This is a genomic window from Microbacterium sp. SCN 69-37, from assembly GCF_001724435.1.
GTDB lineage: Bacteria > Actinomycetota > Actinomycetes > Actinomycetales > Microbacteriaceae > Microbacterium > Microbacterium laevaniformans.
The window spans coordinates 56,792-112,840 of sequence record NZ_MEEL01000018.1 but is presented as its reverse complement, the minus strand read 5'-3'; the positions used below and the strand labels follow the sequence as shown (position 1 = coordinate 112,840).

The following is a 56,049-nucleotide window of genomic DNA, read 5'->3' as shown; positions in this document are numbered from 1 at the left end:
CCCGCCATCGCCGAGTCGCTGCGCGCCACTCCCGTGGAGACCGAGCTGCTCTTCACGAGCTACCTCGTCGTCACGGGTCTTGCGATGCTCGTGACGAGCTGGATCTCTTCCCGCATCGGCACGAAGGCGACGCTGCTGATCGGCCTCGGCCTCATCGTCGTGTTCGCCCTGCTGTGCGCCGTGTCGGGAAGCGTCGATGCCGTGATCGGCTTCCGCGCCGGGTGGGGCCTGGGCAACGCCCTGTTCATCTCGACCGCGCTCGCGACGATCGTCGGGGCGGCCTCGGGTGGCAGCGCCGCGGCGATCATCCTGTACGAGGCGGCGCTCGGTCTGGGCATCGCGATCGGTCCGCTCCTCGGCGGCATCCTGGGTGAGATCAGCTGGCGCGGCCCGTTCTTCGGCGTCGTGGCGCTGATGGCGATCGCCTTCGTCGCGGTGCTCGTGCTGCTGCGCGGCGGTGAGGAGAAGCGGACGCCCGTGAGGCTGTCGGCGCCCTTCCAGGCGCTACGCCAGCCGGCCTTGGCGGTGCTCGCGATCGCGGCCCTCTTCTACAACATCGGCTTCTTCGTCCTGCTGGCCTTCTCCCCCTTCCCGCTCGGGTTCGGTGCGATGGGGATCGGTCTGACCTTCTTCGGCTGGGGCGTGGCGCTGGCGATCACGAGCGTGTGGATCGCACCGATCCTGCTGCGTCGACTGTCGCGGAGCGCGGCGATGCTCATCGTGCTGCCGTTGCTGGCGATCGACCTGTTCGTAGCCGCGGTCGTCGTGGCCTCGGCTGCGGGGCTGGTCGTCTGCATCATCGTCGGCGGACTGCTCCTGGGTCTCATGAACACGATCCTCACCGAGTCGGCGATGGAGGCGACCGACCTGCCACGATCGGTGGCCTCGTCGGCGTACTCCGCTGTCCGCTTCCTCGGCGGGGCTGCCGCTCCCCCGATCGCCGCTGCGCTGTGGCACGCGTTCAACGCTTCGGTGCCGTTCGTGTTCGCCGGCATCTCGGTGCTGATCTCGGCGGCGACGATCCTGATCGGCCGTCGGGCGCTCGCGCGCATCGACGCGCACGATGCGGATGCCGCGGAAGAGGCAGCCGCGGTGCTCGTGGGCGACGCGGCATAGGCCGTCCTCGCCGGAGCTTGAGGGCAGTTCGGGAGGAGATTTCACCCCGGGAGGAGCGCAACGGCGCGTTCATCCTCCGGAGGTGATTTCTCCTCCCGTTCTGCGCGCGGGCAGGGGCGTCAGCGACGACGAAGGCCCGGTCCGCGATCACTCGCGGGCCGGGCCTTGCTGTGGTGCACCCCCTGGGACTCGAACCCAGAACCCACTGATTAAGAGTCAGTTGCTCTGCCGATTGAGCTAGAGGTGCGTTCCGTCGGCCGCTGAATCTCTCGAGAAGATCACTGGCGAACCGAGGGACAACGTTACCATCCCGAACGTCACACCGCGAATCGAGACGACGCGCGCCCCTTATCCTTGAGGGTGTGACCTCCCCCGCCACCGCGTCCGCCTGGAGCACGCCCTTCGACGGCGACCTGACCGAGGATCTCCGGCTCGCGTTGCGTCTTGCCGATGCGGCGGATGCCGTGACGATGGCGCGCTTCGATGCCGCCGATCTCGACGTCCAGGTGAAGGCCGACGCCTCCCACGTCACGGAAGCCGATCTCGCCACCGAGCGTGTGCTCCGCGAGCTGCTGTCGACCGAGCGGGCCGGCGACGGCATCCTGGGTGAGGAGTACGGTACCTCGGGCGACGCGGCCCGGCAGTGGATCATCGACCCGATCGACGGCACGGCCAACTACCTCAAGGGCATTCCGATGTGGACGACCCTCATCGCCCTCGCCATCGACGGCGTGCCCCGCGTCGGGGTGGCCAGCCAGCCGGCCCTCGGGCGACGCTGGTGGGCGGCATCCGGCCAGGGCGCCTGGACCAACACTGCCAACGGCGGCACGCGCCGCCTGGGCGTCTCGGGTGTCGACGCCGTCGCCGAAGCGAGCGTGAGCTTCCAGTCCATCGCGCAGTGGGACGAGGTCGGCCGCGCCGACGATCTGCTGCGCCTCAGCCGCGCAGTCTGGCGCGACCGCGGCTATGGCGACACCTGGCCGTACATGCTCCTCGCTGAGGGGCGACTCGAGTTCGTGGCGGAGTTCGGCGTCAAGGAGTACGACATCGCCGCCCTCGTGCCGATCGTCCACGAAGCCGGTGGAAGGTTCACCGACATCGACGGAGCCGACTCGCTGTCGTCGCGCTCGTCGCTCGCGACCAACGGACGTCTTCATCACGACTTCCTCTCCCTCCTCCGCGCTTCGCCCGCCATCTCCTGATCGGACCCCCGCCGATGACACGTGCACGCTTCGCACCCCTCGCGCTGTCCACCGTCGCCCTCGCAACGGCTCTTCTGCTGAGCGGTTGCACGTCAGCCGCGCCCTCGGCCGGCCCGGCCCCCACCGGCAACGCCGTATCACCCACGCCGACCGAGGCGCTGCCCGGACCGACGCCGGACACCTCGCCGACGACGGGCGGCGCCGTGACCTGCGACAGCATGATCGTCTCCGACACCCTCGCCGAGTTCAAGAGCAAGGGATGGACAGCCAAGCAGACGCCCTTCACGTTCGAAACCCAGCCGCCGAGCGCACCGATCGACGGCGGACTGATCTGCACCTGGGCGAATTACTCGGTCGCATCGGGCAACCTCATCGAGTTCGGCTGGGCACCCGTCAGCACCGCCGACGCCGAGACGGTGGCCGCACAGCTCGAGAAGGAGGGCTGGCGCCGTGAGCCGGCCGATTCGGGCTTCTACATCACGCAGGACCCGTCGCGCGTGATCACCGTGGATGACAAGGGATACGGCATGACGTACCAGTTCGGCGACGGCTGGGTCGCTGTATCGGACACGAAGCAGAACTTGCTGCTCATGCCGGTCACCGCCGGCTGACGCGCCGACCGCTCCTCGGGACCACCCTTCTCAGCGCGTCCACAACCGACGCTCACGAGACCCATCAGCCGACGTCAGTCGCGATTCACGCCCCATTTGCCGCGCGCCCCGCGCACGGCCCGCAGTCTGGGTGATCGCCGCCCCTTCCCCCTCCTACCTGATCGGTGCGGGCGAAGGCGGGCGACATCTCCCTCTCGACTGTAAGGAAAATCGTGATCTCGCACCGCACCCGACGCGGATTCATCGACCGACTCGGCGCGACCACCCTCGTCGCCGCCGCCGTCGTCTGCTCCATCGGCTTCGGCGCCACCTGCGCCAGCGCCGCCGACGCCGCCAGTCAGCCCCGCTGACGGCGAAGGACCACGCCATCACCGACGTCCCCGGCCTCGTCAACGGCCGCGAACTCGGATCGTTCACCGGGCTGGGCAGCCAGGTGGTCAACGCGCCGCGCTTACTGCGCTGCTCGTCGGCAGCATCGGCGCGGCACTGGTGCTGGCCGGAGGCATCCTGCTCGCGCGCCGTCGCACGAAGCGCACGGCGGGCTGACACCCGCAGACGACGAAGGCCCCGGCATCCATCGATCGGATGCCGGGGCCTTCGCCGGTGACAGTGGCGTCGTGGAGCTGGGGGGAATCGAACCCCCGTCCAACGCTGGGATACTGCGTCTTCTCCGGGCGCAGTCTGTGAAGACGTTCTGCTCGGCTCCGACCTTTGTCACAGACACCTAAGTCGACGAGCCCAGCCTGGGAAGAGTCCCGCGTGACGTCCAGGCGCCGTCACGCGGCAAGACCCCTAGATGACGCCAGGGTCCGTGGCGGGGTCACACACGGTCTGACGGACTATCGGGCTCGCTTAGGCAGCGAGGGCGAAGTCAGTGCGCTTGGATTCGGCACTTATAGGTTCGCAGAGATCGTTAACGAGATAACCCTGCATCCTCGGCCCGCTTCTCGCAGATTCACAGACGCTGTCGAAACCGATCAGCCCCGTGTGCGTCACGGCGACGTGCCGTGCGGCGAATGAGCCACTGTCACGCTGTGGAGTTGTCTCTCGGTTGCCGTCGGCACCCGAGCGTTACAGTTTACCCCATGAGCGAGGTCACGATCACCGTCCGCGGCGAGAGCCACGCCCGAGTGCTGCCCGAGCGCGCCGTCGCGCACGTGACGGCATCCGCCGACGGACCCGAGCGCGCCGCCGTCGTCTCGCGGGTCGCCGGCCTCTCGGAGCCGGTCCGCACCCACCTCGCCACGCTCGCAACGGCGGGCACGATCGCGGACTGGGCGAGTCAGCGCATGTCGGTCTGGGCCGACCGGCCGTGGAACACCGAGGGCCGCCAGCTCGACCTCGTCCACCACGCGTCGGTGGAGCTGACCGCGACCTTCACCGACACGGTCGCCCTGTCGGACTGGCTCAATGCGATCGCCGGAACCGACGGGCTGCAGGTGGGAGCGGTCGAGTGGCAGCTCACGCCCGAGACGCGCGCGGGTGTCGCGCGCGACGTCGCCACGGACGCCGTCGCCGTCGCGGTCGAGCGGGCCTCCGCCTATGCCGCGGCGATCGGACGGCGAGAGGTCGTCCCGGTCGAGATCGCCGACCTGGGGCTGCTGAGCGCGGCATCCTCCCCCGGTCCCGCGCCGCGGGTGATGGCGAAGGTCGCCGGCATGGCCGAGTTCGATCGGACCGCCGCCGTCGAGTTCCGGCCCGACGAGATCGTCGTGTCGGCGGGAGTCGAGGCCCGCTTCATCGCACGCTAGGTCTCGTCAGTTCGCGCCGCCTGCGGCGCACGGCATCCCTTCGACTCCACAGAACGACACCTCCTCCGCGTCCGGTCACGCTGTCGGCTGCGGGGATCGTGGGCTCTACTCGCCGCGGAGGTTGCGGCTGCGCATCGCCCGCTCGGCCTCGCGCTTGTCTTCGCGCTCGCGGATCGTCTGCCGCTTCTCGTACTCGCGCTTGCCCTTGGCGATCGCGATCTCGACCTTCGCACGCCCGTCGGAGAAGTAGAGCTTCAACGGAACCAACGTGTACCCGCCGGCGCTGACGGCGTGCGACAGCTTGACGATCTCCTCCTTGTGCAGCAGCAGTTTGCGGGTGCGCTTGGAGGCGTGATTGGTCCAGTGCCCCTGCGAGTACTCCGGGATGTGCACGGCATCGAGGTAGGCCTGGCCCCCGTCGATGTAGGCGTATCCGTCCGACAGGTTGGCCCGGCCCTGACGCAGCGACTTCACCTCGGTACCCGTGAGCACGAGGCCCGCTTCGTACGTCTTCTCGATGGTGTAGTCGTGGTGCGCGCGACGGTTGGTCGCGACGACCTTCTCCCCGCGTTCCCTGGGCATGGTTGATCCTCTGTGGTGGATGGCGTTGTTCCGCCGATGGACGACGGGATGCCGCGGACACGGCAGCCCGTCAGTCTATCTCACGCCCGCAGCCACCGGCGGATCGCGAAGCTCGCCGACAGCGCGGCGAGCACCAGGCCGATGACCACGATGACGGGGATGACGATCGCGGCATCCCCCATGTCGATCCAGTCGGTGATGAAGCTCACGCGACCCTTGAGGTACTGGCCGACACCGAAGTGCACGCCCACGACGATCGCGGCGCCCGCCATGAGCGAGCCGATGAACGCGGCGAAAACGCCCTCCAGGATGAACGGCGTCTGGATGAACCGGTTGGAGGCACCGACAAGTCGCATGATGCCGACCTCCCGTCTTCGCGCGTAGGCCGACAGCCGGATGGTGGTCGCGATGAGCAGGACAGCCGCGATGAGCATGAGCACGGCGATGCCCACGGCGATGTACGTCGCTATCGTCAGGGCGGAGAACAGAGGCTCGAGATACTGCAGCTGGTTCTTCACCTCTTCCACCCCGGCCATCCCGTTGAACGCCTCGGTGATGACGTCCGCCTTCTCGGGGTCGATCAGGCCGACGAAGTAGGTGTTGCCCAGCTGCGCAGGGGTCACATAGTCCTTGTACTCGTCGCCGTAGAGCTTCAGCAGGTTCTGGTAGGCCTCGTCGGAGGACTCGAACCGCACGTCGCGCACAACCCCGCTCAGCGCGGAGCTCGACAGTCGTTGCGAGACCTGATCGATCTGCTCCTGCGTCGCGGCGCCGTCGGCACACGTCGTGGCCGTGGAATCCTCGCGGCACATGATCACCGAGACCTGCGCACGCTCGGACCAGTAGTCGCGCATCTTGCCGATCTGCATCTGCATCAGCATCGCGGCACCGACGAACGTCAGCGACACGAACGTCACGAGCACGACGGAGATCACCATCGACGCGTTGCGGCGCAGTCCCGTGAGCGCCTCGCCGAGAATCAGCTGCATCCTCATGAGGTCGGTCCCACTTCGTCGTTCTCGTCGGCTTCGCGGCCGCGGCGGTCGGCGACCCCGAGTTTGCCGAGGTCGATGTCACCCACGCCCAGCTCGCCGAGGTCGACCTCGGGGGCGGCGATGGTGATCGGACGCGTGAGCGGCACCGGCTCCCCGCTCGCCGGAAGAGGCGCGGGACGCTGCATGGCCGGTCGCGGCGACGCGTCCGCCGCCCGGTCGGCAGGCGTCGTGGCTGCAGGCGCGGGAGCGGCCGGGCGTGTGAGGGGCGGGGTCGCCGCGGCATCCGGCGCCGTCGGAGGCGCGGGGACGGGCTCGACGGGAGCTTCCGCGATCTCGCGCTGCAGTTCGAGCACCGCGGTCAGGGCGGCCGTTGCTGCCGCGCCGCGTTCCGTCTGCGGTTGCAGCGAGGGCAGCGATGACGTGTCGCCGTAGCCGCCGTGGCGGTCGTCGCGCACCATCACACCGCCGCGCAGCTCGATGACGCGGCGCTTCATCTGATCGACGAAGCCGGCCTCGTGGGTGGCCATGACCACCGTCGTGCCACCGGCGTTGATGCGGGCGAGCAGCTGCATGATGTCGATGGAGGTCGCCGGGTCGAGGTTTCCGGTGGGCTCGTCGGCGAGCAGGATCTGCGGCCGGTTGACGATCGCCCGCGCGATCGCGACGCGCTGCTGCTCGCCACCCGACAGCTCGTGCGGCAGGCGCTTCTGCTTTCCGTCCAAGCCGACGAGAGCGAGCGCTTCGGGCACGGCCTGCTGGATGAACGCGCGGGATGCGCCGATGACCTGCAGCGTGAAGGCGACGTTCTGGAACACCGTCTTGTTGGGCAGCAGACGGAAGTCCTGGAAGACCGACCCGATGTGCCGACGGAAGTACGGAACCTTGCGTGTCGAGAGGCTCTTGAGGTCGCGACCGAGCACGACGACGCGGCCCTCGCTCGGGCCGTCCTCCCGCAGGATCAGGCGCAGACAGGAGGACTTTCCCGAGCCGGACGCGCCCACGAGGAAGACGAACTCCCCGCGCTGCACCTCGAAGTCGACGTCGCTCAGCGCCGGCTTGCTGGTCCCTCGGTATTTCTTGGTGACGTGCTCGAACCGGATCATGACTCGATGAGCCTACGTCGCCCCCCTGCGGATGCCGGGTGCGACACTCGCCGCGTGTCGACTGCACTCCCGACAGCGTGGCCGGGTGCGCATGCTCGATCGTCGGCATCGGCGAGAGCGCGCACGTCATCGTGCTGCACCCACGCGGCACGAGCCGAACCGGCGGCCTGTCACGCGGATGGTGGACGGATGCCGACGACGTCGTCGCTCCGCTCGACGCGCTTCACGTTCCCTCGGTCTCCGTGCTCGCTCATTCGGCCGGCACGCGGCTCGCGCTGGCGACCGCGACGCGCCACCCGGGCCGCGTCGCGTCCCTGGCGCTGATCACACCGCCGGCGACCTGGCTGTGCGGATCGCCATCCGACGCCGCGGCCATCGGCGCCGCCCGCACCGAGCCCGAGGTGGTTTCCGCGCTCGTCGCGCTGGGCGAGGACACCGCGACCACCGACGCCGACGTCGACGAGCAGTTCCAGCGACAGGCGCCGGCCAACTACGCGAAATGGACGGAGCGTGAGCGCGACCATGCCCGTGTCGGGCGGGTGTCTCTCGCGGCGGCATCCGCGTGGTTCCACGACATTCCGGCCGATGCGGCCGAGCGCATCCGCTCGGCGTCTCTTCCACCCACGACGATCATCGCCGGCGACGCCGACCTGCTCACCGGCGTTCGACCGGTTGCCGACTACGCCGCAGCACTCGGAGCCGACCTCGTCTGGCTCGCCGCCTGCGGGCACTACCCCTGGGTCGAACAGCCCACCGCGTTCCGCGACGCCATCACGACATGGCTGGGCCGCGACTGATCAGTCGTCGTCGTCCTTGCGCTTGCGCCAGCGGATGCCGGCGGCGATGAGGCCGTCGAGGTCGCCATCGAAGACGACGGCGGGGTTGCCGACCTCGTAACCGGTGCGGAGATCCTTGACGAGCTGCTGGCCGTAGAGGAAGTAGGAACGCATCTGGTCGCCCCAGCTGGCCGTGATGGTACCGGCGAGCTCCTTCTTCTTCGCGGCCTCCTCTTCGCGCTTGAGCAGCAGCAGACGCGTCTGGAGCACGCGCATGGCCGCAGCGCGGTTCTGGATCTGGCTCTTCTCGTTCTGCATCGAGACGACGAGGCCTGTCGGCAGGTGGGTGATGCGCACCGCGGAGTCGGTCGTGTTCACCGACTGACCGCCCGGGCCCGACGAGCGGAACACGTCGACGCGGATGTCACTTTCGGGAACCTCGACCTCGACGGCCTCTTCGAGCGCGGGGATGACCTCGACCGCGGCGAACGACGTCTGGCGCTTGTCCGCGCCGCCGAACGGGCTGATGCGCGCCAGTCGGTGCGTGCCGGCCTCGACCGACAGGGTGCCGTACGCGTAGGGGGCGTCGACCTCGAACGTGGCGGACTTGATGCCCGCGCCCTCCGCGTAGGAGGTGTCCATGACCTTCACGGAGTACTTGTGCCGTTCCGCCCAACGCAGGTACATGCGCAGGAGCATCTCGGCGAAGTCGGTGGCGTCGTCGCCGCCCGCGCCGGAACGGATCGTGACGACCGCGGGGCGGTCGTCGTACTCGCCGTCCAGCAGCGTCTGCACCTCGAGCTGGCCGATGACGTCCTGCAGCGCGGCGATCTCGCGGCGCGCCTCGGCCGCGGTGTCTTCGTCGTCCATCTCGTGCGCCAGCTCGACGAGCACATCGAGGTCGTCGAGGCGCTGCTCGACGTCGGTGACGCGCTTGAGGTCGGCCTGACGATGGCTGAGTGCGCTCGTGACCTTCTGCGCCTTCTCGACGTCGTCCCAGAGGTCGGGGGCACCGGCTTCGTCGGACAGGCGCGCGATCTCCGCACGCAGTCCCTCGACGTCGACCACCGCCTGGATGTCGGAGAAGGTGGAACGCAGGGCCTGGATGTCGGCGGAAGGATCGAAATCAAGCATGACACTCCAGACTAACGTGGATCGGGTGAGCTCCCGCATGCCAGATCCCGCGTCCGCGCCCGGCATGGGACCGATGCTCTGGCGTCTTGCGCCCATGATCTATGGTCCGACCGTGCTCTTCGCCCTCGGCGAGGGCGCGGTGGTTCCGCTCCTCCCGGTGATCGCGGCGCAGTTGGGTGCCGACGTTCCGACCGCAGCACTCGTGGCCTCGGCACTCGTCGTCGGACAGCTCTGCGGCAACATCCCGGCGGGCTGGGCCGTGAGCCGCATCGGCGAGCGGATGACGATGATCGTCGGCGGGGTCCTCGCACTCGGCGGCGTCGCCGGGATGCTGTTCGCACCGAGCCTGCCGGTGCTGGCGGCCGCGGTGTTCCTCATCGGATTCTGCGCGGCCGCGTTCGGTCTGGCACGGCACTCGTTCATGACGACGCGGGTGCCGATCGCTTACCGGGCGCGGGCGCTGTCGCTGCTGGGCGGCACGTTCCGCCTCGGCATGTTCGTCGGGCCCTTCCTCGCCGCCGCCCTCATCGCGATCTTCGGCGATGAGAACTCGACGGTCTGGTTCTTCGGCGCGTGCCTGCTCGCCACGATCGCACTGCTCGTGTTCGGCCCCGACCCGGAGGATGCCGTGCCGGTCCCCCGCGTCAGGCGTTCGTCCGGCGACTCGAGGCTCGCCGAAGACACCGGTGAGCCTGTCACCGGGTCGATCCCCGTGCCCGAACGCGTGGGCGTCTTCCGCACGATGTGGCGCTTCCGCGGCGTGCTGTCGCGGTTGGGGCTCGCGGCGGCATCCCTCTCGGCGGTGCGGTCGGCGCGTCAGGTGGTGCTGCCGCTGTGGGGCGTGTCGATCGGGCTCGACGCGCAGACGATCGCGCTCGTCGTCGGCATCTCCGGCGCGATCGACTTCGCCCACTTCTACGCGAGCGGCCAGGTGATGGACCGTTTCGGCCGCCTCTGGGCTGCGCTTCCCGCGATGGTGCTGATGGGGTCGGGTTTCCTCGCGCTCGCGTTCACGCACGACCTGTCGCAGGCGGCGATGTGGTTCGCGCTGTTCGCGGCGGTTCTGGGCGTGGGCAATGGTCTTTCCAGCGGCATCCTGCTCACGCTCGGCGCCGACGTCGCGCCGCAGGACGACCCGGCGGCCTTCCTCGGGTCGTGGCGGACGCTGACGGATGCCGGGGGTGCGATCGCTCCCCTGCTCGTCTCTGCCGTCGCCGCGGTGGTCTCCCTCTCGGTCGCCACCGGCGTCATCGGCGTGATCGGCCTCGCGGGGGCGGCCGGGTTCATCCGCTGGGTGCCGAGGTTCGTGCCGCGCACGCGGTGAGTGCGCGGCGATCACGCCTGCGGCAGGATGACGGGATGAGCCGGTACACCCGCCCGTCGATCGCACCGCAGGTGTTCGTCGACGCCGACGGGCAGGTCATCGATTACGGAAGGTACCACGGGCCGTCAGGGTGCGTCCGCGCGAGCCGGACTGCGCTGGGCTGACGTTCGCGTTCACGGCTTTCCCGGGTCTGCTCCTGCACGCGGGCTTGCGGCATGACTTCCCCTTCCCGCTGTGCGGGTGCGACGCCTGCGACACCTCATGGCAGCCCGAGGCCGACGAGCTCGAGGAGCATGTCTTCGCCGTCGTCAGCGGCACGTACAGCGAGAGCGTCGAGCGGCGCGACGCAGAAGCGGCGGCGTGGTACCAGGTGCGATACCCGACCGGCTCGTCGGGAGGCTTCTCGAACGCGATCCCCGTGCCTGCGGAACGCCGTGCGGCGGCGGAGCCCATTTCGCGGCGGCTGCCGTCCGGGTAGCGGGCATGGCCACGGCGTGCAGGGGCAGAGTAGCTCTCATCGCAACGCGGTACGGCTGGTCGCGGTGGACTCCAGCGGCCAGCCGTCCGGGACGAACAGCGTCAGCACGGGCGGACGCCAGGTCGTCGCGACCGTGACGCGTGCCGAGACGCCATCAGGGGTGGATGCCGCGACGAGCTCGGCCGTCTGAGTGGCCGCGAGCAGTTCCTCGGCCTGATCGTAGACGCCGGCATCCGTCAGCCGTGCAGCCGGACCGGAGGCGTCGACGGTGAGGGTGAAGCCGTCCGCTCCGGCGAGGGCAGCCGCGTCGGCGGCGGCATCCAGGCGCTTCTGCGTGAGGTAGAGACTCGTCGCGTCGACGCACACGAGCACCAGCACGACCGCGATGACGAAGTAACCGAGCGCCAGGATCAGCACGCTGCCGTCTTCATCGTCTCGAAGGCGCGACGCGAGGGCCCTCACGGCTCGACCCAATAGCGGGAGACCTTCTGCACCCCGGTCGCGGTGACCGGCACGCGCGTCGCCTGGTCGAGACCCAGCACCGGCGGGACCAGCGGCAACGGCACCTCTGCCGTCACCGTGACCGAGAGCATCGCGCCGGCCGCGGGGCACGGCCCGGGCGTGGCGCACTGCACCTGAACGTCGAGAGTCGAGCGGTCGATGCCGTATTCGGCGGCGATGGCATCGACGACCCGCTGAGTGCGGGCATCGGCTGTCGCTCGGTCGGATGACGAGGCGATCGTGCGGGCGAGCTGCCGTGCAGCTGTTTCGGCTCCCAGCGCCTGGGATTGGATGCTGCCGAGCGCGACGATGAGGTAGACGAGGGGCACGAGCAGGATGAGCCCGACGGTGACGAACTCCAGGGATGCCGAGCCGCTGTCGTCTCCGAGCGTCGCACCCCGGATCGCTCGCGGTGCGTCAGTCGAAACTCTCACGCGGGGCACGGGCGCTCACCTCCATCCCGGAGGGCACTCCGAGCAGTCCCACCAGTGGGAGCGTCGCCACCACGCGGACCTCCACCTCCGGTCCGCGCGCCGTGTCGGTGTCCGCTGCGCTCACCCGAGCGCCGATGCCGTCACCCACGGCCGTCGCGATCAGCTGTGCAGTGCGGGCGGCGCCGGCTTCGGCATCCGTGTCGGCGAGAGCGCCGAAGTAGGCGCCCTCCACCGCCGCATCGTGGACGACGTTGCGGATGTACACGGCGAGCGCCAGCTGCAGCACGCCGAGGGTCAAGAGAGTGAGAAGCGTTCCGACGAGCACGAACTCGACGGTGCTCGAGCCGCGCTGATCGTGGCGGAGGCTCTCCACGCCGATTCCCGGAGTCAGAGTCCCGAGACGCGGCTCAGCGCCTGCTCGAACAGCGCAGCCAACGCGGGGCCGGCGAGAGTCCAGATCGCGACGACGAGTCCGGCGGTCATCAATGTGACGAGCACCCAGCCCGGAACGTCACCCGTCTCATCGTCGACGAACTCGCGCAGTGCGGATCGGTGTGAACTGTCCATGCGTCGAGTCTGATCGGATGAGATTTCGCACGCGGGAGTTATCCACAGCAGTGGGAACGAGACGCGAGGTATCGCGCTACGCGACGACGACCGGCGCGGCTCAGCCTGTCAGCCGACACCGAGGCGCAGCATGACGATGCCGGGGAAGATCGCGAAGAGAACCGACAGGGGCAGAATCAAGAACACGAGCGGCAGAAGCATCAAGATCTCCTTGCGCCCGGCCAGCTCCAGCAGCCCCCGCTTGGCGTCCTCTCGCGCGTCGACGGCCTGCTCCTGCAGAACATGCGCGAGGGGCGCTCCACGGTCCATCGCCGCCACCAGATGCTCGATTGCTCGCGCGAGTGCCGGCACGTCGAGGTTCTTCGACACCGAGAGCAGCGCATCCGGCAGGCTCGAGCCGGTGCCGCTCGCCAGCACGGCCGCGCGGAGCTCACCGGTCAGAACGCCGGAGCCGACCTCGCCCACGCGACGCAGCGCGTCACGCAAACCTTCCCCGGCAGCCAGGCACAGCGAAAGGAACTCCAGCACGGTCGGAAGCTCCTCCTCGACGCGCGCGATCCGCTGGCGCGCCGCTCTCGTCAGGCGGTAGTCGCAGCCGAGAACTCCGGCCGCGGCGAACAGCGGAGGCAGCACGGCGAGCGTCGGCCCGCCACGCCCGAGAAGGGTCAGTGCGACGACGAGAAGTCCACCCGCTCCGAGCCCACCCACAGCCCATCCGAGCTGCCTGGCACGAAAGGTCACGACATCCTGACGCCACCCCGCCTGACGCAGGCGACGCGCGACACTTCCTCCTCCTCCGAGTGCCACCCAGGAGGAGGCCAGGCGGTCCCGCAGAAGCCGCCACGACGACGTCACCGCCGCGGGCGGGAGCGGAGTGATGCCGAGCGGATCGGCGATGTCGCGCAGATACGGCGCGACACGACGCGAGAGCGAGGGCGCCGCCCACCGCGGGAGTCGTCCGACGACCAACAGCAATCCCGTGCCGAGCGCGACACCGAGGACAACGGCGGATGCAGCGAGGCTCAGAACGCTCATGCGAACCACCGCCGCGGTTCCGGCAAGCGGCCGATGCGAATCGTGAGTCGGTACGCGCCGACTGAGACGACCGCACCGACGAGAATCACCGCGACGCCGGCAGGGCTCGCGTACGCGCTGGCACCCTCGGGGCGAAGTGCCAGCAGGCCGAGAACGATCCACGGCGCCACGACCCCGACGATCGCCGCTCCGCGCACCCAGGACTGTCTCGCCTCGACTTCGGCGCGAAGGGTGGCGTCGGCACGCACGGATGCCGAGAGCGCGCGGAGCACGGCGGTCAGCTCGGTTCCGCCGACCTGCCGCGCCATCCGGAGAGTCTCGATGATGCGGTCGGCCACCGGATCGGCGAGGGCTGCCTTGAGGCGCAGGGCGCTGGAGTCGAAGTGTCCGGACGCCGCCATGTCGAAGTGGAAGCGCTCGAACGCAGCTCGCAGCGGAGGCGGACCACTCGTCGCGAGAGCCGCCACGGCATCCGGAAGCGACACACCCGCACGGGCGGAGGAGATCAAGAGGTCGCACACGTCGGACCACAACGCGCGGCGCGACCTCCGAAGCCGCCGCGCACGCCCGCGGAGCCAGGCGAACGGCGCTGCCGCCCCGGCCAGCGCCGCGACCACCGCCACCGCGCCGAGTCCGGTCACCAGCCAGCTGATGGCGCAGAACAGTGCGCAGAGGACGACGGCGATCAACACCGGACGCATGGTGGAGGCGTGTGCGAAGCCGGCCTCATCGAGCATCCGCGACACACGTCCGTCTCGGCGCGGTGCCTCGCGGCGCTCGTTCGCCGGCCACAGCCAGGGCGACAAGACGAGGAGGATGCCGGCCGCAAGCGCCGCGCCCCAGACGACCGTCATGAGCGGCCCCGTCGGTAGACCACGCGGGTGTCGATGACGCCCTCATGAATGCGTCCGGTCGTCTCGATCACTTCCTCGATGAACCGTTCGCCGCTCGGCCCGCGACGGCAGTGCACGACAAGGTGGACGCCGGTCGCAATTGCAGGCTGGACGAAGGCGGCGTCGATGTTCCGTCCGGCCAGCAACGGCAGAGTGGCGAGCCGCGATAGCGCATCGTCGGCGCTGTTGGCATGGATCGTCGCCGCGCCGGGAACGCCGGTGTGCAGGGCGAGGAGGAGATCGAGCGCCTCCGCGTCACGGACCTCCCCGACGATCAGGCGATCGGGGCGCATGCGCAGCGCCTCCTTCACGAGGCGACGCAGACTGACCGCGCCCGTCCCCTCCAGACTCGGCTGGCGCCCCTGCAGAGCGACGACGTCGGGGGCGGTGACGGCGAGCTCGAAGGTCTCCTCAACCGTGATGATCCTCTGCTCTGGTCGGCAGGCGCCGATGAGGGCCGCCAGCATCGTCGTCTTGCCCGCGTGCGTGGCTCCGGACACCAGGACGTTTCGCCCCTCCACCATGGCGTCGCGCAGCATGTCAGCGACGTGCGCGGGCAGCGATCCTGCGCCGACGAGGTCGTCCAGGCTCCGCCGCGCGGGCAGGAACTTGCGGATGTTGACGGCGAGGTGTGAGCGCGTGATGTCGGGGATGACGACGTGAAGTCGACTTCCGTCCGGAAGAGACGCGTCCACGAACGGTTGGCTGAGATCGACCCGCCGCCCGGTGGCGTGCAGCATCTTCTCGACGAGATCGCGTACCGCTTCATCGCTGATGCTCATCAGAACGCGTTCGCTGCGCCCCGCGCGCGCCGCGAAGACCGCGCCAGGACCATTGATCCAGATCTCCTCGACCTCGGGGTCGTCCAGCAGCGCCTGCAACGGGCCATAGCCCGTCACCCGGGCGAGCACGTCGCGGACAGCGGCGGCCTCGTCGTCGACGAACTCGAGACCCCGAGCGAGGGCGTAGTCGTTGTGACGGCGCACCTCCGACACGGCCACCTGATGGACGCGATCAGGATGCCGGAGCGGGTCGGACTCGTCCTCACGAAGTCGGTCCCGCACCCGTTCGGCGATGGCCTGGACGACGGCCATTGACGCGCGCGCTGACGCGAGCGGCGCGTCAGGCGTGTACGTGGTGGGGCTCACCCCGGCATCCTGGCATCGCGCCTCAGCAGCGGCAGCGATTATCCACAGCCCATCCATCCCATGTGGTCCGACCACTCTTCGTAGACTCACACCGTGCTCACGATTCCCGAGACTCTGCAGGTGCAGGCCGACGCCGCGGTCCACAAGTCCGAGGGAGTGCGCTCCCCCGGCCGCTTCGCCGTCTCCGGCATGCTCGCCGGTGCGTATATCGGCATCGGCGTCGTGCTGATGGTCGCGACCGCCGGGCCGCTCCTGGCCGCCGGAGACGGGCTCGCGAAGCTCGTGTCGGGACTCGTCTTCGGCGTCGCCCTCACGCTCGTCGTCTTCGCCGGCGCCGACCTGCTCACGAGCGCGATGATGATCCTCCCCCAGGGGGCGCTCATGGGCGCGGTGGGCTGGTGGCGTGCGATCGGCACAATGCTCGCGACCTTCGTCGCCAACCTCGTCGGTGCCCTCATCTTCGCCGGGCTGATCGTGGCCTCGGGCGTGCTGCACGCCAACGCTCCCGCCGGCAAGATGCTCGCCGACATGCTCGCCGCCAAGGCGGAAGAAGCACCGCTGCAGCTGTTCGTCCGCGGCATCCTCTGCAACGTCCTCGTGTGCCTCGCGATCTGGATGTGCGCGCGCGTGCGCTCCGACGTGGCCAAGATCCTGCTGATCTTCGCCGCGATCCTCGCCTTCATCAGCTCGGGCTTCGAGCACGTCGTGGCGAACATGACCACCTACGGTATCGGCCTGTTCAGCGGCGACCCCCACTTCACGTGGGGCCTGTTCGCGAACAACATGCTGTGGGTGGGGCTCGGCAACCTCGTCGGCGGCGGCATCGTCGTCGGACTCGGCTACTGGATCGTGGGCGGTCGCCCCCGCGTGGCGGCCCTCACTGCCACCCACGCCCCCGAAACGGCCGACGCCGCCGGATAGACTGACTCCCGCGCGGAAGTGGTGAAATCGGCAGACACGCAGGATTTAGGTTCCTGTGCCTTCGGGCGTGTGGGTTCAAGTCCCACCTTCCGCACAGAAGCATGGACGGAGGGGCGCACCGACGCCCGATCAGAGCGCGGTGTAGCCGTAAAGGTCGCTTTGGCATTCATTGATCCAGATCGGCTCGCCGCCCTCCGGTCGCGGGATCAGAAGCGTCCGCCCATACGACTCGTCCACGACGTGCGCGTCCACTCCCTCCGCGCGCACCCGCGCGGCCAGCTCGTCCACATCACCCTCGTACTCGAACGACACCTGCGCCGCAGGCACATCGCCGTCGTGCACGGCCGCAAGCCCGGCATCCGCCACGAGCTGCACCCACCGGCCGCTGTCGCTGCGCACCTCGGCGCGCAGTCCCAGACGCTCCAGCACGGATGCTGCGGCATCCACATGCGCACTCACCCAGAGGCCGAGCGCGCGCAAGCCCTGCGTTCCGCGCCGCTCCCCCGGGGCGAGCTCGAGCACCACGAGCTCGAGCTCGCCGGCGATCGCGACGCCCGATGCACCGTTGTCCGCGACGAAGCGCCGGGCCGGATCACCGAAGGCGTTGGCCGCGGCATCCAGGTCGTCGGACTCGAAGCCCAACGCGGCGAGGCCGTCCAGCGGGTCACCCGGCTCCACGCGGTGCAGCGCGACGCGCCCGTCTCCCGCCGCGTAGACCGACCAGTCCGCCTCCTCCACGAGAGCGACCAGCCCCAGCGCCGCGAACAGGCGCCGGTATCCGGCAACGTCGGAGGTGTACTGCACGGGACGACTGACGATCATGAGAGATCTCCCTTCTGACGGGTCGAGGATGGAGTGTCGAGAGAGGCCTGCAGCACCCGCTCGACGAAGCTGCTGAGACTCAGCCCTTCATCGATTGCCCGGTGTTTGACCTGCGTGATGAGCGCACGCGGGAGATAGACGTTGAACTGCGCCTTGTCGGCGCGACCGGCGATGGGGTCGAGGGGCATGACAGCATGCTAGCAATCTAGCTGGGACCGCTCAACGATTCGCGCCTGGATTGATCAGCCGATTCACCGCAATCACTCGGGAACCGCCCCGGTAGACTGACCGCGACCGCTCACCTCTCGGAGCGGGCCCCTCCACCGCCGATCTACCGACGGGAACTCTGTGCACGCTCTCGCCCTCATCCCCTGGCTCGATCCTGCGGCCATCATCCAGAACGCGGGCCCGTGGGCCCTGCTGGTGGTCTGCTTCATCGTCTTCGCCGAGACGGGTCTCCTCGTCGGCTTCCTGCTGCCGGGCGACACCCTGCTCGTCATCTCGGGCCTGCTGTCGCACGCCACCGCGACCACGCCGCACGGCATCTTCGGCATCAGCGTGTGGTGGGTGGCATTGCTCATCGGCCTCGCGGCCTTCATCGGCGGTGAGGTCGGGTACTTCATCGGGCACAAGGGCGGACCCGCCGTCTTCGAGCGCAAGGAATCCGGCTTGTTCAGCCGCAAGAACGTGGAGCGCACCAACGCGTTCTTCGAGCGGTACGGCGGCCTGACCGTCATCCTCGCCCGCTTCGTGCCGATCGTCCGCACCTTCGCCCCGGTGGCCGCCGGCGTCGGTCACATGCCGTGGCGCAAGTACTCGCTGTACAACCTGATCGGCGCCATCCTCTGGGGCTTCGGCCTGACGATGTTCGGGTACCTGATCGGCTTCATCCCGCCGGTGGCCACCTTCGTCGAGCACTACATCGACCTGATCCTTCTCGCGGCTGTTGGCGGCACCGCACTGGTGACCGTCTGGCACTACTTCTCCGAGCGCCGCAAGGTGAAGAACGAGCAGCAGTCCGGTACGCCGGCCGAGACGGTCGAGCCCCTCGAAGACGGCACTCCCGCGGCCTGACTCAGGATGCTTTGGTGGCCCTGCCCTTCTTGGGCGGGGCCACCTCGTCGTTGCCGGCACGCGCCGCGCGACTGCGCTCGACGCTGGCCTTCAGCGCCGCCATCAGGTCGATGACCTCACCCCCGGCATCCCTCTCGCCCTTCTCGCCGAAGGTCTCGGACGTGTCGAGGGCATCGCCCTTCTCCAGCTTGGCGTCGATGAGGGTGCGCAGCTCCTGCTGGTACTCGTCGACGAACTGGTCGGGATCGAAGTCGGCCGAGAAGCTCTCCACGAGGGATGCCGACAGCTCCAGTTCCTTGTCGGAGATCTTCACCGGCTCGTCGAGAGCGGCAAAGGTCGCCTCGCGTACTTCGTCGGCCCACAGCAGCGTCTGCAGGACGAGCACATCGCCGCGCACGCGCAGGGCGGCCAGTCTCGTCTTCTGCCGCAGTGAGAAACGCACGACGGCCGTCCGATCGGTGCGTTCCAGGGTCTTGCGCAGCAGCACGTACGCCTTGGGCGACGACGAGTCGGGCTCGAGATAGTACGGCCGGTCGAGCGTCAGCAGATCGATCTGGTCGCTGGGGACGAACTCGACCACCTCGATCTCGCGGCTGCGCTCCGACGGCAGTGCGGCGAGGTCCTCCGCCGTGAGCACCACGGTGCGCTCGCCATCGTCGTATGCCTTGTCGATGTCGGCGTAGGGCACGACCTCGCCGTCGAGCTCGCAGATGCGCTGATACCGGATACGCCCGCCGTCGGCCGCGTGCACCTGGTGCAGCGGCACGTCGTGGTCCTCGATCGCCGAGTACACCTTCACCGGCACGTTGACGAGGCCGAACGTCAACGCGCCCTTCCAGATCGCTCTCATGGGGCCATCCAACCGGCTCGCGGCGGCCGACGCCAGGGGCTGGACGCTAGCCTGGCGCCATGGCACAGTCAGCGCAGGTGGTCGACGTCGGCGGGCGTCGCCTGCGTCTGACCAACCTCGACAAGGTGCTCTATCCTGCCACCGGCACCACCAAGGCCGAGGTGATCGACTACTACTCGCGCATCGCTCCCGTGATGCTGCCGCACCTGGCCGGCAGGCCGGTGACGCGGCTGCGCTGGCCGGAGGGCACGGGCGAGGCGCCCTTCTTCGCGAAAGACCTCGAAGCCGGCGCGCCCGATTGGATGCCGCGACACCCGATCGACCATTCCGGCGGAGCGAAGGACTACCCTCTGGTCGCCGACGTCGCCGGACTCGTCTACCTCGCGCAGGTCGCGAGCCTCGAACTCCACACGCCGCAGTGGCGCTTCGACCACGGCGGGCGCGGATACCCCGACCGCCTCGTGCTCGACCTCGACCCGGGCCCCGGCGTCGGGCTCGCCGAATGCGCGGAGGTGGCACGACGGGCCCGCGGCATCCTGTCGGACATGGGCATGGAGCCGTCGCCGGTGACGAGCGGATCCAAGGGTATTCACCTGTATGCCTCGCTGGACACGACGCGATCCAGCGACGAGATCTCGGCGTTCGCCCGCGAACTGGCACGCGCCCTGGAAGCGGACGATCCCGATCTCGTCGTCAGCGCGATGAGCAAGGCCGCCCGTCCCGGCAAGGTGTTCGTCGACTGGTCGCAGAACAACGCGGCGAAGACCACCATCGCCCCGTATTCGCTCCGCGGGCGCGCCCAACCGACCGTCGCGGCTCCGCGCACCTGGGCCGAGCTCGACGACCCCGAGTTGCGCCATCTCGTCCTGGACGAGGTGCTCGCGCGCGTCGCGGTCGACGGCGACCTGCTCGCCCCCCTCGCCCCCGCCGCCCCCGATCCGCTCGCCGAGTACGTGGCCAAGCGCACCCCCTCCGCAACGCCCGAGCCCTTCCCGCCGAGCCGCCATTCTTCCGTCGAGCCGCCACGTTCTGACGCGCCGAATCATGGCGGCTCGGCGCGAACATGGCGGTTCGTGATTCAGGAGCACCACGCGTCGCGGCTGCATTGGGACCTCAGGCTCGAGCGCGACGGCGTGCTCGTGAGCTGGGCGGTGCCTCGCGGCATCCCCGATTCTCCCGACCGCAACCACCTGGCGGTGATGACCGAACCGCACCCGATCGAGTACCTGACGTTCGCCGGCGAGATTCCCGCCGGCGAGTACGGGGCGGGTGCCATGACCGTGTGGGATTCCGGCACCTTCACCGTGGAGAAATGGCGGGATGACGAGGTCATCGCGACCCTCACCGGTCGTCCCGGCGGACCGCTCGGACGCGTGCGCCTCGCCCTGATCCGCACGTCGGGCGCCGGCGAGAAGTCGCAGTGGCTGCTGCACCGCACGAAGCCGGCGGGGAAGGATGCGGCGACGGGCGCCGTGGCCGCTGCCCGCGCCGGTCAGCGCATGCCGTCTCGCTCGTCTCGCGACAGCGCGGCGCCGATGCTCGCCGTGTCGTCGACACCCGCGCTGGCCACCTCCGCGGCCCGACGCTGGGGCGGCCTCCCGTGGGTCGAGTTCAAGTGGGACGGCATCCGGGCCGTCGCGACATGGGATGGCGAGCGGATGCGGCTGCGTGCACGCAGCGGCGTCGACATCACCGAGCGCTATCCCGAGCTCACCGCCGCAGACCTCGGGCTCGGCGCGCTGCCCGCCGTGTTCGACGGCGAGATCGTCGCGCTCGATGCCGCCGGGCACCCGAGCTTCACGCGACTGCAGTCGCGGATGCATCTGGCCGGCGCCCGCGACATCGCCCGCGAAGCCACCGCCACGCCCGTGCACTACTTCGTCTTCGACCTGCTGCGCATCGGCGACGACGACATCGCAGAGCGACCCCTCCGCGAAAGACGAGAACTGCTCGAGTCGGTGACGGCAGACGCCGCATCGCCGCTCGTCGTGCCGCCCGTCACCGATGACATCGCCGACGCGTTGACGGCTGCCGCCGACCTGCGGTTGGAAGGTGTCGTCGTGAAGGATCCGCAGTCGCCATATCGACGCGGCATCCGCTCCGAACGATGGCTCAAGGTCAAGCTGACGGCTACGCAGGAGGTCGTGATCGGCGGCATTCGTCCCGGAAAGGGCGAACGACGCGGCGGCATCGGATCGTTGCTGCTCGGCATCCCGGATGCCGGAGGCCTGCGCTATGTCGGCCGCGTGGGCTCGGGGTTCACCGACCGCGAGCTCGCCCGCCTGGAGAGCCGGCTGCAGCCGCTGCGCACCGACGCCAACCCCTTCGTGGGTGTCCCTGCGGCCGACGCCGCGGACGCTCTCTGGCTACACCCGGAGCTGGTCGGCGAGGTCGAGTTCGCGGAGTTCACTCCGAACGGCACACTCCGTCACGCCCGGTGGCGAGGGCTCCGCACCGACAAGCAGCCGATGGACGTTCGCCGCGAGGAGTAGCCCTCACGCCGGCGCACTAGTCGGCGCAGGCGGGTCCGCGGCGAAGACCCCCACGGCGGTGCCGTCCCACTCAAACTGAAGCACCGTGCCGACGGGGAAGGCTGCCGTCAGTTCTTCCGAGCTGCCGCGGTCGACGTGGACGGACACCGCCGGGTGAAAGGGGCTCGCGCTGCACGCGCTGTTGCCGATCTGGGAGCCTGCGACGTCCGGCACGTCTTGGAGCACGGTGACGCACTCCCCCTCGAACCCGCGGTTCTCGCCGGAGGACACGACGATGAGCAGACCAGCGAAGCTGTAGGTGGTACCCCGGTCGCCGTTGCGCGCCCACGGCAGCACCATCGACACGTCCGCCGTCGGCTGGTCCAGGCTCGCGACCTGACGGGCACCGGTGACCGCCGACACCGGTCGCAGCGACGCCAGTGCGAACACGAGCGCGCCCACGACGATCGCGACGACCACGATCGACGCAGCCCACCCGATGAGCAGCGCACGGCCGATCGGCGGAGGGGTCGGCGACGAGCGATAGTGCTGCCCGGGCCCGTGCGGCTCAGCAACGCCGACAGCGGCCGCGTCCCCGGCGGGCGCAGGCGTCTCCGGCACGGCACTCTCCGGTCGCGGCACCGGCGGTCCGAACAGGCGCTCGGCCTCCGCCATCCGTGCCGACTGCCCGGCGGCAAAACCGCGGCCCTGGCGCTGCTCGAGTTCGCGAAGCCGCGCGAGCGCCGGCGGGTCGTCGGCGATGTCGGGGGTCGGCCCGTACGCGCGTCGGCGCAGCGTCGCGAACTCCTCGCGTGTGGCGGCATCCATGCTCTGCATCGTGACATATCGTCGACGCGATGCGTCGCTGGCAGCCGTTGCGCGTGTCAGACGTGCGCCTCGTGCTCCCGATGACCGGCGGGCTCGAACTGGAAGGTCGAGTGCTCCACGTCGAAGTGTCGGGACAGGCACCCCTGCAGGCGGGACAGCAGCGCGCCCGTTCCCGCCGATCCCCCGGCAAGCAGATCGTCGCTGACGACGACGTGCGCGGTGAAGACCGGAGCGCCACGGGTGAGCTGCCACACGTGCACGTCGTGCACGTCGACGACGCCGTCCTCGCCGAGGATGTGATCGCGGATCTCCGCGACCTCGGTCCCCCGCGGCGCGCGCTCGCCCAGCACCGAGAACACCTCGCGCAGCAGTCCGATCGCGCGTGGCAGGATCATCACCGCGATGAGCAGCGACGCCAGCGCGTCGGCCGGCATCCATCCCGTCGTCCAGATGACGACGGCGGCGACGATCACCAGCGCCGAGCCGATGAGATCTCCGAGCACCTCGATGTACGCGCCGCGCACGTTGATGCTGCGGCGCTGCGCGGCGCTGAGAAGGTACATCGACACGGCGTTGGCGACGAGGCCGACGGCGGCGATGAGCAGCATCAGCGCTCCGGCCACCTCGACCTCCGACGGAGCGAGCAGTCGCTGCACCGCCTCGACGGCGATCCACACCATCAGCGCGATCAGGATCACCGCGTTGACCAGCGCGCCGAACACCTCGGCGCGCTGGTAGCCGTAGGTGTTGCGGTCGTTCGCAGGACGCGCGGCCACGGTCGAGGCGATCAGTGCGACCACGAGTGCGGACGAGTCCGTGAACATGTGCGCCGCGTCGGCCAGCAAAGCGAGCGACCCGGTCAGGAGGGCGCCGACGACCTGCACCAGCATGACGGTTGCGGTGAGACAGAGCGAGATCGTGAGCAGGCGGCGATTGCTCGCGCCACGGATGCCGGTCGGTGCGTGATCGTGCATAGGAACGAGGCTAGGCCGCGCTCAGCCTTCACGCGGCAGCTTTCGCCTAGTCGGGAATGAAAGCGGTTATCGCTCCAGCGTGCTCAGCAGCGGAGCCAGCGCGACGAAGGCGCGAGCCCGGTGCGATGCGGCGTTCTTCTCCGCCGGCGACAGGTCAGCGGCCGATCGCCCGCCCTGGTCGTCGGGCAGGAAGATCGGGTCGTAGCCGAACCCGCCCGTACCCGACGGAGCGGTCGCGAGTCTTCCCGGCCAGACGCCTTCCACCGTTTCCTCACGGAAGACACCGCCTGGCCCCGGAACGACCAGAGCGATGGTCGAGACGAACTGAGCGGTGCGATGCGGGTCGGCGATGTCGGAGAGCTGATCGAGCAACAGCTCCCGGTTGGCCCGCGCGTCCTTGCGGTGCCCGGCCCAGTACGCGGAGAACACACCGGGGGCACCGCCGAGCACGTCCACGCACACGCCGGAGTCGTCCGCGAGCGCCGGCAACCCGGTGTGCGCCGCGGCGGCTCGCGCCTTGATGAGGGCGTTCGCCGCGAAGGTCACGCCGTCCTCGACGGGCTCGGGGCCGTCATAACCGATCACCTCGAGGTCGGGGCGCACGCGCGCGACGATCGCACCGAACTCCTCCACCTTGTGCGGATTGTGGGTCGCCAGCACGATGCGGCGGACGCCGTCGCCCGCCGCGGAGGAGTTCGCAACACCGATCACGACGCGAGCACCTCGATCTGCGCGTCGCGCAGATCGGCGCAACCCGCCACGCCCAGTTCGAGCAGAGCATCGAGTTCGCGCTTGTCGAAGGGCGCACCTTCCGCCGTCCCCTGCACCTCGACGAACAGGCCGTGCCCGGTGACCACGACGTTCATGTCCGTCTCGGCGCGCACGTCTTCGACGTAGGCGAGGTCGAGCATGGGCTCGCCGTCGATGATGCCCACCGACACCGCCGCGACCGAGTCGAGCAGCACCTTGGCGTTCTTGCCGACCAGCCCCTTGGCCCGCCCCCACTCGATCGCGTCGGCGAGGGCGACGTAGGCGCCCGTGATGGCGGCGGTGCGGGTGCCGCCATCGGCCTGCAGCACGTCGCAGTCGATGACGATCGTGTTCTCGCCCAGCGCCTTGGTGTCGACGACGGCGCGCAGCGCGCGCCCGATCAGGCGCGAGATCTCGTGGGTGCGTCCGCCGATCTTGCCCTTGACGGCTTCCCGGTCGTTGCGTGAGTTCGTCGCACGCGGCAGCATCGCGTACTCCGCGGTCACCCACCCCTTGCCCTTGCCGGTGAGCCATCGCGGCACACCGCCGGTGAAGGATGCCGTGCACAGCACCTTCGTGCCGCCGAAGGAGATCAGCGCCGAGCCTTCGGCGTGCGCGGACCAGCCGCGTTCGATGGTGACGGGACGCAGCTGATCGGGGGTGCGGCCGTCGGCGCGGGTGGTGGAATCAGTCATGGGGTCCCCTTCCAGGGGTGCGGGAGGTCGATGGCGCCGGTCTGCACCAGGCGCACGCTGGACACGCCGCGGCCCATCAGCCGATCGGCGAGACGGATGAAGTCGTCGGCGGAGTCGCCGGTCGCTTCGTAGACATGGGTGGCCACGGCATCCGGCCCGGCCAGCAGGTCACGCGAGACGAGCTGGCGGTAGACGTCCTTGGCGGTCTCGGTGTCGCTCGCGACGAGCGAGACGTCCGGCCCCATCACGTAGCTGATGGCGCCCTCCAGGAAGGGGTAGTGCGTGCAGCCGAGCACCAGGGTGTCCACTCCGGCGTGGCGCAGCGGCGCGAGGTACTCCTCGGCGACGGTGAGCACTTCCGCTGACCCGGTCACACCCGCCTCGACGAACTCGACGAACCGCGGGCACGCCTGTGTGAACACCGACAGATCCTCGTTGACGCCGAGCATGTCCTGGTAGACGCCCGAGCCGATCGTGCCGACCGTGCCGATGACGCCCACACGGCGGTTGCGCGTGGTGGAGATCGCCGTCCGCACCGCCGGCCCGATCACCTCGACGACGGGCACGTCGTAGCGCTCCCGCGCGTCGCGCAGCACCGCCGCGGATGCCGTGTTGCAGGCGATCACCAGCATCTTCACGCCCTGATCCAGGAGGGTGTCGAGCACCTCGAGGCTGTAGCGGCGGACATCCGCGATCGGCTTGGGGCCGTAGGGCGAATGCGCGGTGTCGCCGATGTACAGCACCGACTCGCGCGGCAGCAACTGCGAGACCGCGCGCGCCACCGTGAGTCCACCCACACCGGAGTCGAAGATCCCGATCGGTGCGTCATTCACGGTTCTCCACCCTACCCGCCGCTGCACTGACGGCGACGTCACCAGCGCCGTCGCTAGAGTGACGGCATGACCCGCGCCGAGGCCCCGTCGTCCGCCCTCCTCACCGATCGCTACGAGCTGACCATGATCGATGCGGCCCTGCGGGACGGGACAGCGGCCCGCCGCTGCGTGTTCGAGCTGTTCGGACGGCGCCTGCCGGGAGCGCGCCGCTTCGGCGTGGTCGCCGGCACCGGACGGCTGTTGCAGGAGTTGCGGGCGTTCCGGTTCGGGGACGACGAGCTGCGCTACCTCCGCGACAACCGCGTCGTCGGAGCCGAGACCCTGCGCTATCTGGAGAACTACCGTTTCACCGGGAGCATCCGCGGCTACCGCGAAGGCGAGCTGTACTTTCCGGGATCGCCGGTACTCACCGTCGAGGGCTCCTTCGCCGAGGCGGTCGTGCTCGAGACGCTGGCCCTCAGCATCCTCAACCACGACTCCGCGGTGGCCAACGCCGCCGCACGCATGAGCATCGCCGCCGGGGACCGTCCCCTCGCCGAGATGGGCTCCCGCCGCGCCGGAGAGCGTTCCGCCGTCGCGGCCGCGCGCGCCGCTTACATCGCCGGGTTCGGTGCGACGAGCAACCTGCAGGCAGGGCGGGAGTGGGGCATCCCGACGATGGGAACCGCCGCCCACGCGTGGACTCTGCTGCACGACAGCGAAGAGGACGCCTTCCGCAGCCAGATCGCGGCACACGGCACCGACACGACGCTGCTCATCGACACCTACGACATCCGCCGCGGCGTCGAGACCGCGATTCGCGTCGCCGGCACGGGCCTGGGCGGGGTGCGCATCGACTCCGGCGACCTGCCCACCGTCGCCGCGGAGGTGCGCGCGCAGCTGGACGAGCTCGGCGCGACCGGAACGCGCATCACGGTGACGAGCGACCTCGACGAGTTCGCCCTCGCAGCGCTCGCGGCATCCCCTGTCGATGCTTACGGCGTCGGGACGTCGGTGGTGACCGGTTCCGGCGCGCCGACGGCAGGGATGGTCTACAAACTCGTCGCTCGGCAGGATGCCGCGGGTGGTTGGGTCGCAGTGGCCAAGACCTCGACCGACAAGGGGTCCAAGGGCGGCCGCAAGGCCGCGTTCCGCACCCTGTCCCGCGGTACCGCGACGAGCGAGCTCATCGCCGTCTCCGACGGGTTCGAGCAGATGCAGACGACCGCGGATCATCCCGAGGCGCGCGCCCTGCAGGTGGCGCTCGTCGAAGCCGGTGAGCCCGACCCCGCATTCGAGGGGGCCGAGGGCGTCGCTCGCGCGAGGGAGCATCACGCGCTCGTTCGCGAAGAGCTTCCCGTCACAGGGCTCGCACTGAGCCGGTCCGACCCGGCTTTGCCCACGGTCTACATCGACGCGTGAGCGGGACGGGTCAGCTCATGAGCGACTCGTAGATCTCCTTGCACGTGGGGCACACCGGAAACTTCTCCGGGTCGCGACCGGGAGTCCACTTCTTGCCGCACAGCGCGCGTACCGGCTTGCCCGTGAGCGCGGACTCGAGGATCTTGTCCTTCTTCACGTAGTGCGAGAACCGCTCGTGGTCGCCGGGCTCGATGTTCTCCTCGCGCAGAAGCTCTTCGAGCTCGCGATCAAGGGTGGCGACGCCGCCGTCACCGGGTGCGTCGGGGCTGTCGAGGGGGCTCATGGTGACCGATTCTATCGGCGGTCGGGCGCCCCCGGGACGGTTCGTTCACAGAGGGTCACGTCGACTCGGCGAACTCCATCAGACGCTCGCCCGTGCGGTCGAACACGGCCCCGCCGGCGAAGATCCCGATCAAAAGCGCCACCGCGCCGATCCCCGCACCGCCCCACAGCGCGGTCCACGCCCAGCTCTCGTCCACCGACAACGCGAGCCAGGCCCACCACAACGCCGGAACGCTGAGGAGCACCGCACCGAACATGACCACCGCCTGCGAGAGTCCACCGCCGGTGCGCTGCGGCTGCTGGAACGGGCTGTCGCCGGGTCGGGAGACGGCGTAGGGAGCGATGACAGAGGTGAGGGAGGACAATCCGAGCCCGGCCAGGAACAGGCTGGCGCATACGCCCGCCATCGCCGGGAGCATCGCCCAACGCCCGTGCAGGGAGATCGTCACCGGCACGGCCACCGCCAGCAGGACCGCGCCGACGACCGTGATCGGCACGAGACGTCCGGCCCGATCGGCCGCGCCGCGCACAGCGCCCGCGATGTGCATCCACAAGGCCGTGGAGTCGTAGGCGAGGTCGTTGTGCGGCAACCAGCCCAAGAAGAGCGCGATCAGCGGTGCCGGCAGCAGCACCACGAACTCGGACGGCACGCCGACCAGCAGAAGCGGGACGATCGTCAGGGCTGCCGCGATCGGCACGATGATCATGTTGACCAGATATCGCGGATCGCGGAACCAGTAGATGATGCTGCGCGCAGCGATACCGCCGGCAGCCGTCCCGCCGGTCAGATCGAACCAGCCGAGCCCGCGTCGCTGACGTGCGGCCCCCGGGCGCTCCGTCGTCGTCATCAGCCGGTCGACGAGCCAGAACCACAGCGCCGCAAGCACCGCGACCGACAGCACCGCGATCACGGCGGGGGCAGCGGCGCCGCCGCTCGGCGCGCGTTCGGGAAGCGCCCACGCTGCGCCCAGAGGCGTGAGCGCGAGCAGGTCGACGGCCGCGACCAGAGCGGACGGTACGCCGTCGGTCCACTGCAGGGATGCGAGGAAGACCACAACAGGAACGACGACCACGATCAGGGCGATGAGGAACACCCCCGTCAGCTCTCTGGAGCGATGATCGCGCACCATGCTCGCGAGGGCCAGGCCGATCTTCGCGAGCAGCAGGCACGTGAGCACGCCGAGGACGGCGGAGACGATGCACACCCACGCCGCAGCGCCACGATCAGCCCACAGCGCACTCAACGCCACCGCGACGACGATCAGGGCGAGCGCCGGCACACTGATCATGCTCGCCAGCAGCGTCGCTCCGGCCGTCGCGCGAGGCGACGCTCCGACGACGGAGAATCGCCGCGGGTCGAGCTGATCGTCCACGCCCCCCACCAGGGCCGTGACGAAGAATCCGAGGGTGAGAGCGGATGCCGCGACCATCGTCACCGCGAATGCCGCGTCCTCCGATGACGAGCGCAGCCGCCATGCGGCGACGCACACGGCGCCCACGACGAGCGCGACCACAGCGACAACCACGAGTGTGCGCACGATCTGGCGTCGGTCTGCGCGCAGGGCGCCGACGAGGAGGTCGAGCCTCAGTCGGAGAACGTGTGCAACCACTCGAGGCCCTCCGCATCGCTGATGCCGCCGGACAGCTCGATGAAGCGCTGTTCGAGAGTGAGCTCCCCTCGCACCTCGTCGACGGTCCCCTCGGCGAGCACGCGGCCTCCGACGATCACTGCGAGTCCGGAGCAGACGCGCTCCACGAGCTCCATCCCGTGACTGGAGAGCACCACCGTGCCGCCGTGCGCGACGTAGGCGGACAGGATGTCGAGGACGACGGCGGACGAGACCGGGTCGACCGACTCGAACGGTTCGTCCAGCACCAGGACGCGCGGTGAGTGGATCATCGCGCCGGCGAGCATGATCTTCTTCGTCATGCCGGCCGAATAGTCCGACACAGGTCGGGACAGGGCATCGGTGAGATCGAACGCCCGCGCCAGCTCGGCCGTGCGACTCTCCACGACCGCCGACCGCAGCCCTCGCAGCACGCCGTAATAGTGGAGCAGCTGTCGACCGGTCAGCCGGTCGAAGGTGCGCAGCCGATCGGGGAGGATGCCCATCTTCTGCTTCGCCTGACGCGGCGCGGAGGCCAGGTCGACACCTGCGATGCGAATCTCGCCACTGTCGGGGCGGAGCAGACCCGCGATCATCGACAGCGTCGTCGTCTTGCCCGCCCCGTTGGGCCCCACGATCCCATAGAAGGTACCGGCGGCGATCCGGAGGTCGATCGCGTCGACCGCGACGGTCGCACCGAAGGTCTTCGTCACGCCGCTGAGGCGGACCGCGTCGACCTGCTCGTCCGCGACGGACTCGTCGACGGTGCGTTCGTCGTCCGCCGTCGACGACGCCGTGACGGCGAGGATCTCCGCGAGCGGGGATGCCGCGTCGTCCGGATCGGGCAGAGGCTCCGGGTCCACGAGGGACTCGACGTCAGCCTCGACTTCGGGCGAAACCTCAGGTGCGGCCTGGACGTCGTCCGCACCCACCGGCTCGTCCTCGACGCTCACAGCCGCCTCGGTCACTGCGACAGCATCGCCCTCGTGCTCGACGTCGACTTCGACCTCGACGGCGGGCTCCGGCTGCTCCGTTTGGGGCTCTCGCTCGACGGGCGAAATCTCCACGGCCGTCGTCTCCGCACCGCTCACGGCGGTGGTGTCCCGTGCGGCAGGCCTCGGCGGGAGTTCATCCGGCTCGATCGATGACAGCGGGGCGGCGGCCTCGAATCGTGCGGCCGCCACTGCCGGCGGCACATCCGGCGGCGGCGGCGGCGTCGCCTTCGGCTTACGAGGCCGGGGCGCGCGTTTGGCGGCGGGCGTGGCCGCGGGCCGGCGCGGTCGCGGCGGCGCGACCGGTTCGTCTTCGCGCCCGCCGTCGCGGCGATCGAGCTGAGCTGCCGCCTCGGCGGCGGGCACGACAGGCAGCGGCGGCAGTGCGTGCACGCCGTCGTCGTCGTCCGCGGGGGTCGGATGGGGGGCGCTCACCCGTCAAACCTAGCAAGCCGACCCGACGATCGCCCCGATCGTCCACACACCCGCGTCAACGCTCAGCCGCTCTTCAGCGGCCGTCCATAGGATCGTGCCGTCATGGCCAAGATTCCCCGCATCCACACGCTCCCCGATGACGCGCCGTGGGCCGGCGGCCTGCCCCCGGAGGGGTCCCCCGAGCACCCCCGGACCATTCGCGCACTCGACCGGGTCCTTCAGGTTCAGCGTCCCGCCGTGATCGCACATCTGCGCAGCATCCGCCTGCGTCACCCCGACGCTTCGACCAGCGACATCGTCCGCATGCTCGAACGCCGCTACCTCGCCGCGGTGACCACCGGCGGCGCAGCCGTGGGGGCCACCGCCGTGGTGCCCGGCATCGGCACCGGCATGACCCTGGCCCTGTCCGGCGTCGAGACGGTGGGCTTCCTCGAAGCGACCGCGCTGTTCGCGCAGTCGTTGGCGGAGCTGCACGGCATCCGCGTCGAGAACCCCGACCGGGCGCGCGCCCTCGTGCTGACGCTCATGCTCGGCAAGGAGGGTGTCGATCTCGTCGCGCAGCTCGGGCGACAGCTCGCCGGGACGGGGACGCCCCGCCCCACGTACTGGGGCGAACTGATCACGAAGTCGCTGCCTCGCGCCGCCGTGGGCCCTCTCGTGGACAGGCTGAAGTCGGCCTTCATCCGCCAGTTCGCCGCCAAGGGCGGCGCATCCGTCATCGGCAAGGCTCTCCCCTTCGGTATCGGTGCCGCCGTGGGCGGCACCGGCAATCACCTGCTCGGGCGACGCGTCGTGGTCGGATCCCGGCGCGCTTTCGGAGGAGCGCCGCTGCAGTACCCCGCCGAACTCGAGCCACGGCCGGGCGCGACACGTCTCGAGAGCACCGCGTTCGGCTTCGTCCGGCGCACCGGCAGCACTATCGGCGACCGCGGGCGATCGGCCGTGACGGCCGTCGCCGGTCTCGTTCCGCGGCGCGGCGCGCGCACGTCCGGTCGGCCCCTCACACCGGATGACGGGGACCGCGAACCCGGGTGATCCCGCGCGGCGAGCGCTCGTCGCAGCCGCATCGCGCACAATGGGCGCATGGGTATCTTCCAGAGTCGGCCCGAGGATCCGTCCGAGTGGGGCGGGCTGCCCGCAGACCCGCGGGAACAGCCGCAGCCGGCAGAAGTGCTGCCGCCGCCGTTCGACGATCTCGGTGTGTTCGGCGCTGCTGGCGTCGCGATCTCGGTTCCGCTCGAGACCTTTCTCACGACGTCATCGCCCTCGACGGAGGCCGACCGCGACGGCAACGATCAGACCGGCGACCTCGACAGCCCGTGACCACCCTGACTAGCCTCGACGCATGCAGACGACGCTGGGGCACCTGGCTGTGTGGATGCCGCAGCAGCGGTGGTACTCGCCGACCGGACGCTCACCCCGCCTGCGGATTCTCGACGAACGCGAGCTGACGACCGGCGACCCGGATGCGGCCGTTCAGGTCCTGATCGTCGCCGACGGCGACGACGAGAACGCCATCGTCTATCAGGTTCCGCTCGTGACCCGTCCCGCCGATGTCACGGAGCCGTGGACGATCGCGGTCCACGAGGGTCGTGCGTTGATCGACGGACCGCACGATCACGCATTCGCCTCGGCGTTGCTCGCCGAACTGGGTCGCAGCGATCTGGACGGTCCGTCGCAGGTGCTGGTCGGCGAGCAGTCGAACACCTCGATCATCTACCGTCCACGCGACGCCGCGCCGACGATCTGCAAGGTGTTCCGCCGCCTGCATCCGGGCATCAACCCGGACATCGAACTCCAGTCCGCCCTCGCAGCCGCCGGCAGCCGCCACGTTCCCCCCGTCGTGGGCCATCTCGACGGCCGCTGGACGATGGCGCCGGGCGGCGGTTCAGAGCGGGGATCGCTGGCATTCGCGCAGGAGTTCCTGCCCGACGTCGATGACGCCTGGCGGGTGGCGCTGGCCGCGGCGGCCGTCAACACCGACTTCACCGCCGAAGCCGCCTCCCTCGGTCAGGTCACCGCCGCGGTCCATCGAGATCTCGCCCGCCTGTTCCCCACCCCGCGCGCGGACGGGGTCGCCCGGCGCGCCATCAGCGCGGCGTGGCGGCGACGACGTGCCATCGCGGCGGTGGAAGTGCCTGCGCTCGCCGCCCACGCGGCGGCAATCGACCGGATCTACGCCGCCGCCGAGGCCTCCTCCTGGCCCGCCCTGCAGCGAGTGCATGGCGACTACCACCTCGGCCAGGTCCTGCATTCGCCGACGCGGGGCTGGATGCTGCTCGACTTCGAGGGGGAACCGATGCGACCGATCGCCGAGCGACGCGCACCGGATCTCGCCTTGCGCGACATCGCCGGGATGCTGCGGTCGTTCGACTACGTCGCGGGCTCTCTGCGTCTGCAGCGTGCTCCGCAGCAGCACGACGCTGCCGTCGACGAGGATGCCGAGGCCTGGGCCCGCGCGGCGCGCGCCGCCTTCCTCGCCGGCTATGCCGACACCGGCGGCGCGCCCGCGGTGACTCTGCTCAACGCGCTCGAACTCGACAAAGCGGTCTACGAGGCCATCTACGAGGCGCGGCACCGACCCGCGTGGCTCGCGATCCCGCTGTCGGCGATCGAGCGTCTGCTCGCCCACTGACTCCGCAGCCCTCGCATCCGACGACGAAGACCACCGCGCGAAGAACTCGCACGGTGGCCTTCGGTGTCGCCCGGTGTCTGCGAGCGGTGAGCATCGCTACTGCTGAAGCTGGCCCAGCGTGACCTCGGCGGAGGCGGTCTTTCCGCCACGGTCGTAGACGATGGTCGCCTTCGACCCGGCGGCGAGCGCGCGGACCTGAGCCGTGAGGTCGGTGGCGTTGGTGATCGGAACGCCGTTGAAGGACGTCACGACGTCGCCCTTGCGCAGGCCCGCGGCGGCAGCGGCACCGCCCGAGGTCACCTCCGCGATGTACGCTCCGGCGGTCGTCGCGCCCTCCTGCGTGGCGGCATCACGCACCCCCGCGCCGAGCAGACCATGAGTGGCGGTGCCGTTCTTGATCAGGTCGTCGGTGATGCGCTTGACGATGTCGGACTCGATCGAGAAGCCGACACCGATCGAGCCGGACTGGCCGCTCGAGCTCGAGCCGCCGGCCGAGGCGATGGCGACGTTGATGCCGATCAGTTTGCCGTTGCCGTCCACGAGAGCGCCGCCGGAGTTGCCGGGGTTGATCGCGGCATCCGTCTGGATCACCGCGATCGAAATGGAGCTCTGCGGAGTGGCCTGCTGCCGCCCCTGACCGAAGTCGAACTGGAACGGCGAACCGTTGCCGTCGCCCTGCTGCGGGGTCTGGTCCTGCGTGTCGCCCTTCGGCGCCGCCGACGAGGCGATCTGGATGGATCGGTTGAGCGCGCTGACGATGCCGGTGGTCACCGTGTTCGACAGCCCCAGTGGCGCACCGACGGCGACCGTCGCGTCGCCGACGTTGAGCTTGGACGAATCGCCGAACTCGATCGGCGTCAGTCCCGATGCGTCGGTGAGCTTGATCACCGCGAGATCGTAGGTCGGATCGGTGCCGACGATGGTCGCCGCGTACACCTTGCCGTCGGATGCGGTGACCGACAACTTGGCATCGCCGGACTGACCGTCGAGGGTGACGACGTGCGTGTTCGTCACCACGTACCCGTCGGAGGTGAGCACGACGCCGGATCCGGTGCCGCCCGAGGAACCGGCCGTCGCCGAGATCGTGACCACGCTCGGGACGACCTTCGCGGCGATCGCCGTCGTCTGGTTGACCGACGCCGTGTTGTTCACCGTGACCGTGGACGGGGCTCCGTTGACCACCGTCTGCGACTGCGGCAGGAACGACGCCCCCGCCGCCGCGCCGCCGATGCCGGCCGCACCGCCGACGAGCGCCGCGGCGACCATGATGCCGACGATCTTTCCGGCGCCGAGCTTTGCGGACGGCGCGTGTTCGGGCCTCGTGGTCGCAGCCGGGTACGCGGCGGTGGGCTGCGCGCCGAAGGCGGAGGTGCCGAATGCCGCGCCGGAGTAGGACGGGGCCGGGTACGCGGTGTGGGGAGCCTGAGGGCTCGTCGCGTGAGCGGACGGCGCGGTCGGGGCCGTGTAGGGCGCCTGCGCGGCGTAACCGGCGTTGTGCTCCGGCGCGCCGACGGGCGCGGGAGGCGCCGTCGGGGCTGCTTCCGGTGAGCTCTGGGCCGCGTGCGTGGCCGACTGCTCGGGCAGCGGCGGACGCTCCGGCGCGGTCTCACGCTGCTGCGCGGCATCGATGCCCTGCGCGGCGTCATCCTGCGGTTCGCTGTTGGTGGGGGTGTTCTCGCTCATGTGTGCTTCCTTCTTCCCAAGACCTGACCAGGATGTCGCGCGATTCTGTGTGTTGCTTATGCCCGCACCTCGCCCAGCCTATGCATGTAGCCTGAGCGCGATGCGAGAGATTCCCGGCACGTGGCGCCGCACGGCACAGGGCGCGGGACTACTGTCCGCATCGGGAGTCGCCGCCCCGACGATCTTCGCGGAGATGAGTGCGCTGGCCGCACAATCGGGGGCGATCAACCTCGGCCAGGGTTTCCCCGACGAGGACGGCCCCGCCGTGGTTCTGGAGGCGGCCCGCGCGGCCATCGCGAACGGACGCAATCAATACGCGCCTGGTCGCGGCGTCCCCGCCCTGCTCCAAGCGATCGCCGCGCATCAGGCGCGCTTCTACGGGCTCACCGTTGATCCCGACCGCGAGGTCGTGACGACCGCGGGAGCGACCGAGGCGCTGGCCGCCACATTGCTGGCGCTGATCGATTCCCCTGCGGACGAGGTCGTCGTCTTCGAGCCCTACTACGACGCGTACGCGGCCATCGTGGCGCTGACCGGCGCGCGACTGGTCACCGTGCCGCTGCGATGGCCCGACTTCCAGCCCGACCTCGACCTCCTTGCGGCCGCCGTGACCGACCGCACGCGGATCATCCTGGTGAACGATCCACACAATCCGACCGGCGCCGTCTTCTCCGCGGACGTGCGCGCCGAGATCGTCCGGCTGGCAGAGCATCACGACGCTCTCATCGTCACGGACGAGGTGTACGAACACCTCGTCTTCGACGGCGCCCATGTTCCGATCGCGACAGATCCCGCAGCCGCAGAGCGCACCCTGTCGATCTCCTCCGCGGGCAAGACGTTCTCTACCACGGGATGGAAGATCGGGTGGATCACCGGTCCCGCCGACCTGATCGACGCCGTCCTGGCGGTCAAGCAGTTCCTCACCTACGTCAGTACGACGCCGTTCCAGGACGCCGTCGCCGTCGGGCTCGGGCTTCCCGACGCCGTGTTCGCCGGTATCGCGGCCACGCTGCGGGCAAAACGCGACCGACTCGCCGAAGGGCTGAACGCCGCTGGGTTCACGGTGTCGACGCCAGCCGGTTCGTACTTCACGGTGGCGGATGCCGCGGCGCTGATGGAACCGGGAATCGACGCGGCCCAGTTCTGCCGCGAGCTGCCGGCACGCGCGGGTGTCGTGGCAATTCCGCTCACGGCGTTCGTCGCTCCCGAACACCGCCCCGACTATGCCACGCTGGTGCGCTTCGCTGCCTGCAAACGGATGGACGTCATCGCCGAGGCAAGCCGCCGACTGGCGCTGATCAGCGCGGCTCGACCCTGAACCGCCGCAACTGCAGCGCCGGGTTGACGCGCCGGACACGGTCGATGGTGCCGGCATCCGCAAAACCGACCGCGACATCCGTCGCCGTTCCGATCCCGGCGATCTCGACGCCCTGAGGGTCCACGACCACCGAAGCGCCCACGCCCAGCGGCGGCGGGTGATCGGCGCCGGCGACATACAGGGTGTTCTCAATGGCACGCGCGTGCAGAAGCGTCCGCCAGTGGTGCTCCTTCAGCGGTCCCCTGACCCACTCCGCAGCCACCAGGATCACGTGGGCGCCCGCGTCGGCGAGCACGCGCCCCACCTCCGGAAAGCGCAGGTCGTAGCAGGTCATGAGCGCCATCGTCAGACCGCCCACGTCGAAGGTCTCGGGAGCGCTGACCGGTGCCGGTTCGACCCAATCGGACTCTCGCTGTCCGAATGCGTCGTAGAGGTGAAGCTTGCGCGAGACGGCCCGCACTCCCGCAGCGTCCACGGCAACCACCGTGTTTCGCACGCGGTCGGCCGCGCCGCGTTCGACCAGGCCGGCGACCACCACGACACCGCGATGTGCCGCGATCTCCGTCAGCCCTGCGACGAATGCTCCGTCCAGGTCCTCCGCGTTGGCAGCGAGCGTGGGATCGAACGGATCGACGAAGTAGCTCGCGTACTCGGGGAAGAGCACCACCGCGGCGCCACGAGCGGCGGCCTCGCCGCTCAGCTCGTCGATGACGCGGAGGTTGTCGGCTTTGTCCGCCGTGGGCGCGAACTGGGCGACGGCGACACCCACGGCATCCGTTCTCATCGGTGGTGTCCTCTCGGAGGGCGGCCGGGCGTTCGTCCCATCCTCCCCGACCACCGCGTCGGGAGCAATGACCGGCCGTACCCGCCCGTGTACTCCGGCACGCGAAACCCGTGTTAGGCTATTCCTTGTGCCGCGGGGTGGAGCAGCTCGGTAGCTCGCTGGGCTCATAACCCAGAGGTCGCAGGTTCAAATCCTGTCCCCGCAACCAATCGATCGGATGTGTCATCCGGTCAACGAAGAAGGCGTCCCGATCGGGACGCCTTCTTCGTTTCTGAGCCCGACGCGCGACTCAGTCGACCATCGCGTCGTCCATGTCGTCGAGGAAGCGGGCGATCGCACGCAGCTCGTCATCGCTGTAGGCGTCCATGACATCGCGCATCTTCGCCATGCGCGCGCCGAGATGGCGATAGAACTCGCTCCGGGCGCGGTCGGTGAGCACGACGATGCGGGCGCGCCGATCGGCCGGGTGAGGACGGCGTTCGATGTGTCCCCGCTCGGCGAGGCGATCGAGAAGCTTCGTCGTCGAGGCCGTCGAGATCGCGAGGTGTCTCGCGATCTCATGGGGCGACACCCACTCACCCCGCTGCTCTCGCACGATCAGCATGCGCAGCGCCGCCAGATCGGATCCGTTCATGTCCATGTCGCTGCGCAGCACGCCGTGCATGCGGTCCATAGAATCGCTGAACGAGCGCACGGCGACGAGCGCGTCGCGCACGAGCTGGTCGCGGTCTGTCGTCGGGATCCATCGGTCTGTCACGCTGGACACCCCCTCACTCGAAAGGTAGTATCCCTTAAAATCGCTAGCTAAACTAGCAATAAGGAGAAGATCGTGTCCCCGACAGAATACGTGGTCCTGCTCGACGACAACGGGGATGAGATCGGCACGGCACCCAAGGCGAGCGTCCACGGCACCGACACCGCACTCCACCTCGCATTCTCCTGCCACGTGTACAACTCGCGCGGCGAAACCCTGGTCACACGCAGAGCGCTCGACAAGAAGACCTGGCCGGGGGTGTGGAGCAACTCCTTCTGCGGACACCCGCGACCGGCAGAGCCGGTGATCGACGCAGTGCACCGCCGCGCGGAGCAGGAGCTCGGTGTCGCCCTGCGCGACGTGCAGATCGCCCTGCCGCTCTTCCGCTACCGCGCGGTCGATGCGAGCGGCATCGTCGAGCATGAGATCTGCCCGGTCTACACCGCTCTCGTCGACGACGAACCGCGACTGAACCCGCTTGAGGTCGCCGAGGCCCGTTGGGTCGATCCATCCGATCTCGCCGTCTCGCTGCGGGCGACCCCCTGGGCTTTCAGCCCGTGGCTGGTGCTCCAGGCCGAGCAGCTCGGCGTCTTCGAAGAAGCCAGCGTGCGGAGAGCGTCGTGATCACGCTCCTCGACGACGACGCGCGGCAGAGCATCGACGCCGCCGTCGGCGGCGCGCTCGAGCGCCTCGAACGGCGGGCCGCGCCGCTCGGCGATGGCGCCCGGGCGCTGGCAGCCGCTACCGCCGCGGCCACCGCCGACGGCAAGCGCCTGCGGCCGGCGCTCGTCGTCGCGGCGTACCGCGCGTTCGGCGGGTCGTCCGACGCCGCCGATGCGGCCGTCTGGGACGTCGCCGTCGCCCTCGAGCTGCTGCACACCGCCTTCGTCGTGCACGACGACCTCATCGATCGCGATCTGGAGCGACGCGGCATCCCGAACGTCGCGGGTCGCTTCCGCACTCGTGCGCAAGCTTTCGGAGCGTCGGGCGACCAGGCGGCGACCGTCGGCGACGCCGCGGCCGTGCTCGCCGGCGATCTCCTGCTGTTCGAGGCCAGCCGACTGGTCGCGTGCGCCCCCGTGGATGCTCCGACCCGCGTCGCCCTGCTTCAGATTCTCGACGACGCGATCCTCGTCTCGGCATCCGGCGAGCTCGCCGACGTCGAGCACGCCGCCCGCGCGGACTATCCCGAAACCGACGCGCTGCTCGGCGCCGCCCACGACAAGACGGCCGCCTACTCGTTCGAAGCACCACTGCTGGCCGGAGCGGTGATGGCCGGGGCGACCGATGCCGCCCGCGCGCAGCTCTCGCTCGCCGCGGCCGACCTCGGGCTCGCCTTCCAGCTGGTCGACGACCTCATCGGGACGTTCGGCTCACGTCGCCAGGCCGGCCGCGACCCGGGGGCCGACCTTCGCGAAGCCAAGCGCACTCCTCTCATCGCGCTCGCGCGCGACACCGCCGCCTGGCCGCGGGTCAGCTCGGCTCTCGCCGTCGCGCATACGGGTCCGATCGCCGTGCGGCGCGCACAGCGCGAACTCGAGGCCAGCGGCGCACGCGACGACCTGGTCGCCCTCATTCACGATCGCCTCAGCCGAGCCCGCTCGCGGGCCGCGTCGCCGTCGCTGCCGCCTGCCGCCGTCGCGCTGCTGGCCGAAGTCGCGAACACGGTCGAGGGGCGCATCCCGTGAGCGGTGGATCCTTGTACGACCGGTGCGCGCAGGACGCGGCCGCGACCGTGATCACGGCCTACTCGACGTCGTTCGCGCTGGCATGCCGCCTGCTCGGCCCGCGCGTGCGCACGCATGTGCGCAGCGTCTACGCACTCGTACGGGTCGCGGACGAGGTCGTCGACGGCGCGGCCGAGGCGACCGGCCTGCCGGCACCCACCCAGCGGCTGCTGCTGGACGAGCTCGAAGCCGAGACGCTGGCGGCGGTCGCGCGCGGCTTCAGCACCAACCTCATCGTTCACGCGTTCGCGTTGGCGGCGCGCGAATGCGGGATCGGCCATGATCTCATCCGCCCCTTCTTCGCCTCCATGCGCACCGACCTCACGCGCACGCAGCATGACGACGCCTCGCACGACGCCTACGTGTACGGGTCGGCGGAGGTGGTCGGTCTGATGTGCCTGCAGATCTTCGTCAACGCCGGTCGCAGCACGCCGCTGAGCCCCGACCCGACGCTGGTCGAGGGCGCCCGCCGCCTCGGCGCCGCCTTCCAGGACGTCAACTTCCTCCGCGACCGCGCGGACGACGAGAACCGACTGGGCCGTGACTACCTCGGCCTCCAGGACGGACACCGGGACCGGATCGCCGTCCTCGACCGCATCGACGCCGACCTGGATGCCGCGGCCCGGGCGATCGCCGACCTGCCCGTCGACTGCCGGCGCGCGGTGACGACCGCACACGGGCTGTTCGCCGAGCTGGCCCGCCGCCTGCGCGACGACGACGAGACCGTGCGCGTCTCGGTGCCCACTCCCGTCAAAGCAACCATCGCGGCTCGCGCCCTCGCCGGCCGCCCCCCGAAACGGAGCACCCCATGAGCCGCACGGCCCTGGTCATCGGCGGAGGCATCTCCGGGCTCGCGACCGCCGCCCTGCTCGCGCGCGACGGCTGGAGGGTCGACCTCCACGAGGCCGCGGATGAGGTGGGCGGGCGCGCGGGCTCGTGGGAGAGCGATGGCTTCCGCTTCGACACCGGACCGAGCTGGTATCTCATGCCGGAGGTCTTCGATCACTTCTTCCGCCTGTGCGGCACGACGGCGGCCCAGCAGCTCGATCTCATCCCACTGACCCCCGCCTATCGTGTCTACCCCGAGCCCGACGGCGACGCATCCAGCACCCCGATCGATGTCGTGTCGGGTCGCGCTCAGGCGCGGGAGCTCTTCGAGAGCCGGGAGCCCGGGGCCGGAGCCCGCCTCGACGAGTACCTCGACTCGGCGCACGATGCGTACGAGCTTGCCGTGTCGCGATTCCTGTACGACACCTACGCCTCCACCAAGGGTCTGCGATCCCCGGCCGTCGCCGGCCAGCTCCCCCGCCTCGCCCCCCTGCTCACCCGCTCGCTCCACGATCACGTCGCACGCCGCTTCTCCGATCCCGTCCTTCGCCAGATCCTGGGCTATCCGGCCGTCTTCCTCGGGTCGTCACCCTTCGACGCACCGAGCCTGTATCACCTCATGAGCCACCTCGATCTGGACGAAGGGGTCCTCTACCCACAGGGCGGCTTCACGGAGGTCATCGCGGCCGTCGCCCGTGTCGCCGAGGCCCAGGGCGCCACGCTGCACACGTCGTCGCCGGTGGCGGAGATCCTCACTCAGGACGCGCGCGCGATCGGCATCCGCCTGGCCGACGGAACGGTGCACGAGGCCGACATCGTCGTCTCCTCGGCAGACCTGCACGCGACCGAGACGACGATGCTGCCCGCGTCGTTGCAGACCTACCCGCAACGGTGGTGGCGACGACGCAATCCGGGCCCGGGCGCCCTCCTGCTGCTGCTCGGCGTCGAGGGCGAACTGCCGGAGCTGGCTCACCACACGCTGCTGTTCGCCCGCGACTGGCAGAAGAACTTCGGCGACGTGTTCGGCCGCGACACGCGCATCCCCGACCCCGCCTCGCTCTACGTGTGCCGCCCGTCGGCCACCGACCCGACGGTGGCACCGGTCGGCAGCGAGAACCTGTTCGTACTCGTTCCGATGCCCGCCGACCCGTCGCTCGGGCGCGGTGGGATCGGTGGAGAAGGAGCGCCCCTGATCGAGGAAGCCGCGGATCGCGTCATCGCCCAGATCGCCGCATGGACCGGCATCCCGGACCTCGCGGCCCGCATCCGCGTGCGACGCACGATCGCGCCGGCCGACTTCGAAGCCGATCTGGGGGCGTGGCGTGGCGGTGCTCTGGGGCTCGCGCACACTCTTGCTCAGAGCGCCGTCTTCCGACCTCGCAACGCATCGCGAAAGGTCGGCGGACTGTTCTACGCCGGCACGTCGGTGCTGCCGGGCATCGGCCTTCCGATGTGCCTGATCTCCGCCGAACTGGTCGTCAAACGGCTTCGCGGCGACGACGGCGCGGCCCGCCTGCCAGAACCGAGCGGTGTCGGGGCAGGACGGGGCGTCGGCCCCGGCCGAGACGACGCCTGAGATGCCCGGCGCCTATCTGCTCATCCTCCTGGTGTCGCTGGGAGGGATCATCGTGCTGGATGCGCGCTTGCGACTCGTGCTGTGGCCGGCGGCCGGGCCCGTCGGTCCGACGAGGGGGCGCGCCATCGCCGCGGTCCTCGTCGGGACCGTGTTCTTTCTCGCCTGGGATGCCGTCGGCATCGCCACCGGTGTGTTCGTCAAGGGCGACAGCCCCTATCTTCTGGGGATCGACCTGGCCCCGCACCTTCCGATCGAAGAACCGGTCTTCCTCGCCTTCCTGTGCTATCTGGCGCTGGTCGTCCACGCTGCCGTGCTCCGGGTGCTGACCGCACGGGGCGGGAGGGTGCGGAAGGCGCTATGACGTACGCCCTGATCGTCGCGCCGTTCACCGTCCTCGGGCTGCTCGCGTTCGCCGCGACGGCTCGCCGTCCGGCACTGCGCAGGCGGCTGGCGGCAAGCGTCGTGACGGCCGTGATCCTCGTCGTACTCACCGTGATCTTCGACAACGCGATGATCGCGGCGGGCCTGTTCACCTACCCCGACGCGCTCATCAGCGGCATCCGTGTGGGCCTGGCACCCATCGAGGACCTGTCCTACCCGATCGTGGCCGCCTTCGCCGTCCCGGCCATCGCTGAGCTTCTCCGCCCGCGTCGACGCGTCCCTCCCGCCCCGACCGACACCGAGACGGAGCCCGCACGATGACCGCGACCGCCACCGCACGCCAGCTCCTGGTCTCTTCCCGACCGGTCAGCTGGGTCAACACGGCCTACCCCTTCGCGGCGGCCACCGTCCTCACGACCGGAAGGATCGATGCGACCCTCATCGTCGGCACCGTCTTCTTCCTGATCCCCTACAACCTGGCGATGTACGGGATCAACGATGTCTTCGACTACGAGTCCGATCTGCGCAACCCCCGCAAGGGTGGCGCCCACGGCGCCGTGCTCGAGCGTCGCCTGCACGCCACCACGCTCTGGGCGGCCGCTCTGTCGTGCCTGCCGTTCGTCGTCTACCTCGTACTGGTCGGCACACCCATCTCCTGGCTGGTGCTCGCGATCAGCCTCTTCTTCGTCGTCTTCTACTCCGCGCCGCCGCTTCGTCTGAAAGAACGTCCCGTCGCGGACTCGATGACCAGCAGCATCCACTTCTTCTCCCCCGCCGTGTACGGGTTGGTGCTCGCCGGCGCGACGTGGACGTGGCAGCTGAGCGCCGTGATCGTCGCCTTCGCCCTCTGGGGCATCGCCTCACACGCTTTCGGGGCCGTGCAGGACGTCGTGGCGGATCGAGAGGCCGACATCTCGTCCATCGCGACGGTCTTCGGTGCCCGCACCACCGTCCGCCTCGCAATCGCCGGCTACGCCGCCGCGGGCATCGTGATGCTCGGCGCCGCATGGCCGGGCCCACTGGCAGCGGTACTCGCGCTGCCCTACATCGTCACCGTCTGGCCGTACCGCAACGTCGCGGACCAGGATGCCGAGCGTGCCACCCGCGGGTGGGATCGCTTCCTCTGGCTCAATCAGTTCACGGGCTTCGCGGTCACGCTGCTGCTGATCTGGTACGCGCTCGGCCGCTGACGACCCCGGCGCGCGCATCCTCACGCGACCACGCAGAAGGGCCGGAGGCATCACGCCCCCGGCCCTTCGCTCCTGCGTGCGAACTCAGCCCTGACCCTCCAGCTGGATCAGCTTCTGCAGCGCCGCCGTCAGCCGTGCGTCCGCTTCGCCGTACTTCGTCCAGTCGCCCTGCGTCAGGGCGCTCTGCCGATCCAGCATCGCCTGCTGCGCGTCCTTGAGCGCCGCCTGGAACTCGACGCTGGTCCCGGTGCCGCCGCCGGTCGCACCCGAGCCGGACCCCGAGCCGGCGGTCGCAGAGGGGCTCGGCGTCGCCGACGGGGTGACGTCGCCGTCCCCGGCGCTCGCGCCCGAGTCGCCACCGAACAGTTTGTCGAGCGCATCTTGGAGCGTGCTCTCGAAGGCGACCTGGTTACCGAAGGCCACGAGCACCTTCTGCAGCGTCGGAAGCTTCGTCGAGCCGGACGACTGCACGAACACCGGCTGGACGTAGAGCAGTCCCCCGCCGACCGGCAACGTCAAGAGGTTGCCGTTGATGACATCCGACTGTCCCTGTTTCAGAATGTTGATGAACGCAGACACGCTCGGATCGGCGTCGAACGTGTTCTGCACCTGTCCGGGTCCGGGCACCGGCGTCTCGGCGTTGATCTCCAGCATGCGCAGCTTGCCGTAGTTCGGACTCTTCACGCCCGCCGTGGCCCCGGCATCCGAGTCCACCGACAGGTACCCCATGAGCACGTTGCGGGTGTCGTCACCGCCCGGGATGAACGTCGTGAACATGGAGTAGCTCGCGGCATCCTGTCCCGGCATCTTCATCGTCAGGTAGTACGGCGGCTGGAGCACCGGGTTCTTCTGCGTGGGATCGTTCGGGGTCTTCCAGGCGTTGTCGCGCTGGTAGAACGAGCCCGCGTCGTCGACGTGGTAGGTGCCCAGCATCGCGCGCTGCACCTTGAACAGGTCGGTCGGGTAGCGCACGTGGCTCATGAGGTCGGCGCTCATGTCCGACAGCGGCTTGACCGTCGAGGGGTAGATCTTCTGCCACGCCTTCAGCAGCGGATCGGTGTCGTCCCACGCGTACAGGGTCACCTTGCCGTCATACGCATCGACGGTGGCCTTGACGGAGTTGCGAATGTAGTTGACGTCGTCGAGGGCCACCCGCGGCGTGGTGTTCGTCGTATCGCTGATCGCATCGCGAAGGCTCACGATCGACGAGTACGGGTAGTTGGCACTCAGCGTGTAACCGTCGACGATCCAGACGATGCGTCCGTCGACGACCGACGGGTACGGGTCGTTGTCGAGCTCCAGGTACGGCGCGACCTTGTTCACCCGGTCGATCGGATCGCGATCGTAGAGGATCTGCGAGTCCGCGTTGATGCCGTCGGAGAGCAGGATGTCGGTCGACTGGAACTTCAACGAGTAGATCAGGCGGTTGAACGGGTTGCCCACGTTCGGCCCGCCGTTGCCCTGGAACGTCGTCTTCGTCTGGGCGGCATCGCCCGTGCCCCGCGGGTAGTCCAGCTCGATGTCGGGCGTGCCCTCCGGCGCACCCACGATCGAGTACGGCGGCGAGTTCTCGCCGAAGTAGATGCGCGGCTCATACTTCTCGCTCGTGGTGAGCGCGCCCGTGGTCGGGATGCCGCGCTCGATGAAGACGGGGTTGCCGTCGGCCGTGCGCTCGTTGCCCTTGGCCGCGACCATGCCGTAACCGTGGGTGTAGACGAGCGTCGAGTTGTACCAGGAGGCGGCCTGTCCGAGCTGGGCCATGTTCAACTCGCGCACCGAGACGACGGTGTCCTGCGACTTGCCGTCGATCTGATAGCGGTCGACGTCGAGCGGGTTGGTGAACTGGTAGTACGCGCGGTACTGCTCGATCTGGCGCACCGTGGGCGAGATGATGGCGGGGTCCATGATGCGGATCGACGCCGTCGTCTGGGCGTCGGAGCGCAGCTGGCCGGGGGCGACGTTCGTGACCGCCTGGAAGTCGCTCTTGGTCAGGCCGTCGATGCCGTACGCCTTCTTCGTGGCGTCGATGTTGCGCTGGTAGTACGTGCTCTCCAGGGTCTCCTGGTTGGGACGCACCTGCAGGTTGGTCACGACCCACGGATACGCAACGCCGACGACCAGCGCCGAAACGACGAGAAGGCCCACACCGATCAGCGGGAACCGCCACCGGCCGATGATCGCCGTCACGAAGAAGAGAACGGCGACGATCGCGGCCGCGATGGCGATGATCGTGAGGCCGGGGATGACCGCGTGGTCGTCGACGTAGCTGGCGCCGGTGATGCGATCGCTCTGCTGCGTCAGCGTCTTGTAGCGGTCGAGCCAGATGCTCACGCCCTGCACGAGCAGGTAGAGGCCCGCGAGCACCGCAAGCTGGATGCGCGCGGCCTTCGAGATGCGCAGCTCGCGCTGCCCGATGCGCACCGACCCGTACAGATACGCCACGAGCGCCGACAGCAGCAGCGAGACGAGCAGCACGGCAGAAGCGAACCCGAGGACCGAACTGAAGAATGGCAGCGAGAACATGTAGAACCCGGTGTCCATCTGGAACTGCGGGTCCAGGTCGCCGGTATCGACGCGATTGAACCACAGCCAGACCGTCTCCCACTGCGCCGAGGCGGCGAAGCCCGCAAAGAAGCCGAAGAAGACCGGGATGCCCCACATCGCCAACCGACGAAGCGGCTCCACGACCTCCTGGTAGTGATCGAGCTGAGACGTCAGCCGGGCATAGACCGGACGCAGTCGGTAGGCGAGCTGGATCGCGATGAACACGGGCACCGCCATCGCCAGGAAGCCGACGACGAACATGATCACGCGCGCCGTCCACTGCGTCCACAGGACGCTCGAGAACCCGAGCTGGTCGTACCAGAGCCAATCGGCGTAGAGGCTCGCGAAGACGAAGAAGCCCACCACGACGACCGCGATGACCGCGAGCGTGATGGCAATCGCGCGACGGACGGGGTTCGGCGTGGCCTGATTCGGCGCTGAGGTCGTGGTCACACCACCATCCTAGGTGGGGTGATTCTGGCGGGACGCCGACCAACCTTCCAGGATGCCGTGAGCTCAGCGGCAGGTCGGCAGCGCGTCGAGGTCGCCCTTGTCGCGGATCGTCGACAACACCTGCAGCGAGTCCTTGAGCGTGGCGACCGAGAAGACGCGAAGACCGGACGGAACGTGACCGACCACTTCGTCGCAGTTATCTCTGGGGGCGAGGAAGTACGTCGCTCCGGCGCCGACCGCGCCGTACATCTTCTGGCGGATGCCACCGATCGGCCCGACGGTGCCGGCGGCGTCGATCGTCCCGGTGCCGGCGACCTGCGCGCCGCCGTTGAGGTTCCCATCGCTGAGCGTGTCGATGATCCCCAGGGCGAACATCATGCCGGCGCTGGGCCCGCCGACGTTGTTGAGCTGGAGGGTGACGTCGATCGGGAAGTCGTAGTCGTGCATCGTCGAGATGCCGACGAGCCACGTGCTCTTGCCGTCGACGGTCGCCTGCTTGGGGGTCACCTCGACGTTCTCGCTCGCGCCGGAGCGCTCGATCGCGAGTCGCACGGGAGCGCCCGCACCGGCGTTGATGATGGTGCGCAGTTGATCGGTCTCGGTGATCGCCTGACCGTTCGCGCTGCGGATGACGTCACCCTTCTGCAGGATGCCTTGCGCTGCGGAGTCGTCGGTGAGTGCGTAAACCTCCACCATCGGCTTGACGTCGTAGCCGAGCTGCGTGAGAGCGGCAGCCGTCGCCTCCTTCTGCGAGTCGACCATCATCACCGCGCTCTCCTGGTTGCGCTGCTGCGTCGTCTGCCCCTGCGGGAAGACGTCGTCCAGCGGCAGCACCGCCTTCGCGGGGTCGAACCAGGCGAGGGCGAGCTCGAACCACGACGGGGTGCGTTCGCGATTGCCGACGACCTGCACCGTCAGCAGGTCCAGTGCACCGGAGGTGGGGAAGGTCGGCGCGCCTTTCACGGTGATCAGCGGCACATCGGCGCCCGAGGAGTCCGGGGCCGACCCCAGCGTGTTGAAGACGGGGCCCGGACGCTGAATGACGTAGGTGCTCGGCAGCAGTGTGAGCGTCAGCAACGCCACGAGGGCGACAGCGAGAGCCCAGACTCCGACGCGCAGGGGGCGGGACACCGGACGGCGGCGAGCGGGCACGACGGTCGTGCCCTCGTCGAACAGTGCCACAGCAGATCCTCCCGGCCGATCGTTCGCGATCGGCGTACACGGGACATCCTCCGTGGCGGGCCGAGGCGGCCGTGCGGGGAAGTCCAGCCATTAGCGTAGAACGCGACGGTATCCGCCTGCTGAAAGGCGCCTGATATGGCTGATGAGACTCCCGACCGCCCCGAAGACGACTTCCAAGAACTGCTGCGGAACCTGCTCGGTGGTGGAGGCGCAGGCCTTGACCCCGAACAGCTCGAGAGCCTCTCGCGCATGGGCGTGGATCCCGCCATGCTGCAGCAGATGATGGCGCAGATGCAGCACGCCTTCGCCACCGGCAGCGATGACGGCATCGACTGGAGCGCGGCGAAGACGCAGGCTCTGCACCTGGCGAACAAGGACGGGCTCGGTATCACGACGGGCGCTCGCCACGACTTCGATCAGGCCTTCGCCCTCGCAACCCTCTGGCTGAGCGAGGCCACGACGATCTCGGACCTTGCGGCCCCGGCGCAGGCGATGACCCGCGGACAGTGGGTCGAGACGACGCTTCCGGTCTGGCAGGAGCTCGCCGAGCCCGTCGCCGACTCGATCGCGGGGGCCCTGACGGCCGCGATCGACGAGCAGACCCCGGAGGAGATGCGACAGCTCGTCGCCGGAGCGGGCACGTTCATGCGACGCGTGGGCGGTTCGCTGTTCGCCGCTCAGCTCGGCGGCGTCATCGGACGCCTGTCGCAGGAGGTGGTGTCCGGCGGCGATGTCGGCATTCCCGTCATGCCCGACGGCGTCGCGGCGATCCTGCCGCAGAACTTCGCCGACTTCGGCCGTGACCTGGACGTGACCGACGACCAGCTCGCGCTGTATCTCGGAACCCGTGAGCTCGCGCACGCTCGCCTCTTCCGCCACGCCCGATGGCTGCGGCTGCACGTGATCACCCAGGTGACCGAGTTCGCCCGCGGCATCCACGTCGACACCACCGCCCTCGAAGACCTCGCGTCGCGCTTCGACCCGTCCTCACCGGAGGAGCTGCGCTCCGCCCTCGAGTCCGGGGCGCTGCTTCCTCAACGCACGCCCGCGCAGGATGCCGCGCTTGTTCGGCTCGAGAACCTCCTGGCGACCATCGAAGGCTGGGTGGATGTCGTGACCGCCGACGCGACCTCGCGCCTTCCCGCCGCGGCGAAGATCGCCGAGGCCGTGCGTCGCCGGCGAGCCGTAGGCGGTCCCGCCGAGCAGGCGATGGCCTCCCTCGTCGGGTTGGAGCTGCGCCCGCGACGACTGCGCGAAGCGGCGGCGATGTGGCGCGCCGTGACGGATGCCGTGGGCATCGAGGCCCGCGACCGACTCTGGGACTACCCCGACCTCATGCCGGGGGCGAGTGACATCGACGACCCGCAGGCGCTCGTGGCGCGTCTGGTGGCCCACGAGCGCGGCGAGGACCCCGAACGGGACGCCCTCGACGAGGCGCTGGACGCACTGCTGGCCGAAGCGGCCGAGGAGGCGGAGCACGCCACCGGCGAACCCGGCGCGCAAGCCTCCGACGACGACGGTCCGGAGGATCCGCGCCCGGTGTGATCCGACGAGGCCTCCTCCCCCTCACGGGTCTGGACACCCGCACGTGTCGCGGCTGTGGAAAGTCGCGGCACGGGGGCCCGTCTCGCCTCAGAATCGGGACATGCTCCGCTTGGCCGCTTCGTCCCCGCCGCTGTGGCGCACGCCCTCGAGTCTCCAGCTCGGCACGGATCCGGCGATCCGCGTCGACGGCGTGCTCCCTTGGCAGGAGCGCCTCCTCGACGCCCTTGCCGACGGCGTGGCCGATGCGGGACTGGGACCTCTGGCACGCAGCTTCGGGGCCACGGCCGCGGAGGCCGCGGAGTTCACGGGACGAATCGAGCAGGCCCTCATCCGAGAACCACCGACCCCGCGTGCCGTGCGGGTGGAGGTGCCCGAGTCGCTGACGAGCGCCGAGCGTGAAGCGCTGCTGGCAGGGTGGGACGCCGCAGGCCTGGCGCGCGTCTCGATCAGCACCTGGGCCGTCGACGCGCCGCAGCGCGGGGTGCCGGTGATCGTCGTCGCCGACCGGCTCATGTGCCCGCGCCGCGCCGCGCGGCTCATGCGCGCCGACGTCACCCACATCCCCATCGAGCTCGCCGGTGACCGCGTGCGCGTCGGACCCGTGGTCATCCCCGGTGCGACGGCGTGCACCGCGTGCGAGCACGCACGCCGCACCGCCGAGGACCCGCAGTGGCCGCTCATCGCCGCCCAGTTACTCGGTCGTGATCCGGTGCGCACGGATCCCGGTCTGCTGATCGAAGCCGGAGTCCTCACCGGCCGGCTCCTGCGCGACGCCCTGGACGCGCCCACGGAGCGCTCCGGGCAGGCACACACGAGCATGTCGGTCGGGCTCAGCCTCGCCCACGTCCGGCGGACGTGGCATGCGCACCGGCCGCACGCACAGTGCCTGTGCCGATCTCCTGAAGGAAGCGGGAGCGCTGACGTGAGCGCGATCCCGACCGTTGCGACCAGCTCATCGAGAGGGTACGCGCAGCCCGCGTGACGCCGACGTACGCGAGTCGTCGTTCCTCGTCGATCTCGTCGAAACCGGTGGCGTAGGAGATCGGCAGGAGTCCTTCCGCGAGGCCGAGGAGATGGACGTGATCCCATTCCAGGCCTTTGGCCGCATGCAGCGTGGCGAGTGTCACGGTGCGCAGAGTGGGCTCATGCTGACCACGTCCGCGCACCATCAGCTCGTCGGTGAATGCCCGCAAAGTGGTGCCCTCCGGCGCCTGCTCGGCCAGACGCAGGACGGCTGCGCGTGCCTCCCAGGCGTCACGCAGCGCTCCGCCGGCCGGAGGCGGATCATCGGTCAGGCCGACCGAGCGCAGCACGTCGCGCACCGCCGCGACCAGACCGTTCGGGGTGGGCGCGACGGAGGCGCCCCGCAGCAGCGAGACCGCCTGACGCACTTCGGGCAGATCGAAGAACCGCTTGCCGCCGAGAACGGTCGCGGCGATTCCGCGCGCGGCCAGGGCCGAGAGCACGGGCGCCGATTGCGCGTTGGCTCGATACAGCACGGCGATCTCGTTCGGCTCGATGCCCGACGCGAGCTGGGCGGCCACCGCCGTCGCCACGCCTTCGGCCTCCGCCTGATCGTCGTCATAGGTCGTGACCGAGGGGACCGGGCCCGCAGAACGATCCGACCGCAGCGCGAGGGCGCCCGGTCGGCCGCGCATGAGCGCGTTCGCGACCCCGAGAATCGCGGGGTCGGAGCGATAGTTGCGTTCGAGGCGCACCACGGTGGCCTCCTCGTAGCGGTCCGGGAATCCGAGCAGGTAGCGCGGGTCGGCCCCGGCGAACGAGTAGATGGTCTGGCTCGCGTCGCCGACGACGCAGATATCGCGCCGATCCCCGAGCCAGAGCTCCAGCAGGCGGTGCTGCACGGGCGAGACGTCTTGGAACTCATCGACCGTCAGATGGCGATACTGCTCATGCACCGCGGCTGCGACCCGCGGCTCCGATTCCAGCATCCCGGCGCACGCCAGCAGCACGTCTTCGAAGTCCAGTTGACGCCGCTCGTCCTTGACCTTCTCGTAGCGCCGCTGCAGATCCGCCAGCACCTGCGCATCCAGCGTGTTGCCGAGGCCCTCGGGGTGTGCAGCGGCATCCTGATCGATCGTTCGCATCGCGACCTTCCGCCACTCGATGCGGCTGGCGACGTCGCGCAGGGTGGTGCCGTCCAGACGGAGGCCGAGGCTGTCGGCGGCCTGCCCGAGCACACGCACCTTGTTGTCGATGATCGACGGTGCCGTATCGCGGGCGAGCTGCGGCCAGAAGAAGTTCAGTTGCGCCAGCGCGGTCGCGTGAAACGTGCGCGCCGCGACCCCTTCGACGCCGAGCGCCCGAAGACGCCCGCGCATCTCCCCCGCCGCCTTCGCCGTGAAGGTCACCGCCATCACCCGCGACGGTGAGTAGGCGCCGGTGTCGACCCCGTGGGCGATGCGGTGGGTGATCACGCGTGTCTTGCCGGTGCCGGCTCCCGCGAGCACGCAGACCGGTCCACGCAGCATCGCCGCCGCGACCCGCTGCTCGTCGTCGAGGCCCTCAAGCGCACGTCCGCTCACGCCGGGTCCCCCGCCCAGTCGGCGATCAGGCGGTGCGCGATGGACGTCGTGCCGGGAAGCAGGATATCGCCGTCGCCGCGCAGCGCCGCACGGATCTCCTCGCGCGAGATCCACCGCACGTCGACGATCTCCTCGCCGTCGGCGCGAGCCGCGGACATGTCCGCCGCCGTCGCATGGAAGCCGAGCATGAGTGACCGAGGGTAGGGCCAGGACTGAGACCCCCGGTACTGCAGCGCCTCGACGAGCACGCCGGCTTCCTCCTGCACCTCGCGGACGATCGCCGATTCCAGCGACTCCCCCGCCTCGACGAAGCCCGCGAACGTCGAGTAGAGATTGCGATCCGCCCACAGCGCGTTCTTGCCCAGCAGCAGCGACGAGCCGTCCGGAGAGATCACGGCGACGATGACGGCGGGGTCGGTGCGCGGAAAGTGCTCGCGCCCGCACACCGGACAGTGACGCGCCCACCCACCCGTGCGCTCCTCGGTGCGCGCACCGCAGCGGGAGCAGAAGGGCGCCTCGACCAGCCAACGCCCGAGGGCGACCGCCTCGACGAGCAGCCCGGCGTCCGTGGCCGACATCTCGCCGCCGATCGCGCGCAACGACCCCCACGCGTCGGCGGGATGCGCGGCCACGGGGATGTCCTCGTCGGCGCCGGATGCCGCGAGCAGCACTGCCGCTCCCTCGGCATCCCGCCCGAGGAACGCCCACGACACCCCCTCGCGGATGTGTCCGACGGGTACCGTCAGCAGAGCGCCGTCGCCGTCGAGCGGCGCGCGATCGCCGTGCACCGCGACAACCCGCGTCGGCGCCTCGCCCCGCAGACGCGCGAGCAGATCCGGTGCGCTGCGTTCGTCGGCGCAGCGGTCGATACCGCCGCGCGCAAGCGCGGGAGGACGCACGGGAACAGGCGGCTCAGCCGATGGCGACATCCGGGACCTTCCTCGACGGGCGTGGCGCACACGGGGACGGGGCGCGGCACACCTACCCTGGGGGCATGGCACGCTCACCTCTCACTCTAGCCGCGTCGGTCACGTCGGCCCTTCCCCGCGTCGCGGTGGTCGGTGTGGCGCCGCTGACCGAGGGCGTCTCCGGCCGCTACGACAGCGCCATCGCCACGCTCGACGACGGCCGGCGGGTCGTGGTGCGTGTGCCCGTCAACGACCAGGCGGAGCAGGATCTGCTGTCCGAGGCGCGTGCCCTGACGTCGCTGACCGCCGGCGTGCGGGGTGTGCTGCCGTTCGGCGCCCCCGATGTTCTGGGCCAGACGACGGTCGACGGTCGCAGCGCCCTCGTCCAGACGCTGCTGCCGGGCTATCGGGTCGATGCGGCCCACGTGCCCGCGGGGCGGGGCGTCGCCACCGCTCTGGCCGCCGCGATCGCGGCGGTCCACGATCTCCCGGTGACCGTGATCCGTGACGCGGGACTGCCCATGCGGACCTCCGCGCAGGTGCGCGACGACGCCGAGCGCCTCCTGGATCGGGCGGAAGCGACCGGGCTCCTGCCCTTCGGGCTGCTGCGACGCTGGAGCACCGCTATCGGATCCGATCCGCTGTGGCGCTTCGAGACGACCGTCGTTCTCGGCGGGGTCGACCCGGCATCCTTCGTCTTCGAGGACGACGCCGAGGGCACACCCGCCGTCACCGGTCTTCTGAGCTGGGGCGCACTCGGCGTCGGCGATCCGGCGATCGACGTGCGCTGGACGGCGTCGGCCCCGGCTGCTCAAGCCGACGTGCTCGACGAGTACGCGCACCGTTCGCACCGTGCTCCCGACGCCCTCCTCGCCGAGCGCGCCCGGCTGCATGCCGAGCTGGAGTTCGCGAAGTGGCTGGTGCACGGTCACGAAGCCGGGCAGCAGGACGTCGTGCGCGACGCCGTGGCACTGTTGGAGTCGCTCGACGCCAACGTTCGCGACGAACCGGTACGGGCGCGCGACGATGTCACGCTCGATCAGGCGCTTGCGGCGACCCAGCGTGTCCCTGCCGGTGCGGGCGAGGCCGCCGACACCTCGATGCAGACCGACAGCTTCGACCCGGAGACCCTCGCCACCTTCCTCGCCGATGAGAACGCGACGGGGATGGTCGAGACGAGCCGCCTGGACACCGTCGCGATCGAGATGTCGGAGTGGGCGCAGCCGGCGCATCCGTCGACGACGCGGGTTCCGGTGCACACCTCCGACATCCCTGTTCACGATGGCTCCGCGCCCGCGGCCGGTCAGGGCGAGGCAGCCACGCAGGACGCCCCCGGCGAGCCCTCGGCCGACGACATCGACCGCGACACTGCCGCGCGCAACGCTCTGCGCCGCTGGACCGGCACGGCCTGACACCCGGCGCGCGCCGCCGCGACCTCAATCGCGCAGGATGAGGCCTTCCGCGACGTAGAAGAGCACCACATCGATCTGCTCGCGTGCAATGCCGTGCTTCGCGTGGTACGCCTCGCGGTACAGGCGTAGCTGGATCATCCGCTCTTCCCGCTCGGCGGCGGTGCGCGGCGCACGGCCCGTCTTCCAGTCGACGATCTCGATGCGATCGCCGCGCCGGTAGACGGCGTCGAGCTTGCAGATCACGACGTGCGCCCGACCGTCGCCGAGAGCGTCGTCGATCGTGACGTCGATCTCCGTCTCCACTTCCAACGGCCGCAACGATGCCCACTCGGAGGCCAGAAAACGCTCCTGCAGCTCGGCGAGCTCTGTCGATGCCGGACCGCCGTCGGAGACGGCCGCGGTGTCGGATGCGTCCTCATCCCACAGCGCGTCATCGAGCGAGGTGCCGGCGCCCACGACGCCCGAGCGCTGCTCGACCCACGAGTGGAAAGCCGTCCCGAGCCGCGACTGGCGATAGGGACGCTCGGGCAGCGGACGGCGCAGGGCCGGCGCGTCGCCGAGGAAGTCCTTGAAGCGGGATGCCGGGATGCGCACCGGCGCCGCCGGTCGCGCCCTGCGTTCCCGCTCGGCACGCTCGGCGAGCAGGAGGGCGAGTTCAGCCGTGGGCTCGGCCTGCGCAGCTCGTCGTACCTCCTCGGCTGCGGCGGCGACGATGCCGCGCCGGGCCCCGAGGGGATCGAGCGGCCACTGCAGGAGGCGGCGGCGACCCTCGAAGGGGTTGTCGCCCGGGTCGACGTCGGGCACGATCGTCCGGCCCAGAGCAGCGGCCATCTCCTCCAGGAAGGCACTCGGGCGACGCGGCGACTTCGTCCCCGACCAGTGCGAAGCGCTCAGAAACAGGTGATCCCGCGCACGGGTCACGGCGACGTACGCGAGCCGACGCTCCTCATCCCGCTGGCGCGCGCGCCCGGCCGCGACGAAGTCGTCCAGCGCACGGGACAGATCCTGCTGCGTCGGGGACTGGTCAGCACCCCAGCGAAAGGCGGGGAGCCAGTCGGCATCGCCGCGGAACTCGTACGGAAGAACGCCGAACCCGAGCCATCCGCGTGTGTCTTTGGGCCGGGTCGGCAGCTCATCCTCGACCAGTCGGACGACGGCCACGGCATCCCATTCGAGGCCCTTCGATCCATGGATCGTGAGCAGCTGCACGACATCGTCCTCCGGCGGCTCAGTGCGCGGCGCGAACTCATCGAGGCGCTCTGCATGGTCGAGCCAGGCGAGAAGGCTGGGCAGCGACCCGCGCTCGTCGGTCGCCAGAAAACCGTGCAGCTCGTCGACGAAGGCGCGCAACTGGTCGCCGGCCACCCGCGCAGGACCGCGTGCCTCGTTCGCGGCCAGCTCGATATCCAGCCGGAGTTCGAGCTCGATCATCCGCACGAGTTCGGGGATCGGCAGTGTCGCGTGCCGACGCAGGCCGGCGAAGACGGCGGCCGCCTCGCGCAGGCGTTCCCGCGCCGCGGCCGTGAAGTCGGACAGCCAACCGTGGTCGACGCCGTGGCGCAGGAAGAAGTCGAGGGCGTCGATGAGCGAGCCCTGGTCATCCCCCGCCGACGAACGCATCCGCGCCACGACGTCGGGCTCCAAGGGCCGAAGCGCGGCGTCGTGACGGCTGATCCTGCGGGACAGCTCACTCAATGCCCGCAGATCAGCCACGCCGATCCCCCAGCGCGGGCCGGCGAGCAACCTGATCAGCGACGACCCCGCACGCGGGTCGCTGATGACCCGGAGCGTCGCGACGACATCGACCACCTCCGGCGTGGACAACAGCCCGCCGAGGCCGAGGATACGATGCGGGATGCCGCGCCGGCCCAGGGCATCGGCGAAATGCACCATGTGCTTCTTGCTGCGAAAGAGCACGGCCCCCGTCGTCGCGGCGCCCGCTCGCGCGCGCTCATGCCGTACGCGCGCGAACCAGTCCGCCACCGCATCGGCCTCCGC

Annotated in this window: 55 protein-coding genes, 3 tRNA genes and 1 other RNA gene (2 of these 59 only partly in view); 27 read left to right on the top strand and 32 right to left on the bottom strand. The window is 69.8% G+C overall.

The window, feature by feature from the left end; translation table 11 throughout:
- Nucleotides 1-1,116, top strand: partial view of an MFS transporter gene (locus ABS64_RS03540; protein ID WP_288119106.1) — the 3' portion only. Its footprint begins 120 nt before the window's first position; 1,116 of the gene's 1,236 nt are visible here — the last part of the coding sequence; the start codon falls outside the window, past its left edge; it ends in the stop codon at nt 1,114-1,116.
- A 171-nt stretch (nt 1,117-1,287) separates the two neighbouring features.
- On the opposite strand, the gene ABS64_RS03535 is transcribed toward ABS64_RS03540, so the two are convergent.
- A tRNA-Lys gene (locus ABS64_RS03535) sits at nt 1,288-1,363 on the bottom strand.
- Between the two features lie 115 nt (nt 1,364-1,478).
- Here ABS64_RS03535 and ABS64_RS03530 point away from each other — a divergent pair.
- From ABS64_RS03530 to ABS64_RS03520, 3 genes are all read left to right on the top strand, one after another.
- Nucleotides 1,479-2,318, top strand: a complete 840-nt coding sequence (locus ABS64_RS03530; RefSeq protein ID WP_204947306.1) for an inositol monophosphatase family protein — start codon at nt 1,479-1,481, stop codon at nt 2,316-2,318.
- A 14-nt stretch (nt 2,319-2,332) separates the two neighbouring features.
- Complete coding sequence (locus tag ABS64_RS03525) at nt 2,333-2,929, top strand: hypothetical protein (protein ID WP_036289820.1); 597 nt, start codon at nt 2,333-2,335, stop codon at nt 2,927-2,929.
- Nucleotides 2,930-3,141: 212 nt separating this feature from the next.
- Complete coding sequence (locus ABS64_RS03520) at nt 3,142-3,279, top strand: hypothetical protein (RefSeq protein ID WP_204947307.1); 138 nt, start codon at nt 3,142-3,144, stop codon at nt 3,277-3,279.
- A 265-nt stretch (nt 3,280-3,544) separates the two neighbouring features.
- Here ABS64_RS03520 and ssrA read toward each other — a convergent pair.
- Nucleotides 3,545-3,914, bottom strand: a transfer-messenger RNA (tmRNA) gene (gene ssrA / locus ABS64_RS03515).
- 100 nt (nt 3,915-4,014) lie between these two features.
- Between ssrA and ABS64_RS03510 the strand changes: the two genes are divergently transcribed.
- Nucleotides 4,015-4,680 (top strand): SIMPL domain-containing protein, encoded by a 666-nt coding sequence (locus ABS64_RS03510; protein WP_204947308.1) that lies wholly within the window; start codon nt 4,015-4,017, stop codon nt 4,678-4,680.
- Nucleotides 4,681-4,785: 105 nt separating this feature from the next.
- Here the strand turns inward: ABS64_RS03510 and smpB are convergent, their stop codons facing one another.
- From smpB to ftsE, 3 genes are all read right to left on the bottom strand, one after another.
- Nucleotides 4,786-5,262: an SsrA-binding protein SmpB gene (gene smpB / locus ABS64_RS03505; protein WP_036288708.1), complete on the bottom strand. Its 477-nt coding sequence runs from the start codon at nt 5,260-5,262 to the stop codon at nt 4,786-4,788.
- An 80-nt stretch (nt 5,263-5,342) separates the two neighbouring features.
- Nucleotides 5,343-6,257: a permease-like cell division protein FtsX gene (ftsX, locus tag ABS64_RS03500; RefSeq protein ID WP_036288711.1), complete on the bottom strand. Its 915-nt coding sequence runs from the start codon at nt 6,255-6,257 to the stop codon at nt 5,343-5,345.
- Nucleotides 6,254-7,360, bottom strand: coding sequence for a cell division ATP-binding protein FtsE (ftsE, locus tag ABS64_RS03495; protein ID WP_036288714.1), 1,107 nt, complete (start codon nt 7,358-7,360; stop codon nt 6,254-6,256). Before ftsE ends, ftsX begins: the two co-directional genes overlap by 4 nt.
- 77 nt (nt 7,361-7,437) lie before the next feature.
- On the opposite strand from ftsE, the gene ABS64_RS03490 reads away from it, so the two are divergent.
- Nucleotides 7,438-8,157, top strand: a complete 720-nt coding sequence (locus ABS64_RS03490; protein ID WP_292680899.1) for an alpha/beta hydrolase — start codon at nt 7,438-7,440, stop codon at nt 8,155-8,157.
- Here the strand turns inward: ABS64_RS03490 and prfB are convergent, their stop codons facing one another.
- Nucleotides 8,158-9,270: a peptide chain release factor 2 gene (gene prfB, locus ABS64_RS03485; RefSeq protein WP_036288717.1), complete on the bottom strand. Its 1,113-nt coding sequence runs from the start codon at nt 9,268-9,270 to the stop codon at nt 8,158-8,160.
- A gap of 73 nt (nt 9,271-9,343) precedes the next feature.
- Between prfB and ABS64_RS03480 the strand changes: the two genes are divergently transcribed.
- Nucleotides 9,344-10,594, top strand: coding sequence for an MFS transporter (locus ABS64_RS03480; protein WP_082784347.1), 1,251 nt, complete (start codon nt 9,344-9,346; stop codon nt 10,592-10,594).
- Between the two features lie 130 nt (nt 10,595-10,724).
- Nucleotides 10,725-11,072, top strand: a complete 348-nt coding sequence (locus ABS64_RS03475) for a DUF6226 family protein (protein WP_288119120.1) — start codon at nt 10,725-10,727, stop codon at nt 11,070-11,072.
- Nucleotides 11,073-11,108: 36 nt separating this feature from the next.
- Here ABS64_RS03475 and ABS64_RS03470 read toward each other — a convergent pair whose 3' ends face one another.
- The 7 genes from ABS64_RS03470 to ABS64_RS03440 all read right to left on the bottom strand — a co-directional run bounded on the left by ABS64_RS03470 (nt 11,109) and on the right by ABS64_RS03440 (nt 15,650).
- Nucleotides 11,109-11,534, bottom strand: coding sequence for a pilus assembly protein TadG-related protein (locus ABS64_RS03470; protein ID WP_061683639.1), 426 nt, complete (start codon nt 11,532-11,534; stop codon nt 11,109-11,111).
- Nucleotides 11,531-12,007 (bottom strand): TadE family protein, encoded by a 477-nt coding sequence (locus ABS64_RS03465; RefSeq protein ID WP_353681694.1) that lies wholly within the window; start codon nt 12,005-12,007, stop codon nt 11,531-11,533. Before ABS64_RS03465 ends, ABS64_RS03470 begins: the two co-directional genes overlap by 4 nt.
- Nucleotides 11,991-12,380, bottom strand: a complete 390-nt coding sequence (locus tag ABS64_RS03460; RefSeq protein ID WP_061683637.1) for a TadE/TadG family type IV pilus assembly protein — start codon at nt 12,378-12,380, stop codon at nt 11,991-11,993. The genes ABS64_RS03465 and ABS64_RS03460 overlap by 17 nt, the downstream gene beginning before the upstream one ends.
- Nucleotides 12,381-12,394: 14 nt before the next feature.
- The gene (locus ABS64_RS03455; RefSeq protein WP_005055077.1) at nt 12,395-12,574 is read right to left on the bottom strand and encodes a hypothetical protein; all 180 of its coding nucleotides are present in this window, start codon (nt 12,572-12,574) and stop codon (nt 12,395-12,397) included.
- Nucleotides 12,575-12,682: 108 nt separating this feature from the next.
- Complete coding sequence (locus ABS64_RS03450) at nt 12,683-13,609, bottom strand: type II secretion system F family protein (protein ID WP_061683722.1); 927 nt, start codon at nt 13,607-13,609, stop codon at nt 12,683-12,685.
- Entirely contained in the window at nt 13,606-14,463 is an 858-nt protein-coding gene (locus ABS64_RS03445; RefSeq protein ID WP_204947313.1) for a type II secretion system F family protein, read from the bottom strand. Before ABS64_RS03445 ends, ABS64_RS03450 begins: the two co-directional genes overlap by 4 nt.
- The gene (locus tag ABS64_RS03440) at nt 14,460-15,650 is read right to left on the bottom strand and encodes an ATPase, T2SS/T4P/T4SS family (RefSeq protein WP_204947314.1); all 1,191 of its coding nucleotides are present in this window, start codon (nt 15,648-15,650) and stop codon (nt 14,460-14,462) included. Before ABS64_RS03440 ends, ABS64_RS03445 begins: the two co-directional genes overlap by 4 nt.
- Before the next feature lie 93 nt (nt 15,651-15,743).
- Between ABS64_RS03440 and ABS64_RS03435 the strand changes: the two genes are divergently transcribed.
- Together ABS64_RS03435 and ABS64_RS03430 are read left to right on the top strand one after the other, a co-directional pair.
- Complete coding sequence (locus ABS64_RS03435) at nt 15,744-16,571, top strand: formate/nitrite transporter family protein (RefSeq protein WP_204947315.1); 828 nt, start codon at nt 15,744-15,746, stop codon at nt 16,569-16,571.
- A gap of 12 nt (nt 16,572-16,583) precedes the next feature.
- A tRNA-Leu gene (locus tag ABS64_RS03430) sits at nt 16,584-16,665 on the top strand.
- Nucleotides 16,666-16,700: 35 nt separating this feature from the next.
- Here ABS64_RS03430 and ABS64_RS03425 read toward each other — a convergent pair.
- A complete protein-coding gene (locus tag ABS64_RS03425) occupies nt 16,701-17,393 on the bottom strand; it encodes a hypothetical protein (RefSeq protein WP_292680886.1) in 693 nt (230 codons plus the stop codon).
- Nucleotides 17,390-17,581 carry an Arc family DNA-binding protein gene (locus tag ABS64_RS03420; RefSeq protein ID WP_204947317.1) on the bottom strand — a complete coding sequence of 64 codons (192 nt, stop codon included), beginning with the start codon at nt 17,579-17,581 and terminating at the stop codon, nt 17,390-17,392. The genes ABS64_RS03425 and ABS64_RS03420 overlap by 4 nt, the downstream gene beginning before the upstream one ends.
- A 160-nt stretch (nt 17,582-17,741) precedes the next feature.
- Here ABS64_RS03420 and ABS64_RS03415 point away from each other — a divergent pair, with 160 nt between their 5' ends.
- Entirely contained in the window at nt 17,742-18,467 is a 726-nt protein-coding gene (locus ABS64_RS03415) for a VTT domain-containing protein (protein ID WP_204947318.1), read from the top strand.
- 1 nt (nt 18,468) lies between these two features.
- On the opposite strand, the gene ABS64_RS03410 is transcribed toward ABS64_RS03415, so the two are convergent.
- Nucleotides 18,469-19,317, bottom strand: a complete 849-nt coding sequence (locus ABS64_RS03410) for a Ku protein (protein WP_204947319.1) — start codon at nt 19,315-19,317, stop codon at nt 18,469-18,471.
- Between the two features lie 59 nt (nt 19,318-19,376).
- Here ABS64_RS03410 and ABS64_RS03405 point away from each other — a divergent pair, with 59 nt between their 5' ends.
- The gene (locus ABS64_RS03405; protein ID WP_292680880.1) at nt 19,377-21,809 is read left to right on the top strand and encodes an ATP-dependent DNA ligase; all 2,433 of its coding nucleotides are present in this window, start codon (nt 19,377-19,379) and stop codon (nt 21,807-21,809) included.
- A 3-nt stretch (nt 21,810-21,812) separates the two neighbouring features.
- Here ABS64_RS03405 and ABS64_RS03400 read toward each other — a convergent pair whose 3' ends face one another.
- The 5 genes from ABS64_RS03400 to murI form a co-directional block, all read right to left on the bottom strand.
- Nucleotides 21,813-22,616, bottom strand: a complete 804-nt coding sequence (locus ABS64_RS03400) for a spermidine/putrescine ABC transporter permease (RefSeq protein WP_233449509.1) — start codon at nt 22,614-22,616, stop codon at nt 21,813-21,815.
- Between the two features lie 56 nt (nt 22,617-22,672).
- Nucleotides 22,673-23,590 (bottom strand): cation diffusion facilitator family transporter, encoded by a 918-nt coding sequence (locus tag ABS64_RS03395; RefSeq protein ID WP_204947322.1) that lies wholly within the window; start codon nt 23,588-23,590, stop codon nt 22,673-22,675.
- Nucleotides 23,591-23,656: 66 nt separating this feature from the next.
- Nucleotides 23,657-24,301: an RdgB/HAM1 family non-canonical purine NTP pyrophosphatase gene (gene rdgB / locus ABS64_RS03390; RefSeq protein ID WP_051498810.1), complete on the bottom strand. Its 645-nt coding sequence runs from the start codon at nt 24,299-24,301 to the stop codon at nt 23,657-23,659.
- Nucleotides 24,298-25,035 (bottom strand): ribonuclease PH, encoded by a 738-nt coding sequence (gene rph, locus ABS64_RS03385; protein ID WP_036288445.1) that lies wholly within the window; start codon nt 25,033-25,035, stop codon nt 24,298-24,300. The genes rdgB and rph overlap by 4 nt, the downstream gene beginning before the upstream one ends.
- Entirely contained in the window at nt 25,032-25,868 is an 837-nt protein-coding gene (murI, locus tag ABS64_RS03380; protein WP_292680872.1) for a glutamate racemase, read from the bottom strand. Before murI ends, rph begins: the two co-directional genes overlap by 4 nt.
- A gap of 66 nt (nt 25,869-25,934) precedes the next feature.
- Here murI and ABS64_RS03375 point away from each other — a divergent pair, with 66 nt between their 5' ends.
- The gene (locus ABS64_RS03375) at nt 25,935-27,269 is read left to right on the top strand and encodes a nicotinate phosphoribosyltransferase (RefSeq protein ID WP_036288451.1); all 1,335 of its coding nucleotides are present in this window, start codon (nt 25,935-25,937) and stop codon (nt 27,267-27,269) included.
- A 10-nt stretch (nt 27,270-27,279) separates the two neighbouring features.
- Here the strand turns inward: ABS64_RS03375 and ABS64_RS03370 are convergent, their stop codons facing one another.
- Genes ABS64_RS03370 through ABS64_RS03360 form a run of 3 tightly spaced genes read right to left on the bottom strand, consistent with a single transcriptional unit; the run spans nt 27,280 to nt 30,585 of the window.
- Nucleotides 27,280-27,552: a DUF3039 domain-containing protein gene (locus ABS64_RS03370; protein WP_005055043.1), complete on the bottom strand. Its 273-nt coding sequence runs from the start codon at nt 27,550-27,552 to the stop codon at nt 27,280-27,282.
- Nucleotides 27,553-27,607: 55 nt separating this feature from the next.
- A complete protein-coding gene (locus ABS64_RS03365; RefSeq protein WP_292680862.1) occupies nt 27,608-29,161 on the bottom strand; it encodes a hypothetical protein in 1,554 nt (517 codons plus the stop codon).
- The gene (locus tag ABS64_RS03360) at nt 29,137-30,585 is read right to left on the bottom strand and encodes an ABC transporter ATP-binding protein (protein ID WP_292680860.1); all 1,449 of its coding nucleotides are present in this window, start codon (nt 30,583-30,585) and stop codon (nt 29,137-29,139) included. Before ABS64_RS03360 ends, ABS64_RS03365 begins: the two co-directional genes overlap by 25 nt.
- A gap of 102 nt (nt 30,586-30,687) precedes the next feature.
- On the opposite strand from ABS64_RS03360, the gene ABS64_RS03355 reads away from it, so the two are divergent.
- Genes ABS64_RS03355 through ABS64_RS03345 form a run of 3 tightly spaced genes read left to right on the top strand, consistent with a single transcriptional unit; the run spans nt 30,688 to nt 33,220 of the window.
- Nucleotides 30,688-31,620, top strand: a complete 933-nt coding sequence (locus tag ABS64_RS03355) for a hypothetical protein (protein WP_292680858.1) — start codon at nt 30,688-30,690, stop codon at nt 31,618-31,620.
- Nucleotides 31,621-31,668: 48 nt separating this feature from the next.
- Nucleotides 31,669-31,908, top strand: a complete 240-nt coding sequence (locus ABS64_RS03350; RefSeq protein ID WP_051498812.1) for a hypothetical protein — start codon at nt 31,669-31,671, stop codon at nt 31,906-31,908.
- Between the two features lie 22 nt (nt 31,909-31,930).
- Nucleotides 31,931-33,220: an aminoglycoside phosphotransferase gene (locus ABS64_RS03345; RefSeq protein ID WP_292680852.1), complete on the top strand. Its 1,290-nt coding sequence runs from the start codon at nt 31,931-31,933 to the stop codon at nt 33,218-33,220.
- A gap of 96 nt (nt 33,221-33,316) precedes the next feature.
- Here ABS64_RS03345 and ABS64_RS03340 read toward each other — a convergent pair whose 3' ends face one another.
- Nucleotides 33,317-34,903: a trypsin-like peptidase domain-containing protein gene (locus tag ABS64_RS03340; RefSeq protein ID WP_292680849.1), complete on the bottom strand. Its 1,587-nt coding sequence runs from the start codon at nt 34,901-34,903 to the stop codon at nt 33,317-33,319.
- Nucleotides 34,904-35,003: 100 nt separating this feature from the next.
- On the opposite strand from ABS64_RS03340, the gene ABS64_RS03335 reads away from it, so the two are divergent.
- On the top strand, nt 35,004-36,221 hold the full coding sequence (locus tag ABS64_RS03335; RefSeq protein ID WP_036288465.1) for an aminotransferase class I/II-fold pyridoxal phosphate-dependent enzyme: 1,218 nt from the start codon (nt 35,004-35,006) through the stop codon (nt 36,219-36,221).
- On the opposite strand, the gene ABS64_RS03330 is transcribed toward ABS64_RS03335, so the two are convergent.
- On the bottom strand, nt 36,202-37,005 hold the full coding sequence (locus ABS64_RS03330) for a carbon-nitrogen hydrolase family protein (RefSeq protein ID WP_292680845.1): 804 nt from the start codon (nt 37,003-37,005) through the stop codon (nt 36,202-36,204). The genes ABS64_RS03335 and ABS64_RS03330 overlap by 20 nt on opposite strands.
- A 131-nt stretch (nt 37,006-37,136) precedes the next feature.
- Here ABS64_RS03330 and ABS64_RS03325 point away from each other — a divergent pair.
- Nucleotides 37,137-37,213 (top strand) — tRNA-Met (locus ABS64_RS03325).
- Nucleotides 37,214-37,294: 81 nt separating this feature from the next.
- Here the strand turns inward: ABS64_RS03325 and ABS64_RS03320 are convergent.
- Complete coding sequence (locus ABS64_RS03320; protein ID WP_292680842.1) at nt 37,295-37,771, bottom strand: MarR family transcriptional regulator; 477 nt, start codon at nt 37,769-37,771, stop codon at nt 37,295-37,297.
- Between the two features lie 63 nt (nt 37,772-37,834).
- Between ABS64_RS03320 and idi the strand changes: the two genes are divergently transcribed.
- Genes idi through ABS64_RS03285 form a run of 7 tightly spaced genes read left to right on the top strand, consistent with a single transcriptional unit; the run spans nt 37,835 to nt 43,461 of the window.
- Nucleotides 37,835-38,383 (top strand): isopentenyl-diphosphate Delta-isomerase, encoded by a 549-nt coding sequence (idi, locus tag ABS64_RS03315; RefSeq protein WP_292680839.1) that lies wholly within the window; start codon nt 37,835-37,837, stop codon nt 38,381-38,383.
- Nucleotides 38,380-39,447, top strand: a complete 1,068-nt coding sequence (locus ABS64_RS03310) for a polyprenyl synthetase family protein (RefSeq protein WP_292680836.1) — start codon at nt 38,380-38,382, stop codon at nt 39,445-39,447. Before idi ends, ABS64_RS03310 begins: the two co-directional genes overlap by 4 nt.
- Entirely contained in the window at nt 39,444-40,298 is an 855-nt protein-coding gene (locus tag ABS64_RS03305; protein WP_005053613.1) for a squalene/phytoene synthase family protein, read from the top strand. Before ABS64_RS03310 ends, ABS64_RS03305 begins: the two co-directional genes overlap by 4 nt.
- On the top strand, nt 40,295-41,890 hold the full coding sequence (gene crtI / locus ABS64_RS03300; protein WP_061683054.1) for a phytoene desaturase family protein: 1,596 nt from the start codon (nt 40,295-40,297) through the stop codon (nt 41,888-41,890). The genes ABS64_RS03305 and crtI overlap by 4 nt, the downstream gene beginning before the upstream one ends.
- Before the next feature lies 1 nt (nt 41,891).
- Nucleotides 41,892-42,251: a lycopene cyclase domain-containing protein gene (locus tag ABS64_RS03295; RefSeq protein ID WP_292680828.1), complete on the top strand. Its 360-nt coding sequence runs from the start codon at nt 41,892-41,894 to the stop codon at nt 42,249-42,251.
- Nucleotides 42,248-42,592 (top strand): lycopene cyclase domain-containing protein, encoded by a 345-nt coding sequence (locus ABS64_RS03290; protein WP_292680826.1) that lies wholly within the window; start codon nt 42,248-42,250, stop codon nt 42,590-42,592. The genes ABS64_RS03295 and ABS64_RS03290 overlap by 4 nt, the downstream gene beginning before the upstream one ends.
- Nucleotides 42,589-43,461 carry a prenyltransferase gene (locus ABS64_RS03285; protein WP_292680823.1) on the top strand — a complete coding sequence of 291 codons (873 nt, stop codon included), beginning with the start codon at nt 42,589-42,591 and terminating at the stop codon, nt 43,459-43,461. Before ABS64_RS03290 ends, ABS64_RS03285 begins: the two co-directional genes overlap by 4 nt.
- 84 nt (nt 43,462-43,545) lie before the next feature.
- Here the strand turns inward: ABS64_RS03285 and ABS64_RS03280 are convergent, their stop codons facing one another.
- Nucleotides 43,546-46,458 carry a UPF0182 family protein gene (locus tag ABS64_RS03280; RefSeq protein ID WP_292680820.1) on the bottom strand — a complete coding sequence of 971 codons (2,913 nt, stop codon included), beginning with the start codon at nt 46,456-46,458 and terminating at the stop codon, nt 43,546-43,548.
- A gap of 63 nt (nt 46,459-46,521) precedes the next feature.
- Nucleotides 46,522-47,640, bottom strand: coding sequence for a S16 family serine protease (locus ABS64_RS03275; protein WP_005053626.1), 1,119 nt, complete (start codon nt 47,638-47,640; stop codon nt 46,522-46,524).
- A gap of 135 nt (nt 47,641-47,775) precedes the next feature.
- Here ABS64_RS03275 and ABS64_RS03270 point away from each other — a divergent pair, with 135 nt between their 5' ends.
- Nucleotides 47,776-49,185 (top strand): zinc-dependent metalloprotease, encoded by a 1,410-nt coding sequence (locus ABS64_RS03270; RefSeq protein WP_288120640.1) that lies wholly within the window; start codon nt 47,776-47,778, stop codon nt 49,183-49,185.
- An 830-nt stretch (nt 49,186-50,015) separates the two neighbouring features.
- Here the strand turns inward: ABS64_RS03270 and ABS64_RS03265 are convergent.
- Together ABS64_RS03265 and nudC are read right to left on the bottom strand one after the other, a co-directional pair.
- Nucleotides 50,016-51,731, bottom strand: coding sequence for an ATP-dependent helicase (locus ABS64_RS03265; protein ID WP_288120642.1), 1,716 nt, complete (start codon nt 51,729-51,731; stop codon nt 50,016-50,018).
- Nucleotides 51,728-52,660 carry an NAD(+) diphosphatase gene (gene nudC / locus ABS64_RS03260; RefSeq protein ID WP_288120644.1) on the bottom strand — a complete coding sequence of 311 codons (933 nt, stop codon included), beginning with the start codon at nt 52,658-52,660 and terminating at the stop codon, nt 51,728-51,730. The genes ABS64_RS03265 and nudC overlap by 4 nt, the downstream gene beginning before the upstream one ends.
- A gap of 65 nt (nt 52,661-52,725) precedes the next feature.
- Here nudC and ABS64_RS03255 point away from each other — a divergent pair, with 65 nt between their 5' ends.
- Complete coding sequence (locus tag ABS64_RS03255) at nt 52,726-54,051, top strand: aminoglycoside phosphotransferase (RefSeq protein ID WP_292680814.1); 1,326 nt, start codon at nt 52,726-52,728, stop codon at nt 54,049-54,051.
- Nucleotides 54,052-54,075: 24 nt separating this feature from the next.
- Here ABS64_RS03255 and ABS64_RS03250 read toward each other — a convergent pair whose 3' ends face one another.
- Nucleotides 54,076-56,049, bottom strand: the 3' portion of a protein-coding gene (locus tag ABS64_RS03250) for an ATP-dependent DNA helicase (protein ID WP_292680811.1). It continues 1,314 nt past the right edge of the window; only the last 1,974 of its 3,288 coding nucleotides appear in the window; its start codon lies beyond the right edge, outside the window; the stop codon is at nt 54,076-54,078.

Coding starts and splice junctions, on each gene's coding strand:
- ABS64_RS03525 (WP_036289820.1), top strand. CDS start 2,333: ATGACACGTGCACGCTTCGCACCCCTCGCGCTGTCCACCGTCGCCCTC.
- ABS64_RS03510 (WP_204947308.1), top strand. CDS start 4,015: ATGAGCGAGGTCACGATCACCGTCCGCGGCGAGAGCCACGCCCGAGTG.
- smpB (WP_036288708.1), bottom strand. CDS start 5,262: ATGCCCAGGGAACGCGGGGAGAAGGTCGTCGCGACCAACCGTCGCGCG.
- ftsX (WP_036288711.1), bottom strand. CDS start 6,257: ATGAGGATGCAGCTGATTCTCGGCGAGGCGCTCACGGGACTGCGCCGC.
- ftsE (WP_036288714.1), bottom strand. CDS start 7,360: ATGATCCGGTTCGAGCACGTCACCAAGAAATACCGAGGGACCAGCAAG.
- prfB (WP_036288717.1), bottom strand. CDS start 9,270: ATGCTTGATTTCGATCCTTCCGCCGACATCCAGGCCCTGCGTTCCACC.
- ABS64_RS03480 (WP_082784347.1), top strand. CDS start 9,344: ATGCTCTGGCGTCTTGCGCCCATGATCTATGGTCCGACCGTGCTCTTC.
- ABS64_RS03455 (WP_005055077.1), bottom strand. CDS start 12,574: ATGGACAGTTCACACCGATCCGCACTGCGCGAGTTCGTCGACGATGAG.
- ABS64_RS03450 (WP_061683722.1), bottom strand. CDS start 13,609: ATGAGCGTTCTGAGCCTCGCTGCATCCGCCGTTGTCCTCGGTGTCGCG.
- ABS64_RS03445 (WP_204947313.1), bottom strand. CDS start 14,463: ATGACGGTCGTCTGGGGCGCGGCGCTTGCGGCCGGCATCCTCCTCGTC.
- ABS64_RS03425 (WP_292680886.1), bottom strand. CDS start 17,393: ATGATCGTCAGTCGTCCCGTGCAGTACACCTCCGACGTTGCCGGATAC.
- ABS64_RS03420 (WP_204947317.1), bottom strand. CDS start 17,581: ATGCCCCTCGACCCCATCGCCGGTCGCGCCGACAAGGCGCAGTTCAAC.
- ABS64_RS03410 (WP_204947319.1), bottom strand. CDS start 19,317: ATGAGAGCGATCTGGAAGGGCGCGTTGACGTTCGGCCTCGTCAACGTG.
- ABS64_RS03405 (WP_292680880.1), top strand. CDS start 19,377: ATGGCACAGTCAGCGCAGGTGGTCGACGTCGGCGGGCGTCGCCTGCGT.
- ABS64_RS03400 (WP_233449509.1), bottom strand. CDS start 22,616: ATGGATGCCGCCACACGCGAGGAGTTCGCGACGCTGCGCCGACGCGCG.
- ABS64_RS03395 (WP_204947322.1), bottom strand. CDS start 23,590: ATGCACGATCACGCACCGACCGGCATCCGTGGCGCGAGCAATCGCCGC.
- rph (WP_036288445.1), bottom strand. CDS start 25,035: ATGACTGATTCCACCACCCGCGCCGACGGCCGCACCCCCGATCAGCTG.
- ABS64_RS03375 (WP_036288451.1), top strand. CDS start 25,935: ATGACCCGCGCCGAGGCCCCGTCGTCCGCCCTCCTCACCGATCGCTAC.
- ABS64_RS03370 (WP_005055043.1), bottom strand. CDS start 27,552: ATGAGCCCCCTCGACAGCCCCGACGCACCCGGTGACGGCGGCGTCGCC.
- ABS64_RS03355 (WP_292680858.1), top strand. CDS start 30,688: ATGGCCAAGATTCCCCGCATCCACACGCTCCCCGATGACGCGCCGTGG.
- ABS64_RS03350 (WP_051498812.1), top strand. CDS start 31,669: ATGGGTATCTTCCAGAGTCGGCCCGAGGATCCGTCCGAGTGGGGCGGG.
- ABS64_RS03345 (WP_292680852.1), top strand. CDS start 31,931: ATGCAGACGACGCTGGGGCACCTGGCTGTGTGGATGCCGCAGCAGCGG.
- ABS64_RS03340 (WP_292680849.1), bottom strand. CDS start 34,903: ATGAGCGAGAACACCCCCACCAACAGCGAACCGCAGGATGACGCCGCG.
- ABS64_RS03335 (WP_036288465.1), top strand. CDS start 35,004: ATGCGAGAGATTCCCGGCACGTGGCGCCGCACGGCACAGGGCGCGGGA.
- ABS64_RS03330 (WP_292680845.1), bottom strand. CDS start 37,005: ATGAGAACGGATGCCGTGGGTGTCGCCGTCGCCCAGTTCGCGCCCACG.
- crtI (WP_061683054.1), top strand. CDS start 40,295: ATGAGCCGCACGGCCCTGGTCATCGGCGGAGGCATCTCCGGGCTCGCG.
- ABS64_RS03295 (WP_292680828.1), top strand. CDS start 41,892: ATGCCCGGCGCCTATCTGCTCATCCTCCTGGTGTCGCTGGGAGGGATC.
- ABS64_RS03290 (WP_292680826.1), top strand. CDS start 42,248: ATGACGTACGCCCTGATCGTCGCGCCGTTCACCGTCCTCGGGCTGCTC.
- ABS64_RS03285 (WP_292680823.1), top strand. CDS start 42,589: ATGACCGCGACCGCCACCGCACGCCAGCTCCTGGTCTCTTCCCGACCG.
- ABS64_RS03270 (WP_288120640.1), top strand. CDS start 47,776: ATGGCTGATGAGACTCCCGACCGCCCCGAAGACGACTTCCAAGAACTG.
- nudC (WP_288120644.1), bottom strand. CDS start 52,660: ATGTCGCCATCGGCTGAGCCGCCTGTTCCCGTGCGTCCTCCCGCGCTT.
- ABS64_RS03255 (WP_292680814.1), top strand. CDS start 52,726: ATGGCACGCTCACCTCTCACTCTAGCCGCGTCGGTCACGTCGGCCCTT.